27 protein-coding genes, 2 tRNA genes and 1 other RNA gene are annotated in these 48,673 nt (G+C 29.2%); 29 read left to right on the forward strand and 1 reads right to left on the reverse strand.

Features of this window, described 5'->3' with window-relative positions; genetic code table 4:
- The 15 genes from C4B24_RS04940 to C4B24_RS01485 all read left to right on the forward strand — a co-directional run.
- Positions 1-14,863 (forward strand): translocation/assembly module TamB domain-containing protein (locus tag C4B24_RS04940; RefSeq protein WP_168388307.1); only part of this gene is annotated, 14,863 nt, incomplete at its 5' end.
- A 304-nt stretch (positions 14,864-15,167) separates the two neighbouring features.
- Positions 15,168-17,288, forward strand: coding sequence for a DNA translocase FtsK (locus tag C4B24_RS01420; protein ID WP_131598643.1), 2,121 nt, complete (start codon positions 15,168-15,170; stop codon positions 17,286-17,288).
- Positions 17,288-17,608, forward strand: coding sequence for a thioredoxin family protein (locus C4B24_RS01425; RefSeq protein ID WP_131598645.1), 321 nt, complete (start codon positions 17,288-17,290; stop codon positions 17,606-17,608). The genes C4B24_RS01420 and C4B24_RS01425 overlap by 1 nt, the downstream gene beginning before the upstream one ends.
- Before the next feature lie 209 nt (positions 17,609-17,817).
- Positions 17,818-18,294 (forward strand): metallophosphoesterase family protein, encoded by a 477-nt coding sequence (locus tag C4B24_RS01430; protein ID WP_131598647.1) that lies wholly within the window; start codon positions 17,818-17,820, stop codon positions 18,292-18,294.
- 16 nt (positions 18,295-18,310) lie between these two features.
- Positions 18,311-18,387: transfer RNA gene (locus C4B24_RS01435), tRNA-Arg, on the forward strand.
- Positions 18,388-18,444: 57 nt separating this feature from the next.
- A complete protein-coding gene (locus C4B24_RS01440) occupies positions 18,445-19,137 on the forward strand; it encodes a hypothetical protein (RefSeq protein ID WP_131598649.1) in 693 nt (230 codons plus the stop codon).
- Between the two features lie 110 nt (positions 19,138-19,247).
- A complete protein-coding gene (gene tig, locus C4B24_RS01445) occupies positions 19,248-20,525 on the forward strand; it encodes a trigger factor (protein WP_131598650.1) in 1,278 nt (425 codons plus the stop codon).
- A gap of 92 nt (positions 20,526-20,617) precedes the next feature.
- Entirely contained in the window at positions 20,618-22,957 is a 2,340-nt protein-coding gene (gene secA / locus C4B24_RS01450; RefSeq protein ID WP_246005068.1) for a preprotein translocase subunit SecA, read from the forward strand.
- Positions 22,958-22,972: 15 nt separating this feature from the next.
- Positions 22,973-23,908, forward strand: coding sequence for an HPr(Ser) kinase/phosphatase (gene hprK, locus C4B24_RS01455; protein WP_131598654.1), 936 nt, complete (start codon positions 22,973-22,975; stop codon positions 23,906-23,908).
- Positions 23,908-25,197: a prolipoprotein diacylglyceryl transferase gene (gene lgt / locus C4B24_RS01460; protein WP_131598656.1), complete on the forward strand. Its 1,290-nt coding sequence runs from the start codon at positions 23,908-23,910 to the stop codon at positions 25,195-25,197. The genes hprK and lgt overlap by 1 nt, the downstream gene beginning before the upstream one ends.
- Positions 25,172-26,095, forward strand: a complete 924-nt coding sequence (locus tag C4B24_RS01465) for an NAD(P)/FAD-dependent oxidoreductase (RefSeq protein ID WP_131598658.1) — start codon at positions 25,172-25,174, stop codon at positions 26,093-26,095. Before lgt ends, C4B24_RS01465 begins: the two co-directional genes overlap by 26 nt.
- 32 nt (positions 26,096-26,127) lie before the next feature.
- Positions 26,128-27,060 carry a gluconeogenesis factor YvcK family protein gene (locus C4B24_RS01470; RefSeq protein WP_168388308.1) on the forward strand — a complete coding sequence of 311 codons (933 nt, stop codon included), beginning with the start codon at positions 26,128-26,130 and terminating at the stop codon, positions 27,058-27,060.
- Positions 27,060-27,881: a DNA-binding protein WhiA gene (whiA, locus tag C4B24_RS01475; protein WP_131598662.1), complete on the forward strand. Its 822-nt coding sequence runs from the start codon at positions 27,060-27,062 to the stop codon at positions 27,879-27,881. Before C4B24_RS01470 ends, whiA begins: the two co-directional genes overlap by 1 nt.
- A 466-nt stretch (positions 27,882-28,347) precedes the next feature.
- A complete protein-coding gene (locus tag C4B24_RS01480) occupies positions 28,348-29,913 on the forward strand; it encodes an ATP-binding cassette domain-containing protein (RefSeq protein WP_131598664.1) in 1,566 nt (521 codons plus the stop codon).
- A complete protein-coding gene (locus C4B24_RS01485) occupies positions 29,894-31,513 on the forward strand; it encodes an ATP-binding cassette domain-containing protein (RefSeq protein WP_168388309.1) in 1,620 nt (539 codons plus the stop codon). The genes C4B24_RS01480 and C4B24_RS01485 overlap by 20 nt, the downstream gene beginning before the upstream one ends.
- A 190-nt stretch (positions 31,514-31,703) precedes the next feature.
- Here the strand turns inward: C4B24_RS01485 and C4B24_RS01490 are convergent, their stop codons facing one another.
- Positions 31,704-33,818 (reverse strand): M60 family metallopeptidase, encoded by a 2,115-nt coding sequence (locus C4B24_RS01490; protein WP_131598668.1) that lies wholly within the window; start codon positions 33,816-33,818, stop codon positions 31,704-31,706.
- 220 nt (positions 33,819-34,038) lie between these two features.
- On the opposite strand from C4B24_RS01490, the gene C4B24_RS01495 reads away from it, so the two are divergent.
- The 14 genes from C4B24_RS01495 (at position 34,039) to C4B24_RS01555 (ending at position 48,538) form a co-directional block, all read left to right on the forward strand.
- Positions 34,039-35,094, forward strand: coding sequence for a hypothetical protein (locus C4B24_RS01495; protein ID WP_131598670.1), 1,056 nt, complete (start codon positions 34,039-34,041; stop codon positions 35,092-35,094).
- A 33-nt stretch (positions 35,095-35,127) separates the two neighbouring features.
- Positions 35,128-35,358: a preprotein translocase subunit SecG gene (gene secG, locus C4B24_RS01500; RefSeq protein ID WP_131598672.1), complete on the forward strand. Its 231-nt coding sequence runs from the start codon at positions 35,128-35,130 to the stop codon at positions 35,356-35,358.
- Between the two features lie 3 nt (positions 35,359-35,361).
- Positions 35,362-37,500 carry a ribonuclease R gene (rnr, locus tag C4B24_RS01505; RefSeq protein ID WP_131598674.1) on the forward strand — a complete coding sequence of 713 codons (2,139 nt, stop codon included), beginning with the start codon at positions 35,362-35,364 and terminating at the stop codon, positions 37,498-37,500.
- A complete protein-coding gene (gene smpB, locus C4B24_RS01510) occupies positions 37,475-37,912 on the forward strand; it encodes an SsrA-binding protein SmpB (protein WP_131598691.1) in 438 nt (145 codons plus the stop codon). The genes rnr and smpB overlap by 26 nt, the downstream gene beginning before the upstream one ends.
- Before the next feature lie 96 nt (positions 37,913-38,008).
- Positions 38,009-38,402, forward strand: a transfer-messenger RNA (tmRNA) gene (gene ssrA, locus C4B24_RS01515).
- 352 nt (positions 38,403-38,754) lie between these two features.
- Entirely contained in the window at positions 38,755-40,389 is a 1,635-nt protein-coding gene (locus tag C4B24_RS01520; RefSeq protein ID WP_168388310.1) for an EAL domain-containing protein, read from the forward strand.
- Complete coding sequence (locus C4B24_RS01525; protein ID WP_131598679.1) at positions 40,389-40,967, forward strand: diadenylate cyclase; 579 nt, start codon at positions 40,389-40,391, stop codon at positions 40,965-40,967. Before C4B24_RS01520 ends, C4B24_RS01525 begins: the two co-directional genes overlap by 1 nt.
- Before the next feature lie 40 nt (positions 40,968-41,007).
- Positions 41,008-42,447: a magnesium transporter gene (gene mgtE / locus C4B24_RS01530; protein WP_131598681.1), complete on the forward strand. Its 1,440-nt coding sequence runs from the start codon at positions 41,008-41,010 to the stop codon at positions 42,445-42,447.
- Between the two features lie 14 nt (positions 42,448-42,461).
- A tRNA-Ser gene (locus C4B24_RS01535) sits at positions 42,462-42,553 on the forward strand.
- Between the two features lie 50 nt (positions 42,554-42,603).
- Positions 42,604-44,085 carry a cardiolipin synthase gene (cls, locus tag C4B24_RS01540; protein WP_131598683.1) on the forward strand — a complete coding sequence of 494 codons (1,482 nt, stop codon included), beginning with the start codon at positions 42,604-42,606 and terminating at the stop codon, positions 44,083-44,085.
- A gap of 95 nt (positions 44,086-44,180) precedes the next feature.
- Entirely contained in the window at positions 44,181-44,444 is a 264-nt protein-coding gene (locus C4B24_RS01545; protein WP_131598685.1) for an HPr family phosphocarrier protein, read from the forward strand.
- A gap of 59 nt (positions 44,445-44,503) precedes the next feature.
- Positions 44,504-46,219: a phosphoenolpyruvate--protein phosphotransferase gene (gene ptsP / locus C4B24_RS01550; RefSeq protein WP_131598687.1), complete on the forward strand. Its 1,716-nt coding sequence runs from the start codon at positions 44,504-44,506 to the stop codon at positions 46,217-46,219.
- Positions 46,220-47,337: 1,118 nt separating this feature from the next.
- Positions 47,338-47,466, forward strand: a complete 129-nt coding sequence (locus C4B24_RS05235; protein WP_272482635.1) for a hypothetical protein — start codon at positions 47,338-47,340, stop codon at positions 47,464-47,466.
- Positions 47,456-48,538, forward strand: coding sequence for a hypothetical protein (locus tag C4B24_RS01555; RefSeq protein WP_131598689.1), 1,083 nt, complete (start codon positions 47,456-47,458; stop codon positions 48,536-48,538). Before C4B24_RS05235 ends, C4B24_RS01555 begins: the two co-directional genes overlap by 11 nt.
- Positions 48,539-48,673 lie beyond the last annotated feature (135 nt).

Here is a 48,673-nt window from a genome sequence, read left to right on the forward strand (position 1 = left end):
AGACCTTATTAATAAAGCAATTAAAAAAGCTTCTCCTTTTGATGGAACAACAGATCCAAAAACTTATAAATTCCCTAAAAAAGTTTCTGTTGTACTTAGCAAAAAAGTTACAATCAATGTTGCCTTAACACCCGGTACAATTGATGCAAAATATGGAACAATAGCATGAACTGCAATTGCTTCAAATGCACATGGTTCTAAAACACAATCTATAATTGGTACATTAAGAGGATTTGATGGACCTCTTTCAACACAAAAGAAAATTACAGATGCTGCATTAGATAAACTTGCAAAAAATCCAAAACTAGTTTCTGACGCCATTAAAAAAGCTCAACATATTGATAATAAAACAGACCCTGATGGGCATATACTTCCAAAAGAAATAATAGTTCCAGTTGATGGAGTTAATATTAAAGTAAAAATCACACAACCAAATCCAGATCAAAAAGATACTGATAAAGGTATTATTAAATGAACAGGAGTTGCTACTGGACCACACACTGATAAAAAAGTTAACTTAAAAGACCAAGTTGATGGTTTAAAAACTAAAAAAGATAAAGAAAAAGAAGCCATTATTAGTGGTGCCAAAACAATTGATGGCGATAAAATTAATGATGCAATTAAAAAAGCTATTGAAAAACAAACTGGTAAGAAAATTAGCGAATTAGAACCAAAAGATGTAACACTTCCTGGAAAAATTCAAATTCCTATTGGTGGCGGAAAAGAAATTGAAGTTCAAATTAAGCCAGGTAAGAAAAATGCTGGTAATGGTTCAATTGATTGAACAGGAACTGTTATAGTGCCAGGTCAAGATCCTAAAGATGCTAAGGTTATTAATGATAGTTTAGATGGATTTAAAACAAACAAACAAAAATTAAATAAAGCAAGAGAAGATGCACTTGCTAAATTAACTGTAAAAGATATCAATGATGCACTTAAAAAAGCAGAAAATTTTGATGATTCAACTGATCCAAAATATTATAACTTTAACACAAGATTATCGATAAATATTGACGGAGTTGATATTGATGTTATTTTGACAAAAGGTGCAATTGATTCTAATGAGGGTTTAATTTCTTGAACATTAAAAAGAGCATCAGTTTCTGGTATTTCAAAATCAAGACAAGATCTATTTGGAGACTTAGAAGGTTTTGCTTCTCTTATAAAACAAAATATCGCAAGGGATAAAGAAGTAATTTCTTCAATTACTCCAAAGGATATTAATGAAGCTATTAAAAAATCTAATCCATTAATTAATAAAAGTGGTGATAAAAAAGATATTGTAAATTACGTAATTCCTCCAAAAGTTATTATTACTAAAAAAGCTAAAGATGGACAAGATGTTAGAGTTGTTATTGATTTAACACCCGGTTCAAAAGATCCAAAAACTGGAGAAATTAATTGAACTGGTAGACCACACACAGAACATGTTCAATTTGATAATAAAAAAGATAAACCAATTGATGGTAAATTACCTGGTTTTGAAACTGATAAAGAAAAACAAGATAAATTAAATCAAGCAATTTTAAATAAAATTACAACAAAAGATATCAATGATGCAATTAAGGTTGCACGTCCATTTACTAGTTCTGATTTAGCCAGTAAATTTGTTCTACCTTTAAAAGTTACAGTAACAATTGATGGTAATCCAATCCCTGTAACATTAGTAAATAAATCTCAAAATGATAATTTAGGACAAATTACTTGAGACGCTAAAGCTACTTTAGGTTCTAAGTCAAAAGAATTTTCAAATGTAATTTTAGGAGGTTTCAAAACTTCTAGTCAAGCAGCTAAAGATGCTAATGAAAAACATATATTACAATCTATTACTCCTAAAATGATTAACGATGAAATTATTAGGGTTAAACATGTTGGAAAAGATATTAAAGCATCTGCTTTTGTAATTCCACCACAAGTAATTATTCAAATTGATGGTATTGATGTTACAGTTGCACTTACACCAGGAACTGCTAATGATAATAACGGTACAATTCCTTGAACTTCTTCTGCTTCAATAGTGGGTTCGAAAGTAGCACCAAGAACAGATGTTATTGGTAATCTTGCAGGATTTGAAACTGTTCAAGATGTTAGAGATAAAAAAGTAGAAAAACAAATTGCAACAATAACAGAAAAAATGATTAATGACGCTATTAAGAAAAAACATTCATTTGATGATTCAACTGATGCTACAAAGTATCCTTTCCCAGCAAGCGTTTTAATTACAATTGGCAAAGAAGTATTTACGGTTCAATTAACTAAAGGATTTGTACATACTGTTGAGGGTGCAATTGAATGAACTGCAACCGCAACTGATTCTACAACTCGCATAACTAGAAATAATTTATTTGGTACTCTATATGGTTTTGAAACTTCAGCACAAATTCACCAAAAATTAGTTGATCAAGCAATTAAAGATGTTACAAAACAAGATGTAATTGATGCAATTAAAAAAGCTGCTCACGTTGATGATCATACAGATGCTTCAAAATATCCATTCCCTACAGAAGTTGTCGTACCTAAAAATGGTATTAATGTAAAAGTTAAATTAACACCTGGTTCAATTGATAATGATAAGGGAAAAATTTCGTGAACTGGTACTGCATCCGCAAAAGGTTCGAAACAAACAAAAAATATTAATGGTACTTTAGATGGATTTGAAAGCAAGTCTGATAAAGCAAAAGATATTGCAGATTCAATTTTAAATAAATTAACTGAAAAAGATATTAATGATGCAATTTTGTCATCAAATCCATTCGATCAGAATACAGATCCTGATAAATGAAAAATGCCTTCACAAGTTACAGTTGAATTGACTGATGATGATGGTATTAAACATGATGTTACTATTGATTTAACAAGAAGAGGTACAAATGATGAAAAAGGTTGAATTCAATGAACTTCTGTTGCTTCTACACCCAATGCAACATTCTCAAGAAGAGATATTGTTGGTACACTAAAAGGGTTCATCACCGGAGCTAAAAAACAAGAAAAAATTGAGGAAAATGCACTTGCAAACTTAACTGCAGAACAAATTAATAATGCTATTAGAAGTAAACATATTGCAAGTGGAACAACACAAAATCCTGCTAAACCATTAAATGCATTAGTTGCCTCAACATTTAATTTACCAACGGTATTAGATGTTATTTCAGGTGGTGTTTCAATTCACGTAACAATTACAAAAGGAGTTGTTGATGATGACAAAGGTCAAATTAGTTGAGATTTAGTTTCTGCAACTGTTCCTCACTATAAAGTTCCAAGAACAAAAGGTCTTTCTGGAATATTGACAGGATTTAGTAATAAAAATCAACAAATTATCGATAGGGATATTAAATTACTTAACCAAGTTACTGCAAGTATGATTAACGATGCAATTAAACTTAAAAAGTCATATGATAAAGTTAATGGAGATAAGGCTTCAAATTATGATTTCCCTCCATTTGTTACTTTTACTATTCCTGGAGATAGTACAAACACAACAATAACAGCTGCTTTAACTAAAAAAGTTGTTTCTGATGTTTTGGGTGAAATTACTTGATCAGGAACAGTTTCAACTGCAAATGCACAAAGAACTGATAAATTAACAAGTAAACTTGATAATTTCCAAACAAATGCAGAAGAATTGACTAAAAAAGCCAATGAAGCTGTTAAAAAAGTTACTGACGATATGATTAATAAAGCAATTAAAGATGCTCAAACAATCACTGATCAAACAGATCCTTTAAATCATAAACTTCCAGCTGAGGTAACAATACCTATCGATGGAATTAATGTTAAGGTTAAAATAACACAACCTACACAAGATCCAAAAGATACTGATAAAGGTCAGATTAAATGAACTGCTAAGGTTTCAGCACCAAACGCAGATCCAAAAGTAAATGGTAGAGATGTTCAAGGTAAAATTGATGGATTCAAAACTAAGAAACAAAAAGATGAAGAAGCTGCCAATGCTGCATTGCAAGGTGTTACAGTACAAATGGTTAACGATTCTATTAAGCATGATAACCCATTTGCTAAAACAACAGATCCAACAAAATGAACACTTCCATCAAGTGTTGATGTGGTTAATCAAGGTAAAACAATTACTGTAAAATTAACAGCAGGAAATGTTGATAAGGTTCACGGAACTATTTCATGAATGGGTAGTGCCACAACTCCAAATGCTACTGGAGAAAGAAAAATTAATGGTGATTTAAATGGCTTTGGAATTATTGCGCCAAAACCTGATACAGGTATTACGCAAAAACAAGCTGATGATGCATTAGCAAAATTAACTGAAAAGGATATTAATGATGCAATTAAGTCAACTAAATGATTTGATACTAATGATATGGCATCGAATTATATATTGCCACCAAAAGTTATTATTTTAAAGGATGGCATTAAAATAACAGTCACACTATCAAGGACTTCTGATGATGATAAAGTTGGTAATATTTCTTGAAGTGGATCAGCTGAAGTTGTAGGTAAATCTTCTGCTCCTGTTTCAAAAAATGGTAAACTTTCAGGATTTTCTAATGAAATAATAAGACAAGCTGCAAAAGAAGATAAAGCTGTTATGTCAGTTTCTACAGATGATATTAATAAAGCAATTAAGGCTGCTAAACCATTTAACCATCAAACCGATCCTTCAACTTTTGTCTTACCCTCAAAAGTTATAATTACAACCCAAGATGGTACAAAAGTTACTGTTTCATTAACACCAAAAGGTGTTGATAAAAAAACTGGTAAAGTTAAATGAGGAGCTAAAATTTCTTCAAAACATGGTTCTAAAACAAATTCTAAAAATGGCGACTTGTCAGGATTTGCTACACAAGCTACATTTGATCAAAAAGCAATTGATAATGCTCTGGCTAAATTAACCGAAAAACTTATCAATGATGCAATAAAAGATATTTCACCATTTGATGAAAAAATTGATGTTAATTTATATCCATTACCTAATAAGGTTAAAGTTATAATTGATAATAAAGTTTTTGAAGTAGTATTAAACTTAGTTTCAAAAGATGATATTGTTGGAGCTCTTAAGTGATCTATTGCTTCTACAACACCAAGTGGTACAACTAATCCACATCTTGAAGGTACATTAAGAGGATTTGAGGTAAAAGTTCCACAATTAGAAAAAGAAGCTGAAAAAGCTGCAATGAATTCTATTACTGCAGCGGATGTCAATAAACAAATTAAAATCGATAATCCATTTACAAGTTCTGAACAAGCCAAAGATTACGTATTTCCTAAGAACATTGTCTTTTCTAAAGAGGGATTTAAATTCCTTGTTGCATTAACAAAAGGTAATATCAATAATTCAAATGGAGAAATTTCTTGAAATTCATCAGTAATTTTAGAAGGTAGTTCTTTACCTGCTAAAAGTGTTGCGGGTAATTTGGTAGGATTTGGCACAGATGCCCAAAGACAAATCGCCAAAGAGAAAGCTGCTCTTGCTAAATTAACTGAAAAAGTAATTAATGATGAAATTAAGAAAATTGTTAAACCTTCAAATTCAAAAGATCCTTCAAAAATAACTAATTTCCCTAAAACCGTTACTGTAACAATTGATGGTGTTCCTATTACTGTTGCATTAACAAAAGGTGATGTTGATAAACAAAATGGTGGAATTAATTGAACTTCGTCAGCTACAACGCAACATATTACAAGTCCAAAAATAGATGTAGTTGGTACAATTTCAGGATTCAAAAAAGACTCAAAAGACCCTTCCGAGTTTAACAAAAACATTCTTTCACTTCTAACTGAAAAAATGATTAATGATCAAATTAAACTTGATAATCCATTCACCGATTCTGATGAAGCCAAATCATTCGCTTTCCCTAAACAAGTTATTGTTGAAATTCATGGTGTTGATATTACTGTTGTATTTGATGCCTCAAAAGGAATCAATAACGATTTAGGTAATATATCTTGATCTGCAACTGGTTCAATCGGTAAACAATCTAGATTAGTTCTAGGTAAATTAACTGGCTTCTCAACTGCTAACGACAGAATTAAAATTGCGGAGAAAAACGCACTTGATAAATTAACAGATAAAATGATTAATGATGCGATTAAAAAAGTTGAAAATATTACAAAGGATACTAATCCTGATACTTTCATAATGCCTAAAAAAGTTATTATTCCAATTGACGGTATAAATATCCAAGTTAAATTAGAAAAAGGATCTGTAGATGATGTTAATGGTATTGTCTCATGAACTTCTTCTGCAAAAACTGATAATTTACCAAATCCAAGGAAAGATATTGTTGGTAAACTTGATGGTTTCCAAAGTGGTCAAGATAAAATCATTGCACACGAAAAAGATGTTCTTGCAAATATCACAAAAGATGACATAAATAAAGCAATGAAAGATATATTTACAATTGATAATAAAATTAAAAGTGGAGAATTTGCCAAACAATTTAATAAAGGTAGCAAGCTTATTAAATTTAAAAAAGATGGTGTAGAAATTTCAGCTATCATAAAATTTAAACCAGATACACAAAATGCAGATAAGGGTGCACTTCCTTGAGATGCAACACTTACAACACCAACTCAAAAAAGTGGCAGGGATATCAATGATGGATTATTAGATGGATTTGAAACAAAAGCATTAAAAGATCAACGTGATTCTAATAATGCACTTGATAAATTAACTGCAAAAGATATTAATAATGCTATTGCACTTATCGTTCCGCCTTCATCTAGTGCGCTTCCATCAACTATTAAAAATTTCCCTTCAAAAGTAATTGTTAAAATTGATGGTATTGATATTTCGGTAAAATTAGGTAATATTGTTAAAAATGATGATTTAGGTATTATTTCTTGAACATCAGAAGCTTCTACAAAAAACGCTACAAAAACAAGAAAAGATATTATGGATTCACTAGATGGATTTAAGGCAAAAACAGCTATTGGAGACCAAACTCAAAAATTAATCAAATTACATAAAGATGCTTTAAATGATTTAACTGAAGATATGATTAATAAACAAATTTTACTTGTTAATTACTTTGATGATACATATTTAGCAATAGATTATGCATTGCCTAAAAAGGTTACTGTTTATGTTAGAGGTATCCCTATTTATGTAACATTATCTCCTAAATCAGTTAATTCAATAGACGGAAAAATTTCTTGAACTTCACACGCAAGCACTGATTATGTTCAATCAGCTAGAAATATAGATGGGACATTATCAGGGTTTAAAAATAGTTCAAATATTCCTTTAGAGGAAAGAAAAATCAATGAGGCAATTAATAAATTAACTGCAAAAGATATAAATGACTTTTTAAGAAAAACATTCCCATTTGATGATAAAACAAGTGTTGATAAATGAGCTAAAAATAAAGAAGATTTAGATTTAATTGGTAAATTTAGAGGAGCGAATCTTAGATTGGAATTTATAAATAAAGCTCCAGATCAAGGTCCTGACAATTTAAAAGGTTGATGAAATTGAAAAGTAAAAGTTTCTTCAACTAATGCCAATGTTTCGAATTCAAGAGAAATAGAAAGCTTCTTAAAAGGATTTGATAAAAAGATTCCGGATGATGCCGCATCAAATGCAGCATTGAAATCAATTACTTCTGAAGAAATAGAAAAAGCAATTATTGCAAAAATTCCAAAAGATATACATGATCCCTTTTGAAAAGGTAAAAATATAACAAGAGAAAAGAGTTTTTTCCTAGGTAATACACTGAAATTAAATGAAGTTATTATAAAAGAGTGATTGAAATATTTTGATGGTAAATTAAATATTACCAAAAACGGTATAGATGTCCATGTTAATGTAAAAACTAATCCAAAGAATTTTGAAACAAAAATTGGTCACTTATCATGAAAAGCTAACCTTTGAACAGATAAAGGTCAAGACACTAAAAATAGTTCAGGCATAATAACTGGTTTCTTTAATGAAACAGTATCTGATTTTGATAGCAGAAATATTGACATTAGTGATAAGTTGGAAAATATTTTACACTCTCATGAATTTACAATGAAATTAATTAATTACTTATCAGATAAAAGACATGTTCCAATCAACTCAGGAACAAGTGCGAAAGTTTGAGCAAATACAATGCTTCCTAGCAAATCTTCAACTAAAGTAGATCTTGAAAACTTTAGGATAAATGATGATTTCTTTAAAGTATATCCTGAATATAATGAACTTAAAGAAATTGGTTTGTTTGATGTTAATGTTTGAGCCAATGGTGGTAAAACTGGTAGCAAATTTACACTTGATGGTAAAAAATATGAAAAGGTAGTTATTGATGATGTTCTTGGTACAGCTAGAATTGCATTAGGTGGTTTTGGATTTATGATAGGTGGATTAAAATATGGTGGGATGTCAAAGGATGTTAAAGAAAAAGACAGTAAATCAGAATTTGTTTATTTAAATGGATTCAAAAATAATCTAGCACTATTTACAAAAGCTTCTAATGATGCAATTAATTCTGTAACAGCTCAAGATATTAAAGATGCCATTAAAAAAGTAAGTCCATTTGACAGAACTACAGATCCTGCAGAATGACTTAAATGACACTTCCCTAAAACAATCACTATTTGAAAAGGTGCAAAAAATGATATTCCAATTAATGTAGATTTAACTCCGGGTTCAATAAATATTAAAGATGGAGAAATTTTATGAGGTGCTGAACTTTCAACACAATATTCAAAAATTAGACCTACATTTAAAAATGAAAAATTAACTGGCTTCATGGATTTTGATGCTATAAATGAATTAAAAGAGAAGAAAATTATAAATGGTTTAACTACTGATCAAATTGAAAAAGCTATTAGAGAAAAAACGCAAATTTCAGGTGCCATTTCACCAAAAGATGCATTACTACCTCAAATTATTACTATTCCAATTAATGGATTAGATATAAAACTAAAAGTAACTAAAACAGGATTTGACTTAAGAAAAGGACAAGTCTCTTGAAAAGCAATTGTTGAACCAAAATATCCAACAAATACTAAAAAAGAATTTAATGGTAATTTAAATGGATATAAAGATAATATTTCATCAATTATTGGTTCAATTACAACCAATGAAATTAATTCACAAATTAAAATTGATGAACCATTTACACAATCGACTAATGCAAAAGACTACAACATGCCTAAAAAAGTTGTATTAACATTTATGGGTGAAAAATTTGATGTAACAATTTCAAAAGGATTTGTTGATAATTCTAACGGTAATATATCTTGAAATACTAAAATTGTTTCACAAACAAACTCTAAAATATCAATTTCATTAGGTGGTAAATTAAGTGGATTTATAAACGATATCATGAGGAACAAAGCACAAAATGAAGCGGCAGAAAACACTATAACTGTTGCTATGATTAATGATGCAATTAAAAAGATTTCTCCTATTTCTGGAGAAGCTAAAGATTATCCATTCCCAACTAATGTTACAATCCTAAATAATGGCGTAAATGTTTTAATTAGTTTAACGCCTAATGTTAAAAATAGTGATAGAAAAATTTCTTGACAAGCAACATTTAACGATATTAAAAAAACTCTTTCAGGAGATTTAACAGGATTTGAATTATATAATTCTCAAAAAGATATTGATGCTATAACATTTGATATGATCAATGCTGCAATCAAGGCTAAAAATCCTTATGATAATAGTACAAAAGTTTCTGAATTTACACTTCCTTCATCTATTGATGTCACAATTCCTAATGGAAAAAAAGTTACGGTATTACTTAAAGCTAAGGGTACAAATCCAAATATTGGATCAGTATTTTGAGAGGCTTCTTTCAAAGGTAACCATACTACAAAAATTGGTCAATTAACAGGATTTGATAGTAATATCGCTGCTGATAAAAGAAAAAAAATAACTGCTGCAATTGGTAAAATCACTGAACAAGATATTAATGATGCAATTATTAATAGACGTGGATTCACTGATCATACTGATCCTCGTGTTTATAATATTCCCGGCCACAATGATATTAATAAAGGTCAAGTTATTATAAATAAAGATGGATTTAACTTTACTGTTGATTTAGAAACTCTTTCAGTTGATGGTTCTTTAGGTGCAATTAATTGAATTGGAACAATATCTCATAAAAACATTTCAATAACTCGTACAACTAAAGGTAGTTTAACTGGCTTTGAAAGTGATAGTGACAAAAACGCAAATATTCTTGAAGACTTATTAAATTCACTTACTGAATCTGAAGTTAATGCTGCAATTTTGAAAAAAAATCCAATTACAGATCCGAATGACATTAATAAATTCTTAATTCCAAAATTTGTTAAGGTTAATAAAACTGCAAGGGATGGCACAAATTATATCATTACTGTTATTTTAACTCACTCAACTATTGATGAGAAAAACGGACAAATATTGTGAAAAGCAAATGCAACAACAACAGGTACAACTGAGCAAAGAGGAATAACTGGTTCGCTTGGTGGATTTGCTAATTTAGTTGATGCAATTAAGGCTAAAACTAAACACGCACTTGATAACTTAAGTGCTACTGAAATAAATAATAAAATTGCTGAGCAAGCACCATTTAATAAAGATACTGATCCTAATTTATATAAAAATAATAACTTCCCAGGAAAAGTAGAAATTATTAAAGATGGTATTTCTATTAAAGTTACTTTAATACCGGGTTCTATTGATTCATCAAATGGTTCAATTGCATGAACTGCAACAGCTAGTGCTAACAACCAAACAAAAGCAAATATCACCGGATCATTAACAGGAATGTTAGATGGTAATTCAAAATCTAACCAAGATGAGCAAGACGCTTTAAATTCACTTACATCTTCTGAAATTATTGATGCAATTAAACAAAATCATTCATTTGATAGAACAACTAATCCGCATGATTATAAAAAACATAATGGAACAATTGCTCTAACAATAACAAAACATTTAAATGGTAAAGACTATCCAATCCATGTTGATGTTACTCTTGGTAATGTTTCTACAAATGGCGAAATTAAATTTAGTGCAAAAGCTAATACAACAAACATAACCTCAAGCATTTCTAGACAAGGAACACTTTTAGGTTTTGAAACTGATGCTGAAAAAGCTCAAAAAATTGCAAGAGCTAATGCATTAGCAGCAATAAATACAATTACTGATTTAGATATTAATAACAAGTTGAAACAACTTGCTCCATTTGATAGAACAATAAATGCAGAATACTACAAAAATAATGAATTACATACAATATTAAATATAAATAAAAACGGTATTAATTTCTCTATTAATTTAATTGCTCGTTCAGTAGATCAAGCTAATGGTTCTATTAATTGAGATGCTTTAATTAGTGATTCATCTACAAATACTTCTAAATGATTAAGAAGCAAAAAACTTTCTGGCTTCCAAAATGGTGCAGATCAAGATATTCTTGCGAAGAAAAATGCATTATCAAAATTAACTTCTAATGATATTAATGATGCCATTAAATCACAAGGGAATGTAAATGGAGATCCAAATAAATTCAATATTCCCCAAAGCATTACCATCCCAATTGATGGTCAAAATATTGATATTAAATTAAGGAAAACATCGATATCTGATGCAAAAGGAGAGGTTCATTGAGCAGCTTCTGCAAGTATTGCGGGTATTTCTAATACAAGAAATATCAATGGTACATTGGGTGGATTTACAACATCAGACGAAAGAAAAGCAACAATTGCAAATAATGCACTTAATAATTTAACAGAAGCAATGGTTAATGCACAAATTAGAAAAGATAATCCATTTACTAAAAAAGATAGTGCATTAACATATGTTTTACCAAAACAAGTTATTGTAAATGTTAATGGTATAGACGTAATTGTTAAGTTGAAATCTGGTAATAGGGATAATTTAAATGGTTCTGTTTCATGAACAGGTACTACTTCTACTCGAGGAACTACAAGAACTGGAGCAATTAGTTCATCACTATTTGGATTCATGGATCTTGCAGGACAAGAACAAAAAGCTATCGATAATGCTATTAAAAATATTACTGAAGCACAAATTAACACTGCTATTTGAGCTAAGTCTAATTTTGATAGTACAACAGATACTAATAATTACAATTTCCCTACAAGTGTTGTTGTAACTTCTTCAGGTATTAATGTTCAAGTTACATTTTCAAACAATACTAAAAATAGAAATGCTGGTACAATTTCATGAACTGCAGTTGCAAATGTTAAAGGTGCATCAATTGTTAATGCTGCAAAAAATGGAACATTAATTGGTTTCCAAACTCAAGCAGAACGTGATGCTAATAGCGCAATACTTGATGACCAAAGATTAATTAGAACAATCACTCAACAAGATATTAATCAAGCAATAATTGCTAAACATCAAATTTCGACAAGTATTGATCCACATTCTTTCAATATACCATCAACTGTTTCGGTTATTAAAGGTGGTAAGACATTTAATGTTTCTCTAATTAATAACGGTATTAATTCAGATCGTGGTGAAATTTCATTGATAAGTGCAATTACTTCACCAAGAAGTAATGCTTCAAAAACTTTATATGGAGTTATTGGTGGATTTAAAACTTCTTCAATATTAAGAAATGAAAATATTGAAAGAATATTAAATAATTTAACTCCTGATGAAATTAGTAAAGAGATGGAGAAACAATTTAATTTAAATAAAAATGATAAGCCTTCAAACTCTATAATACACGGCAGATTACAAATGCAAAAAGATGGAGAAACGATCAATATTATATTTAATTCAATTAATAAAGATGATACAAACGGTAGAATTACATGAAACGCAATAACATCAATTACCGGTTCCCCTATTACAAAAACTAAACAAGGATCTATAGATGGATTTGAAAATCAAGATTCCATTAATAAAAGATTAGTTGATTCAAAAATAGATTCAATTACCGCTACTATGATTAATGATTTGATTAAACAAAGTAGACCATTTAGTGGTTCGGATTTAGCTTCTAAATTCTATTTCCCAAGCAAAATTATTGATAATATTGACGGATTCCCAATAAATATTTCGAATATTAGAAGTATAGCAGTTGACTCTGATGGAAAAATCAACTGAACAATGGAGATTTCCTCACCATCAACTACAAAAACAAGAATTATTTCTGGTTCTTTAAGAGGATTTATGCATACATCTTCATCAGTTAATATAAATGATATTGCTCTTTCAACAGTTGGTTCAAGTGAAATAAACAATGCTGTTAAAACAGCGGTTCCAAATTGAGCTTCATTAACAGCTGGACAAATGAATTTACCAGCAGTAACATTCTCACACCAAGGTCACAGTGTCTCTGCAATCTTTAAAACTACAACAAAAAATAATGCTACAGGTTCTATTTCTTGAACAGCAGAAATAACAACAAATGGTACTACAAGTAAGCGTACATTGAGTGGTATATTTGGCGGATTAAGAATTCCTATAAATCAAAATGTTATACAAGATTTAAATTCAATAACCGCTTCAATGATTAATAATGCTGAAAAAATAAAAAATCCAATTGGTCAGCATACAATTGCGAACTATCCATTTTCAAATGTAAGCTTAACAAATGGTCAATCAACATTCGATGTTAAAATTATAAATTCATCACAAGATTCGTTATCCAACTCTATATCTTGAACAGCGCTGGTTTCACATGTAAATGGTCAATCAAGAATTATAAAAGGTTCGTTAACAGGATTTGCCAATATAGGAGGTAATGTTAATCCTATTGATACTGCGATTGATTCACTTACAGCTAATCAAATAACAACTGAAATTAAACGTAAATCACCTATTGGTAACAATAAGGCTTCAACGTATCGTGTTCCAAGAAAATTAGTTATTAATATAAATAATGTTCCGATTCAAGTAGTAATAAACTCTTCTGATCCATCAGATTTAACAAGTAGCGTAAACTGAACAGCAACTATATATGCGCCGGGTTCAAGTAAAGTACGTTCACTAAGTGGCGCGGTAACAGGGTTCCAAACTATAACAGCATCTAATCCAACAGATCTTTTAATTGATGGAGTTAGTGCAAGTGAAATTAACAATGCGATTAAAGCTAAAAATCCTATTAATGGAGTTTCCTCTGGACAATATATATTACCAATTGATGTTATCGTTAATAAAAATGGTAAAAAATTATATGTTCAATTAATGAAAATAAACAATACTTCTAATGGAATAACTTGAGCTGCTACTATTTCAGATGGTTCAATCCCAATAACTACAACACATACACATATATTGACAGGAGCTTTAGATGGATTTAATCATTCTTCAGCAAATATTAGTGATACAGAAATGAAAAAAATAATTAGTGAAAAAATAGTTTCAGGTTCAGCAACATCAATTAATAACTTGCTTCCTTCAAGTTTCTACAATAAACCTTTAGCTAAAATCATGGTTGATGGTAAATTAACTAATGTTAGATTTACTTCAAATATACCTAATGACGCTAATGGTTCTGTAAGTTGAACAGCAGAAATTTTGGATAATGGGGCACCTACTGGAAAAACATTACAAGGTATTATAAAAGGATTTAAATCTACATCTGGTAATCAAGACGCTCTTAATGTAATTTCTGGTATGACTTCATCACAAATTGCTAAGATATTATATGAAGCAAATAAGGCTAATTTTGGTAGACCAAACTTATTTGTAAAATCTATTGGCAATACAATAGTTTACTTTACAGTTTCACAATGAGACTTTGATACAATAACTCAAGATACCACATGAACTGTAAAATTGAATTCAGGTGGTCATGAAAGAACTGTATCTGGTAAATTATCAGAAAGAAGCAATGCTTCACCAGCTTCTCCTATGCCACAAGCATATAGTGCTCAAGTTGAACAAAGATCATTCTTTGCAAACGATTTAACTGATATTTATTCAATTTAATAAATGGAAAATAAGGATTCACATTAGTGGCCTTATTTTTTTTAATGCGCATAATCATTAATGGTTTTAGGATAAATTTATCATAGTATATATTACTTCTTGGAATTACATTTTTTCTTTTAATAATTAAGTGTATTTGTATTTGAGTAAAAAATGCTTTTGTTTTGTAATGATAATGATTTAAATAACACTAAAAATAAAATCGTGAAATTTATTTTAATTTATTAATAAAAAACCGTTATTTAATACAATGTTTAATTAAGTTTAGAAACTAAATGACTCTTTTTCTTTATAATTTATACAAATGAACAAAAACAATAGCATGGAAAATGAATATAGACCTTTAAGAGATCGAAAAATATTAGGTATGATTCTTTTGGTAATCGCAGTAACTATGCAAATTTTTGCATTTTTAGAAGTGCCATTTTTAAGCAGTTTGCATGCTTATACAATTGGTATGGTTTTTGGTTCTTTTAATCCCTTTTTCTATATATTTGTAATTTTTCATTCCATTTTAATGATTTTCCCAAATAAAATAAAGGTTGTTAAATGATTTAAATTAACTAATTTTTCGTATTGGTTTATTGCATTATCAATTATGTTTGTAACACACGCATGAGTGGAGAATAGTACTAGTGAAAATTCAACTACACTTAATACCTTTGGTGAAACCGCATGAGAGAATTCATTCAGTAGATGATGAAGTCACTATAGTGCACCAGATTCAAATGGAACACATTGAGTTCCTGCTAATTATTGAGGCGGAGTTATTGGTTATTCAATATGATCAATGTTTGCAATGATTGTTTCTCCAATTGGCGCTGGTGTTATTGCTGCTCTAATGCTGTTGATATCTTTATCATATATCATGACTGGTTCAGTTATCGGTCTTTATAAATTTAAACGTAACAACAAAATTCAATCCCTAAAAGAAAAAGAAACTCAACAAGAAGAATTAATAATGGTTCCTGAAAAGGGTCAAGAAGATAAAAACGAAAATCAACAGCAAGTCATAAAAACGGAAGATTCAAATGAAGAATTTATTTTACCTTTTGACGATCCTTTTACAGATTCTGAATCTGAAAATAAAGATCAAAAATTACCAATAATTAAAAAGAGAAAACAAAAATCCAAACAGATATATATTCATCCTAAATACCCCACAATAATTTCAGATGAAGTATTAGATATACCAAAAGAATCAGATACATCACAGTTAAAAATGGAAATAAAGGAAAAGGCTAAAAAGCTTCAGGAATTATTTATTACATTTAAAATTGATGCACAAGTATCTAGAACTGTGGTTGGTCCAACATTAACAAAATATATAATTACACCTGGTCCTGGAATAAACCTTAAGAAGTTTGCTCAATTAGAACAAAATATTAAAATGGCTTTAGCTGCTACTGATGTAAGGATGGAATTGCCCATACCTGGTGAAGCAGCTATTGGGGTGGAAGTACCTAATACGAATCCACAAATGGTTCCATTTAAAGAAATTTTTGATGAAATGAACAATAATGAAGAATACAAAAATGTACCCCTTGCAGCTGTGCTTGGTAAGACAATTAATGGTAAAACCTTAGTAATACCAATTAATAAAACACCTCACTTGTTAGTTGCAGGCGCTACTGGTTCTGGTAAATCAGTTGGTATCAACGCAATATTAATGTCAATGATTATGAGGACATCACCTGAATACTTAAGATTAATATTGGTAGATCCTAAAATGGTTGAATTTATGCCATATAATAAAGTGCCTCACTTATTGACCCCAGTTATAACTGATCCAGATACAGCTGCTATAGCACTTGAAGGATTAGTTGAAGAAATGGAAAATAGATACAAAAAAATGGCTAGCATGTTTGTTAGAAATATTGAAGAATATAATGCAAAAGCAAAAGAACGTTGACCATACATTGTATGTGTTATTGATGAACTTGCTGACCTTATGAATGTTGCTGCTAAAATGGTGGAAACTTCAATACAACGTATTACACAAAAAGCTCGTGCAGCTGGAATACACTTAATTGTAGCTACACAAAGACCTTCAACTAATGTTGTAACAGGTGTTATTAAAGCTAATATTCCTTCAAGAATTTCATTCTCAGTAACTTCTGGAATTGATTCAAAAGTTATTCTTGACTCTGTTGGTGCAGAGAAACTTATGGGTCGTGGAGATATGTTGATGTCTCTATATGGAAAGGGTATAGAAAGAGCTCAAGGGGCTTATTTATCAAATGAGGAAATAGAGTCAATTATTGATAAGATCAAAGATTATCCAGCTCCTCCAGGATTTGATGTTCTGATGGAGAATAAAAATGCAGATGACCCATATGATGATGAATTACAAAACGAAGAAGAAGTAAGAGAAGCTGAAAAAAAACAAATACAAAACGAATCAATGAAAGGATTATTTGAATAATGAAAGATTTAACTTTAAAAGAATTTGAACAAATTAAAAATAATAAGGGAGTAGTTATAGTTGATTTTTACACTACTTGATGTGGAGATTGTCATATGATGAAACCAGTATTTGATAATCTTGCAAATGAATATGAACCAAAAGGTGTAAATTTTGTGACAGTTGATGCTGAAAAAAATAGCATTTTCCAAACAAGCGGCGGATATGATGTTTTAAAAGTACCAACATTTATTGTTTTCAAGGATGGTAAAGAGGTAGATAGAGGCGTTGAATATCAACCGATTGATTTAATGAAAGAATGATTAGATAAAGCCCTTTAATAAATAAATTCTACATTTACGTGTAGTTTTTTTATTGAAATAAGAGAAGACAATAATTTACTAAATATTAACTTACAAAATATGAGTAACTGATAATTAGTTATATAAAATATATGTAGATAATAACTTGCATGTATTTTTTTTATCAATATTTATATGTTATCTAAATACACTTATTGAAATTAATTATGTTATATAATTAACTTAATATGAAAAAAATACTAGCAATATCTGATAATCATGGGAATAAAAAAATAGTTGATAAAATACTTTCGATTGAAGAATATGACTTAGCTATACATTTAGGAGATTCTGAGTTTGACTCTAAATGAGCAAATTCAAGATTTGATTATGCTGTTGAAGGTAATAATGACTTTAATGGTCTTCCTCTTGAGATAAAATTTACTTTTGAAGGCTTAAACTTTTTAATTATGCATGGCCATACTCGTGGCATTTATGTTCATAACTGAGATAATTTGCCAATAAAAATTGCAAAACAAGAAAATATTGATGTGTTAATACATGGACACTCTCACATCCCTTATATAATTGAAAAACAAGGCGTTTTTACATCTTGTCCAGGGTCTACAACTATACCAAGAACGTCCGATGGACCTACCTATTCGGTATACACAATTAAAAATAGAAAAATTTATGGTGAAATTAAATCAATTCCTATGCTATAATAAAAAGGCAAAAAATGGCCGAGTAGCTCAGCTGGATAGAGCACGTCCCTTCTAAGGATGTGGTCAGAGGTTCGAATCCTCTCTCGGTCACCATTTTTTTTCGCCATTTTTTCATTTAAGGGGGCTTAGTAATGGTAAAATTAATTCAATATGAAACAAGATTACTATAAAGAAATAATTAAAGAAATCAAAGAATTGATTAATACAAATCCAGAAGAGGCCATTAAAAAACTAGAGATTGAGCTAAATATGCCTTACGTACCTGAAAAATATGAAATACAATTTATTCAACTTTTGGATGATATTAAATATAAAATAAAACAAGATGCAAATATTAATAATGAATTAAGTAGGCAAGATGTTTTAGATATTCTTTTTAAAAACGATAAGTTAAGAATGCCAATGGCTATTGCCAAATTAAAAGATCTTAACTTAAGAGCGATGATGGACGATATACAAAAAATAATTTCAAGCAATGAGATTTCAAATGTAATTAAGACAATTATTTACGAATATTGTGTTGAACAAGAGATTGATTTTAATTTAAAATGAAATAACAAACTTATAAATCCCAAAATAGTTGGTTCAACAATTCAACTTTTAGCATATCAACAAGCTTATTTAAAAATAGAACAAGCAATAATTAAAAATCCTTCATTGCAAAAAGTTGCTCACTCCTTTTTGGAATTATATGCACTTAATAGATTTCCAGAATTTATTGATGAAAAAAGTGGTTTAGGAGAAGTGATAATCTCAATTGCTTATGAGTCTATGGGTATTCCGGAAATTAATGGGGTTAATAGACAAAGGGTTAAAGAGGTTAAACAATATTTAAAATCATAAAATAGCTACGGTTATTTTTTTTATTTTGCTAATTTTAAGTACTTATTTTTAAAAATAATTTATAATTTATACATTAAAACACTTAAAGTGTATACCAAGGAGAAATAAGAATGGCAAAAAGAGAAATGTTAAAAGCTACTGCTGAATTAAAAATTACAGTTGAAGCAAACAAAGTTCAATGAGAACAAGCACAAGCTAAAACAAAAAATGAAATGGCTTCAAATCTTAAAGTTGACGGATTTAGAAAAGGGAAAGTTCCTGCTAACCTGCATTCAAAATATATTTCAGAAGCTGAAGTATGACACAAGGCGCTTCCAAAAATGTTAGATGAATTAGTTAAAGAAGCAGCAAAAGAAATTCAAGAAGAAGAAATGATTCTTGATGGACCAACATACCACGTTGAAAAATTAACTGGAACAGAATTATCTGTATCATTTATTTACCCAGTTTACCCAGAAATTAAATTGGCTGATTATAAAAATCTAAAAGCGAAATATGTAAAACCAACAGTAGATAAAAAAGCAGTTGAAAAAGAACTAGAAAATCTATTGAATACACATTCTGTATTAGTACCAGTTGAAAGAGAAGCAAAATTAGGAGATACTCTTAAATTTGATTTTGAAGGATTTGTTGGTGAAGCAACATTCCAAGGTGGAAAAGCTGAAAATTATGAACTAGAATTAGGTTCAGGACAATTTATTCCAGGATTTGAAGAACAACTTGTTGGGATTAAAGCTGGAGATAAAAAAGACGTTAATGTTACTTTCCCAGTTGAATACCACTCAGAAGAATTAAAAGGTAAAGATGCAAAATTTATCTGTGAAGTTAAAGAAGTTAAAGCAAAAGAAACTCCAAAATTAAATGATGATTTTGTTAAAGAAGTTAATGCACCAGGTGTTTCAACAGTTGAAGAATTAAAAGCTTATATGAAAGATATTCTTACACAACAAGTGGAACAAAAAGCAAGATCAGAATTTAAAGAAGCTGCATTTACTGAAATTAAAGCTGGAACAGAATTGGCAATTCCAATGTCATTAGTAGCAAAAGAAATGGGAAACCAAGAAACAAAATTCTTAGATGCAATGAAACAACAAGGAATTGATAAAAAAACATACCTACAAATGACAGGTATGAAAGAAGAAATGTTACAATCACAATTCAAAGAAGCTGCTGAACAATCATTAAAAGATTCACTAATTTTTGCTGAAATTTCTAAAATTGAGAAGATTGAATTAGTTGATGCTGACTATGATAAAGAATATGAAAAATTAGCTAAAGTTTACCAACAAGAACTTGAAAACATAAAGCAAATGATTCAAAAAACTCAAATTCAAATACCAATGACTAATGAAAGAGTTATTGATGTTCTTATCTCAAACAACAAATAATAATTAAAAAATAAACATAATAATCCTTCTTGGATTATTTTTTTATCACTATTTCATTTCATTTATTTTAATAAATGATTTACAATTTATATATGAAAAAAATATTTAAAATAAAATCTGCTGAATTAAAAAGAGCTGAATCATTACTGAAAGAAATCAATTTAATTGAGCCTGAGATAAAGAAATTAACTGAAGAGGAATTAAAAGCCAAAACTGGAGAATTTAAAGAAAGATTGGAAAAAGGAGAAACATTAGAAGATATTACTGTTGAAGCATTTGCGGTATCAAGAGAGGCAACAGTTAGAGTTTTAAAGAAAAGGCCATATGACGTTCAAATATTGGGTGGTTTAATCTTAACAATGGGATCTGTAGCTGAAATGAAAACTGGTGAAGGTAAAACTATTACTTCAATTATGCCAGTTTACTTAAATGCACTTGCTGGTAAAGGTGTTATTGTTTCAACTGTTAATGAATACCTTACAGAACGTGATGCTGAAGAAATGGGTGAAGTTCATAATTATTTAGGTCTCACTGTCGGTGTTAACAAAAGAGAAATGCCAACAGATGAAAAAAGAGCTGCTTATAATTCAGATATTACTTATTCAATCCACTCTGAAGTTGGATTTGACTATCTAAAAGATAACATGGTTAAAACTATTGAAGAAAAAGTTCAACGTGGATTCTTCTTCGCTCTTATCGATGAAGTTGATTCAATATTAATTGATGAAGCGAGAACACCATTAATTATCACTGGTGGGGAGTCAACTCCTTCAACACTTTATGAGGCAGCACAAGCATTTGCTACTACATTAAATAAAAAAGATTATGCTATTGATTTAGAATCAAAAACAATTCAACTTACTGATAGTGGTGTCGATAAAGCTAATAATTTTTATGGGGTACAAAATATATTTTCGCTTGAATCATCGGAACTTGTTCATCGTATTCAAAATGCTCTTAGAGCAAACTATATTATGGAAATAAATGGTGACTATATAGTTAAAGAAGGAAAGATAGAATTAATTGATGCATTTACTGGTCGTATTATGGAAGGTCGTTCATATTCAGATGGATTGCAACAGGCTATACAAGCTAAAGAAAAAGTTGAAATTGAAGATGAAACAAAAACAATGGCAACCATTACATATCAAAACCTATTCCGTATGTTTGAAAAACTTTCAGGAATGACAGGTACAGGTAAAACAGAAGAAAATGAATTTATTGATATTTATAATATGCGTGTTGTTGAAATTCCAACAAACGAACCAATTATACGCAAGGATAGAAGTGATAATGTTTATGTTACTTCAGAATATAAATACCAAGCAATTGTACAAGAAATAGAAAGAGTTATTTCAAGCACTAAACAACCAATACTAGTTGGTACTTCATTGGTTGAACAATCCGAGAAACTTTCTCAACTACTTAAAAAACATAAGATTAAACATACTGTTCTTAATGCTAAACAAGATGGTAAAGAAGCTGATATTATTTCACAAGCTGGTAGGGTTGGTGCAATTACAATAGCAACTAATATGGCTGGGCGTGGTACTGATATTAAATTAGATGACGAAGCTAGAAAAGCGGGTGGGTTATATGTTCTTGGAACAGATAGAGCTGAATCAAGACGTATTGATAATCAATTAAGAGGTCGTTCAGGACGTCAAGGTGATGTTGGTGAATCTAAATTCTTCCTTTCTCTTGATGATTCATTAATTTCTAGATTCTCTGCTAAAGAAAAACTTAAGAAGACATTCGCTTCATTTAAGGAAAAACCAATTTCTTCTAAATCAATGGACAAAGCCCTTACAAGAGCTCAAAAGAAAATTGAAGGATTTAACTATGACGCACGTAAGAATGTTCTTCAATATGATGATGTTATCAGACAACAACGTAACGTAATCTATAATCAAAGAGATATCATAATTTCTCATGGTGACCTTTTTAACGTTATTGAAAGAATGTTTATTAAGGTTGTTCAAGAAATAGTTTTATTTCCACAATTTACAAATCAAGATGGTTCAGTTAATGTAGATGAAATGTCACTTTCATTGAATAATGTTTGATTTTCAGGTGTTGACTTTAAATTAGAACCTGCGATATTAACTAACTTATCAATTAATGAAATATCCGAATTCATAACTAAAAAATTAATTGATTCTTATAAAGAAATAAGAGAAAGAATAATTGAAGAAGCCAATGAAGAAGAATTGCATCGTTTTGAAAGAATGATTATTCTTGAAACATTTGACGCCAATTGACAATTACACATTGATCATATGGATAAATTAAGATCTTCATCATCTATGGCTTCTTATGCACAAAAAAATCCATTCCAAGTATTTACAGAAAAAGGTAATGAATTATTTGCGGAACTTGTAAAACGTATTTCTCATAATACAACAAGAGCTTTAATGTATCCAAGATACTAATAAAAAGGAGATAACATGCAAAAAAATAAATTAACTGCTAGAGTTCTAGCTGAAAATTGTAGTTTTAAAATCGCAAACGATGAACATATAAATGAGTGTATTGAAATAACTTCTCCAGGAATTTATCGTGCAGGTCTTGAACTTTGTGGTTTTAACTTAACTGAAGGAAGTCAAAAAAATGTTATTGTTTGAGGTACAAAAGAACAAAAATGATTTAATCATATTGGTGAAGAAAAAACTAAGGAGGCCCTTGAAAACCTTCTTTCTACAAAACCACCAATCATTTTCCTTTCACTAGGTATTGATAAAAAGCATCAAAATATAGTTACAGAAATTGCTAATAAATATGAAGTTCCTATTGTGACTACTGATATGCACGTTACAGACATCGTTTCAGCTATTAGAATAGAATTATCAAAAAGGTTTACAAGAACTATTGCTGTCCATGCTTCATTAGTAATTATTAATGGTATGGGAGTTATGATCATTGGTAAATCAGGTATTGGTAAATCAGAAGCGGTTATTGAATTAATTAATGATGGTCATTTATTTGTTTCTGATGATACTGTAAATATTTCAAGAGTTGGGCATGAATTTTTTGGTTACCCAGCGGCAATTACAAAAGATTTATTGGAGGCAAGGGGTATTGGACTTCTTAATATAAAACAAATATTTGGTGTTAAGTCAGTTCGTAATTCAGCAAAAATTGAATTAGTTGTTGAGTTAATTGATGCAGAGAATTCTAAGAAAGAATTTGATAGATTAGGAAATGAAGGTCTTAAATATAAAATTTTCGGATCATGCATACCTAAAACTGAAATTCCGGTTAAACGTGGTAAATCAATTAAATCATTAATTACTGCAGCTGCAAATCTTCATGTTGCTAAACAAGAAGGGTTTGATTCATTTTCAGTTATCCAAGAAAGAGTTAGAAACGGAGAGGAAGAATAATGCAAGCATTTAGCGCACATACACCAGCAACCGCTTTTTCAATAGGTAAGTTTGATGTTAAGGTATATGCATTAACAATGATGTTTGGTATGTTATTTTCAATTCTTGGAATTCTTTATTATTGAAGAAGACAAAAATATTCCTTTGAATCATTGCAAGTATTAATTTTGATTGTCATCCCTTCTTCTTTAATTGGTGCAAGATTATGATATGTATTGGGTAATGTTGATAATCCAAATATAAATATAGCCCAGGATTGGTATAAAGCTTGAGAAGGTGGAATGGCAATACAAGGTGGAGTTATGGGTGCAATTTTAGGTGGGTTCGGATATGTTCTTTCAAAAAGAAGAACATTAGATATGCGGACTGTTTTAACTTATGTTGTGCCAGCAGTCTTAATTGGACAAGCGATTGGTAGATGGGGGAATTTTGCTAACCATGAAGTTTATGGAAAAATAGATGATAGTGGAAAATGATCTGCTTGATTAGGTGATTTCATACATAAGAACATGTATATAGTCGACGATAAGGGTGCACACTTTAGAGTTCCGCTATTCTTCTATGAATTTATGACTTCAATAGCAGGGTTCATAATTTTACACTTCATTATGAATACATTTAACTGAACAAAACCCGGAGTAACTGCAGGTGGATATTTTGCTTGATATGGAATTGTTCGTATAGTTATGGAACCATTAAGAGATCCATCGGATTATATGTATTGATTTGATAAAAAAGTCGAAGCTTCTGTATTTACATCAGCTATATTCATAGTGTTTGGTGTTGGATTGATACTTTATTCAATTTTTGATAGATTTGTTCATGCATTCTTTATTAATTGAGGAGAAAATATTTCAAAGCAGGGTGGATTTGTTGATTACTCTTCTGAACCAAAAAGAAAAAAAGAACAAAGAAAAATTAATTTCAAAAAAGGAATTGTTGCATTTTGAAAATCAAGCCCTTTTAAAAACTATAAGGAAACTCTTTCAAAAACTAAACAAAAATTTACAAAGATAGAAATAGAACAACAATATTTCTTTATTATTTGGCCTTTGAAAATAGCAGTTATTTCTACAGCTATTTTCAAGTCAGTATTTACTAATGCTAAGTACAAAAATGTAAAGCAACAAATGATTGAAAAGTTTGCAACATATAAGACAACAGCATGAAGATTTAAAACTCATATTTGAGTTAGAGAATGGGAATTAAAAAAATTCGAAGAAGGCTATGTTGAACAAGAAGAAGTTAATGAAAGGAAGAAAAATGGAAAAACAAGAAAAAACAAATAAATATGACGTCTTAATAATTGGTGCAGGACCAGCTGGTATGTCAGCAGCTGTATACTCTGCAAGATCTAATTTAAAAACAATTATGATTGAAAAAGGTGCTCCAGGTGGGAAAATGGTTACAACTTTTAAAGTTGAAAATTATCCAGGTTTTGAATCTACATCTGGACCAGATCTTGCATTAAAAATGTACAACCAAGTAATTAAAAATGGTGTTGAACATAAATACGGAACAGTTTCTAATATTGAATCAGAAAATGAATCAAAACAAATAGTTACTTTATCTAACGGAACAATTTATGAAGCTAAAAAAGTTATTATTGCAACAGGGATGATTTCAAGAGTTCCTAAAATAGAGAGAATTCACGAAATGAATCATAAAGGAATTTCTTATTGTGCCATTTGTGATGGTCCTTTATATAAAGGAGAAGTTACAGGTGTAATAGGTGGGGGGAATGCTGCTATTGAAGAAGCAGCGTTCTTATCAACAGTTTCAAAAGAAGTTCATGTATTTATTATGGATGATTTCTTCCATGCTGACGCCAAAGAGGTTGAGGCTCTTAAGTTGAAAAAAAATGTTGTAATACATATGGAGTCAATGATTGATAAACTAGAAGGTGAAAATAAACTTGAAGGAATTTCTTACACTGAAAAAGGTGAGAAAAAGCAATTAGATATAAAAGCTATATTCCCTTATATTGGATTTATTCCAGTTGCAGATTTTGCAAAAGGATTAAATATTACTGATAAAGCAGGGTTTATTAACGTTAATGAAAATATGGAAACTGAAGTTAAAGGTATTTATGCAGCAGGAGATATTATTGTCAAAAAAATAAGACAAATAACTACAGCAACTAACGATGGAACAATTGCAGCAAAAGATATAATAAATAAAATATAATTAGATAAATAATAAAAATGGAGATAACAAAAATGAAAAAAGTAGTAACAATCGGTGGTGGAACTGGACTTTCCACTTTATTGAATGGGGTTAAATATATTGAAAACATAACAATTTCGGCTATTGTTACAGTAACTGATGATGGTGGTTCTACTGGTGTGTTAAAAAAACGCTTTAATATACCAGCTGTTGGAGACATCAGGAGAGTTATTGGGGCTTTATCAAGAAATAGAACTGATCTTGAAGAACAAATGGAGTACCGTTTTAAAGGTACTGGAACAGATTTAGATGGACATACCTTAGGAAACCTTATCTTATCTGCAAACATTATGAACTCCAAAGATTTTGCTACAGGAATAAAAAAGACTTCTAAGATGTTAAATATTGAAGGTGAAGTTCTTCCAATTTCTTTAAGTGAAACTAATTTAGTCACTAAATATACAGATGGAACAACAGTATCTGGGGAAACTAACTTAGCAAATCCAGATAAAATTGTTGAACAAGTTTGAGTTGAAGGAGGAGAGGCAACTGCTGATGCTATTGAAGCCATCAAAAGCGCAGATTACATCATTTTAGGGATGGGTTCACTCTACACTTCTCTTATATCAAACTTAGTTTTCTTCGGGGTTAAAGAAGCTCTAATGGAAACAAAGGCTAAGGTAATATATATATCTAATGCCTTTACTGAATATGGAGAAACTGATAACTTTAAATTATCAGAACATATTAAAGCAATTGAAAAACATACATATAAAGATATTGTCGATACTATTATTTTTCCTAAGGGAAGTCTTTCAAGCAGAATTATTAAAAAATATGAACAAGATAACCAATTTTTGGTTGAAAATGATTTGCAGGATTCTGAAAAAGTTGTGATTGAAAGATTGTTATATGTAAATGAAAATGGTGTTGTTCGTCATAATAAAACACTATTGAAAAAAGCTCTAGATAAGGTCGTTAGATAATGTCCTTTTCTTTTGAAATAAAAAATGAAATTTTATTCCAGGAAATGAACCGCGAACAGGCTAATGCATTAGTTCACGGTATTGTAGCTTCATCTGGTTATTTAGATGAAAATGTTATTTTAAAACTTAATAACTCAGACATTTCCAATTTAATAAGAGATCTTTTTATTCAATTAAAAATAGAACATTCTACTGATAAAGAAAATAAAAATTGGATTGCACTTGATTCAAAAGATGTAGAAAGAGAATATGAAATTAAACAACCGGGATTTTATTTTGCGGGTGTTTTTATTGGCGGTGGATCAATATCTGACCCTTCATCAACTTCATACCATTTAGAAATGCAATTCTATTATAGAAATCAGGCAGAAAAAGTTAAAAACTTTCTCGACAATTATCAATTTAATTTTTCTTTAATACAAAGAAGAAAGAATTGAGTTTTATATATTAAGAAGTCTGAATTAATAGCAGATTTTCTTAGAGCTATTAGAACACCTATTTCTTTGATGAAATTTGAAGATGCAAGAATTGAAAGAGATTTTAGGAATAATCTTAATAGATATTCCAATTTAGATATTTATAATCAGGAAAAATTATCCAAAGCATCTACAATGCATTTAAAAAATTATGAATATGTCATTAAAAATAATTTATTAGATTCATTTAGGGAGGATGAAATTAAATTCTTCGAATTAAAGAAAAAGAATCCCTATTCATCTTTATCAGAACTTGTTATTTTGTTAGAAAAAAAAGGTGTTAAAAAAACAAGGGCTGGACTTAATCATTGATTAATAAAACTAAGAAAAGTGGCTGAAGACTAAAAATTATCGTTTTATTTGCTTAAAGTAAAAAAAATATAACTTTCAAATAGAAAAAAAGTTGTTTTCCTAATATTAATCTAGAATAATTGGTCTATTTATTCCAAAAAACATGTTTATTATTTATTTTTAAAAAGATATTTAAACTTAATTATTGCACAAATATGTGAATTATTTGAGTTTATTACTTAACAGCAAGCGAAATTATCAGCTCTTTAAAAATATAGTTAATTTAATAAAAAAATAATTATAAAAATAGTTAAATTTATACTCTTACAGTGCATGGGTATACTTTTTTAAATGCATTTTTCTATTGAATATGCATTTATTTTAATATTTTTCTTGTATTTTACTTATACATTACAAACTCTAAAAGTTTAGTGGTCTATAATTTAGTTAATATAGTTTAATTATTATATTAAAGCAAAGCATTACTTAATTTAAGTACAAATAAACCAAAGGAGGTATTATGCCAAAAATAAGTAAAATAAATTCAATACTTTTATATGCACTATTTTTTATAACTCAAATTCTTATTTTAATTAACTTATATTTATTTACATATATGTTTAAATCATTAAAAGAAGCAAATATGGAAAAATTTATAATGTGAGTATGTATTGGTATTGTTAGTTCGTTAATTACATATTTCTTATGTTATTCAAGAGATGTGTTTTTAGCGAAAAAATGTGAGAGGTTAAAAGCTGAATATAGAACATATATATTTAATTCTCACAATTCAAGAGCAGGACAAAGAATTATCTTAAATAAACCAGGTAGCTTTAAATCTGTAACAATAGAAAATGTTGAAGCATATGTTTCACAATTTATTCAAGTAAAATATTCAATGCTTGGACTAGCATCAGGATTTTTTGCTGCATTAACTATTATGGCTTACTATTCATGAGAAGTAGCATTATCTGCAGCTTCACTAACAATTTTATGTTTCATAATAACATTATTAATTAATAAGAAATTAAGTCAAAACAGGGTAAATTTCTTAAATACAATTAATGAACAAGATGATATGTTCTCTGAGATGTTAGATTTAAGAAGCATTTTCTATTTAAATGGCGCATCTATGAAACTTGCAAGAATGTTTAGTAAAAAATATAAAACAACTCAAAATCGTTTAATTAAAGTATTTCTTAAGTACACACTTTACTATATACCTGCAATGTTTACAGGTAGAGTTACAATTTTTATAATAGTAAGTATTTCCGGTATTTTAGTAATATATGGTAGCATGCCAATCGAATTACTTGCATCAATTGTTTTTGTTGCATCTAACTTTGTTACAAATGCAGAAATGTTGACTACAAGTATATTTTGAATATTTTCAAGTAAAAATTTAAACGGTAAATTTTCACCACCAAAATGTCAAGATTCAATTGGTATAAAAGATAAAAAGATATCAATTTTAGAAAAAATTTCCTATCAAAACTACAATATTAGTTTCAAAGAAAAAGAATTATTCAAAGAAAAATTTATTTTTGAATTTACAAGAGGTGGGAAATACGCTATCGTTGGAGAGTCAGGATCGGGTAAAAGTACACTGATAAACTCATTAATTGGTAAGAATTTTGGATTTTCAGGAGATATTAAAATTAATGAAAATAAATTAAGGGATTACAAACTCGAAACCTTAATTAAAAATATAGGTATTTTAAACTCAACACCATATATTTTTAATGCAACACTATTCGAAAATATAACTATGTTTGACGAAGGTGTTCCAGATGAAAAAGTTCAAGAAATCCTTGAAAAAATTAATTTTCATGATTTAGAACTTCACAAAAAAGTTAACTTAAAATCAATTTCCGAAGGGCAAAAACAAAAAATCAACCTTGCTAGGGTTATTTACAAAAAACCAGATTGAATTATTTCTGATGAAGGATTTTCAAATATGGATTCTAATTCAAGAAAAAATGCTGTTAACTATATAATAGATGAATTCGAAGGTGGGGTAATCAATATTACCCATCACTTGAAAAAAGATGAGGAGGTGAAATACGATGAGAAAATCTCACTCTAAAAAATTAGATAAAATAACATGAAGAGAACTTAGATATACGCCAGTCATTACTGGAATACTAATTATTGTTATGACAACATTAGCAACTTCTCTAGCTTTCATGCCTTATTTTATAACTAAGATAATAGATTCTGCGAGTATACATGATAAAAGTGCAACAATAAGATATATTTGAATTTTTGGGATTAATGCATTTTTATCAGCAACTACTTTTGCTATGGCATATTACTTTGAAAGTAAGTTGGGTTTAAGTTTAATTTTTGTATACGGTAAAAATTATTTCTATAATTATATGTTGGAAACAAATGCTGAATTTGAGAAGAGAACTAAAGGTGAAAGATGAAACGACATTTCAACTAACTTACGTCAAATATCTGCTAAATATCAATTAGCATTATTATTTCTTTATAGAGAAGTAATAATGATTATCGCATCATTTGTTGCTATTGCTCTTATTAATATTTACCTTGCATTAATTTTAGTTGCTGTATGTATTTTAAGTAAAACTATTTTAATGATTTATGATAAGAAAATACGTTCATCAGTTAAGAAACAAATTGATCAAAGATCAAAATATAATCAAGAACTTGATAACTTAATTAATGGTGTGGATACATTGTTCTTATATAACAAGATGGATTTATTAGGAACAAAGATGAAAAGTGCAAATGACTCAATAATGAGTGCTGGTATTAATTATGCAAGGGTTAATTCTAAATTTGAATTTTGAAAAAAAATAATCTCTCTATTATTTACTTCTGCATTAATTACATTAACAGGTATTTATATATTAAAAGTTAATATATCTGAAGCTGCTTTATTTACTGGCGTTATATTATCCGCAATTTCATTTGATCAAACTCTAGATAGTTTAGTATCTGTATCTATGTCTATAAGAGGAACTGTTCCCTTAAGATCTAAAAAAGAATACTTAAAAATTTATTATAAAAATAAAGACGAAAATAAAGAAATTAAATTTAATAAAATGATTGAGGTTGATAACATATCCTTTGATTATGATGAAAAAACAGTTATTAAAGATTTAAGTTTTAACATTAAGAAAGGTCAGAAAAAAGCTGTTATTGGACCAAGTGGTTGTGGTAAAAGTACATTAATGAAGATACTTCTAAAACAACTTAAAGTTAAAAAAGGTAAAGTTGATATTGATGGTTCAAATATTGAAACACTTACTGAAGAGCAACTTTTGAATAACATTTCTTATGCGAATAACCAGAACTTAATATTAAACAAAAGTTTTAAAGAAAATATGTTACTTTTTTCAGAAAAACCAATAGAATTTTCAATTCTTAAAGAAATTTTTAACTTGGATTTTATTACAAGTGAAGAACAAATTTTAGATTCTAATAAACTTTCTACAGGTCAAAAACAAAGAGTTAATCTTGCTCGTGTATGAGCGATGAACAGATCGATTATTATTCTTGATGAGTGTTTTGGTAATTTAGATAAAAGAAATGCAAATTCAATACTTGAAAAAATTCTTAAACACAAAGATAGAACAATATTGATGATTTCTCACCACTTAACACCTAAACAAGAAACATTATTTGATGACATAATCAAAATGAAAAAACATAAATAGTTTAGAACCTTAATTTTAGAATATATAAAAATATATTTTTAAATATTTAAATGTCAGCATTTGTTGGCATTTTTAAATACAACTTTTTTATTTTTTTAATAACGTAAATTCAATTATTAAATGCCTGAGTAAAAAAATACTACTTGCATTTTGCAAATAGCATTTTTAAATATCTAATTTATTTCAGGTATTATTTTTTTACAAATGCATCGCCTTCTAATTTAAGTATGACTTTTGAATCATAATAGAAGTGACCGTGGTTTGGTTCTGTATGTAATAAGACATAACGACCAAAATTCTCTTTTGTAATTTCTATTGTACTTCCAGGGATAAACTTAATACCATCTTTTAATTGATTTGTGTCTAATATTTCTTTTAATGTTTGAGTATTATCAAGAAGAATAGTTTTCTCTAATTTTCCATTAGGATCAATGAATCTTAGGGAAATTTTAGCGTTATCAGCTTTCAATACTTTTTCATTAATTGAACCACTGAAATATATCTTGTTTTGTCCTGGTATAAATTGCATTTTCATTCTATTTTTCTTACCATATGTTCATCACTCACCTATACCTATTGTTGTAAGTGGTTCTATTGGTGCAACACCAACATTCATGAAGAATCTATTTTCAGTAGCATATCTATTATTTGGATCGAATACATTGAAGGATATTTTTTTACTGCTTGTAATCTTGTCATCTTTTGAAATAACTGCCTCAACTTCATAACCTTTTGGAACAAGTTCTTGAATTCTAGGTTTAATTCTTTCGATTAATTCAGAGTGTGTTTCATTGAAATATGCAACAATATCTTTTGGTATTAATCTTTCTGGTAGATTTGTTGGTTCATATTTTGGCAATGTGTATTCTTTGATATTATTTTTTATTGTATTTCCATATAAATAATTATTTCAAATTTTATTTTCAAGTTTTGGTAATTCACTCATTATAGCTTTTGATTCATCATTATACTTCATACCTCATTTATCAAAGAAAGGTGATAAGTCTCTATTAACAACACGGGATGCTGCTACAACAAAGTGATCAAGTTTGTCTTTATTGGGTATTGAACGAGCTCTAAAGTGTGTTCTATAATATTGGTTAAACCTTGGATAAAACTCACCATCAAACGCTGTATCTAATTGCTCAACCATCAGCATAGATTGCATTCCTCTTATCGATTTGTCATTATAAGGAATTTTTCCTTCTTCAAATGAAGATTCAACTCTTCTTAAAAACTTAGTTACATTCTTATCTAAAAATCTATTGTATTCATTATTGCTAGCACGTTTTTGATACATTGTTATCAACATGTTATTAGAACTTTCGCCTCACCCATCTAATTTATAGTTTTGGTTTTGTCACATATGACCTATTTCATGCAACAACCCTCAGTTGGATTTATATCCATCTGTAAAGAAACTATTTGGTCAGTGCGGTGGTGTAACGGCAACACGGTAACCAGCATAACCAAAGCCATGGTTTTTTGATGTTTCAACCTGTAGTTTTTCCACGTGGTTTTTAGCTACACCTGTATAACTAGTATCAATACCAAAATTATCAGAGTAATATTTACCAATATCATAAAATCTTTTTGATACTTTACTAAATAATTTTGGATCATTTTGTTTTTCATACATTTCTAACATTCTTCTTGTTTCTCAAAGGAAGTTTGTATATCCATTTGTTATTTGAGCAAATGGTGCTTTTGTTGTTTGTAATTCTTTTAAGAATTCTTTATCTGTTGTTTGTCCATCTGTAAAAACAGGATATGAATTTAGATTTTGTTTATAAATATCTACATTCAATGGGAATTCTTTACTATCATTTCTAACATAGACAACACCATCTCCGGGTGCTTCTATAACAATTCTTTTTCCGGGAGTAAGTTTGAAGTCGTCATTACTGTGTTTGTTTATAACGAAGTCATGATAAGAACCATCAAGAAAAATCTTCAATGTTCCATCTGTTTTTCCTTTGGCTTCTACTTCAAACTTTGTACCTTTTGTTACATAAAGATGTGTGGGTCATAAATTCATGTGCTCTGCACTTTTTTGCTCCATATCCCTAGTATTTCAAGGTGCTATTTCAGTTGTTGGAACTACAACTTGATTATGTTTTTCAAATTTTGTTACTTTATAAGAGTTTATTGAATTCTCAGCATTATAAATAGCTTGTGAATTACTCTCATATTTTATAGGCATATTATCATTTTTTTCATTTGTTGCTAAACTAATTGTAACCATTGGTATAAAAACTGCTGCAACGCAAGATAACCCTATTGATATTTTCTTAATTTTTGACATTTTAGACTCTGCCTTTCTGTGGGAATATTTTCTCCACCATATTAATTATAGTATTTTACACTTGAATATACAAGTATTTTGAATGCTTGAAATTATTTTATTGTCTTAATAGTCATTTTTTTAGAAAAAGTTTTTTTGGAGAATTGAAAAAAATCAATGCGAATTATAAAATGATTAATATTATATTTTATTTTCTTTATTAAATGTATATAATGTTTTTATGGAAAATATAGCAGAGAAATATTCAAAATTTAATAGTATAGGAACAATGTGGCTTTGGTTTATACCTGCAGCAATAATTACATTCTTTATGTCCCTTAAGATGGTTAAGTATGCTGAGGTAGTAATCGAGAAAACAAAATTCGGTGGAGCATTTGTTGGTGGGGCGTTAGTTTCAGTTGCAACATCACTTACAGAATTAGTTACTGAGATAACACAAGGTGTAAATGGTACTCCTGCGGTGGGTCTTTCTGATGATATGGGTGCTAATATGTTCTCTACATTTATGATTACTGTTGTTTTACTTGTATTCATCAAGCAAATGTTTGCTAAAAAATTAGATAAATGAACAGTCTTCTCAATGATTTTTTCATTAATAATTACAATAATTTTAACAATAGTAGTTTGATTTGGTAATGATCTTCATATTTCAAAAGGTGGAAAGATAGCAATTGGTTTAATTCCTATATTCTTTGTATTTGCATATTTTATATATGTAGGTCTTTCTTATAAATATGGAACAGAGGATGAGCAAGTAGATGGTGTTGTTTCTAATATCTCTGCAAAAAAAGGTGTGTTTGGATTCTTATTTTTCGCTTTACTGTTGCTTGGAGCTGCTGTATTCTTAAATTTAACAATAGATGCTATGATGAAAACTTATGGGTTAAAACCAAAGTCAGCCGGAGGAATTTTCCTTTCGATGACAACTGCCATGCCTGAAGTGGTTTCTCTTGTAGTTCTAATTAGGGCTAGGCAACCAATTGCTGCTGTTGCATCAATCATTGGTTCACACATATTTAATCTATCATTAATTTTCTGAGGTGATATTGCGTTTGCATCTCACCCTATTTTAGAGGGTCCAAATGTTAGTGGTATTGCGGGAGTTTGAATTTTAGGGGCAATTACAGCAATAGAATTATCATTATTAATAGTATTTGTTATAATTTCTAAGAAGATTAAGAGTAAATGAGTTTATGCCATCATGCCATCACTAATAATTGCGACATATATTATTGGTTGAATAATTATGTTGACTGTTCCAGCTCTAAGTGCTTAAGCCGCTTATAAATAATTAAAAAAAGGAGGATATATGTTAGGAATTTTAATAGTATTAATAATTTTATCAATTGTAATTTTAGTAATTTCCCTGCTTATGTCAGGAGATTCTCAAGGTTTCTCAGGAGCCTTAGTTGGTTCTTCTGATTTGGATCTATTTAAAGTCTCAAAAGAAAGAGGGGGTAAAAAGATTCTTAAAAGAGTTATGTTCGTATTAGGTATTAGCCTTATGATAGGAGCAATAATCGTTAGAGTCTATATGTAACTTATGGATAAAAAATTATTATTTAAAGTATTGGATGAAAATCCAAAATCATTTAATTGATTAGCAAGAAAACTTAATATTGAAAGAGGGGAAAATAAATTATTTTCTTCATTTTTAAATATCCTTGTAAGCAAGGGTGAAATTTTTACAACAAGACAAAGAGAGTATTTTAGACCTATTTTCTTAGGAGAATACGAAGGAGTTATCAGAATGACTTCAAAAGGCTTTGGTTTTGTAGATAGAGAGGAAGACTCAATTTTTATTGGGCCAGGTTCTACGAATGGAGCTTTCGATAAGGATGACGTAATTGTTAAATTATTTCAAGATCCTACTAAACCAGATGGATATAATGGGTTTGTTTCAAAAATAGTTAATAGATACCATACTGAAATTGTTGGTACTGTAAAGAAATTTGGACCACATATTATTGGTTTTGAACCTCTAGACGATAGATTATCAGGAAAATTTAGATTCACTTCAACTGAAGGTTTAAAGGAAAATTTTAGAGTTAAAGTTAAAATTGTTGAATATGGAGATAGTATTACCAAGATTGAGCCAATATTAATAATTGGACATAAGGATGACGCTAAAGTTGATATCCAATCAGCTATTGAAAATTCTGATATTCCTTACTTATGATCAGATAAAGTGATGAAAGAAACAAATCATGATATTCCAGACACAATTGATAATGAATCAAAAGATGGAAGAGAAGATATAAGAGACAGGTTGATTATCACAATTGATGGTGATGATACAAAAGATTTTGATGACGCTGTGGAAATTAGAAAACTTTCAAACGGGAACTACTTATTAGGTGTTCACATTGCTGACGTTACTCATTATGTAAAAGAAGGTTCGGCAATCGATGACGAAGCTCTTGTAAGGGGTACTTCTGTATATCTTGCTGATAGGGTTATTCCTATGCTTCCTGAAAAACTTTCAAATGGTATTTGTTCATTAAATCCTAATGTTGATAGATTTGTTCTTTCATGTGATATGGAAATCAATACAAAAGGTGAAACTGTAAATCATAGAGTTTATCCTGCCATAATAAAATCAAAACATAGACTTACATATAATGAAGTGAATGAGTATTATGCAGGCACAAAGAATTTTGAAGATAAAAATCTTGAGTCATTACTTAATGATGCTTTAGAATTAACAAAAATTCTTAGAAGATATAAGTTAAGAGAAGGATATATTGATTTTGAAATTGAAGAATCAAAATTAATTCTTGATGAAAATGGTAAAACAATCAACATTATTCCTCGTCCACGTGGAGAATCAGAAATGATGATTGAAGACCTTATGGTTAGAGCCAACGAAACTGTTGCTTATCACGCTTCAAAAGCTAAGGTTCCATTTATTTATCGTATTCATGATAAACCAGATATGGAGAAAATAGCAGCTCTTCAACAGGTTGTATCAGTTCTTGCTCTTGATGTGCATATACCTCAAGAACCAGAACCCAAGGAATTTGCTAAGGCCATAAATGATCTTAAGAAATATAGATTTGATGATTTTATGAAGATTATGATGCTTAGAACAATGCAAAAAGCTATTTATGATAAAAATAATATTGGCCATTTTGGTCTTGCATCTAAATTTTATACACACTTCACTTCACCAATTAGACGTTATCCAGATTTAATGGTTCATAGAATGTTGAGAGAGTACTTCTTTGAAGGTAGAATGGAACTTAAAGATCATTTTGATAGTATTTTAGATAATATAGCAAAAGAAAACTCTTTATCTGAACAAAAAGCAATGGAATTAGAAAGAAAAGTTGCTGATATTAAAAAAGCGGAATACTATACTAAATTTATCGGTAAAAAACTTGAAGGACAAATTGTGTCAATGCAGAAATTTGGATTTTTTGTAGAATTTAAAGATAAGGTTGATGGATTGGTTCACGTTTCATCATTAACTGATGGTAAATATGAATTAGCTAAAACAGGTCTACAAATATCAAATGGTAAAAGAAGTTTCACTATCGGTGAACAAGTTGAAGTTATTGTAGTCCAAACATCAAAAGAAGAAGGAAAAATTGATTTAGTTCTTGCTGATTTAGCTGATAAGCAAAATCCAAAGCCTGCACCACAAAGGAGACGTTATGGCAAAGATAATAGCAAAAAATAAAGATGCACATTACTCATACGAACTAGTTGAAAGAATAGAATCTGGATTAGAACTTCAAGGTTGAGAAGTTAAATCAATTCGTGCTGGAAAAGTATCTTTAAGAGGAGCTTTTGTTAACTTTAAGGATGATGAAGCTTATTTAATGGGTATGCAAATTTCACAGTATATGGCCGTTCAAGGTGATGAACTTAGAAATAGGAAATTATTATTGCATAAGCATCAACTTAAAAAACTGAAACAAGGCGTATCTCAAAAAGGTATGTCTATTGTTGCTGTAACTCTTAAGTGGTCTAATGGCGGATATGTTAAAGTTGACATTTCATTAGCAAGAGGTAAGAGTAAGGTTGATAAAAGAGATACCATTAAACAAAGAGATATTTCTAGAAAAATAAAGAAACAATATAATGTATAACTAAGCTTTGATGCTTAGTTTTTCTTTTTACTACACATTTTTTCAGCAAACATATGTATAATTTATTTGCATATGTCAATATGTTTAAAAAACAATGGGGATGTAATGGCTTCGACAGGCCTACCGGACCTTTGTATTGCAGTGGTCTCCAAACCTTAATGGACTAGGCGCATTATATAAATGCAAACAACAAAAAACAAGAAGTTGTTACAGATCAAGATCTATTCTTTGCTTCTGCAGCTTCAAACAACTTAGCTTTCGCTTAATAGCAGCTAACGTAAAATTACTTTTTCCTCAGAGGTAATGGCACGTATTACATGAGGGGTAGTTGTGTGGACCTACTAAAACACAATGAAATTCCAGTAGAATCTTCATCAGTTATTTAGTTCTATTTGAACTGAATGAAGATAAATTTAAAATGAACTAAACTGTAGACGTACATTGTGTAAGGTATGTGTGGACCCGGGTTCGACTCCCGGCATCTCCACCATTTTTTTTCATCTTTTTTGAACTAAAAATATTACCACATTGTAGTAATGTATAATTTGTTTATGAAAATATTTGTAAATAGTGTAACGCTAACTTTATTCTTAATGATTTATTGTCTTTTGTATTTCATAATTGAGAGATGAAAAAAATCAGACTTAATAGTTAGGAAAAATTACCCTAAATTAATTTTGAATTTTATAGAGGGTAATATTTACTCTATTTTTGGACTATTATTTCAATTGTTTCTATTTCAAACTAAACAATTTGCTCAGCCATATATTTATATAATTTTAGCGCTAACGCTTGTCTTTTTACGTAATGCGGTAATTGCTTGTTATGCCCTTATCGGACCGATGATATATTCTATGTTTGCCTACCCTCTTGACGATATATTTTATTATGTTATTTCAATTATGTTTATTTCTATGATTTTGACATCATTCATGAAAAATTTTATTAAATCCAAGATTTCAATACTTGTAAATGTATTTTTTATAATGATTAATATTTTAGTTCTTTGGTTAGTTGCATCCCTTGCTCTTGATTATAAAATAGATATTCAGTTTGTTTTAGCTACCCTATTACCTTTTTTGTTATCAATAATATTAATTTTATTAATTGCATTTTTATTGAGATTCTTAAGATCCGCAAACTTATTATATGAATCTTCAACTTATGACACATTTCATTTTTATCGTGAATCAATATTTGAAAAAATGATTCGTGAAGGCATTACTTTAAATAAGGTGTCAAAAGGTTTGTTTGTCATATTTGAATTTAATTGAAAAAATACTGATGAAAATAATTATAAAGTTTGCAAAAAGGAAGCATTGAAAAAAATTGAAACATCAATGGGAGAAAAGTCAATATTATTTAAAGCAAGTAAAAGAAGTTATGGTTTATTCACTCCAATAAATGCCAATCTAAACCTAAAAGAAAGTTTATTGAATAATAGATCTTTAAAAAGAAAAGAAGGAGATGTAGTTAAAGTTATTGAAAAATTGATAACAAGCATTAATGGCGAATATGATGTTGATGGATTTAAAAATAAATTAAATGCAAGAGCGGGAATAACTATTTACGGAGTGCAAGAACAAAACATTGATAAAATGATTTCATTTTCGGAATTTGCGCTTGAATCTTCTAAGTGGAATACAGGGTGAAATAACTCAATAGTTTTCGACCCTATTCTTTACAAGGAAAAAGCATCAGATTATATCGCTATAACTGAAATGGATAAAACTATTGGTATAACATCTATATCAAATACCTTTCTACCTATTTATGATTTAAAAAAGAAAAAAACAGCAATGAATGTTGCTAATCCAATAACTACTGATGTTCTTGATGTTGAATATGATTCGCTATTAAAGCACTCGGAATACATGGGTTATAAATCTATATTACTTTCTTTTAATGCAGCACAAGCATTAAAAGCCTCTAATGGATGAAATCGCTCCTCAATATCTGTTGATTATTCATTGGATAAAATTATGGATCCTAATTTTAAAGTAGAAAACTTTTTTGCTTCAGTGAAACGTTTCAACCAAACGAAATCTCGTGTTATATTAAATTTTGATTACAAAGAAATTATTAATTTTGAAATAAATGAATTAAGCAAAAAAATGAAAATATTAAGAGAGCATGGGATAAGGTATGGTGTATTTAATTTCCTTATTGACGAGCACTTAAATAAATTAGCAAAAATGAAACCAGAATTTATATTTTTGGATGAATCTTTGTATAAAACATTCTTTTTATCAAAAACCAACCTTAATTTAATAAAAGAAATTGTTGCATTTGCAAAGGTAATAAAATCAAGAGTTGTAGTTTCTCAAGTAGAAAAACAAAGAGAATTATCATTCATTTTAAAGACGGAAATTAATTATATTGGCGGGCCATTTTTCAACGAAGGAAAAATTGAGCCACTACTTTTCAATAAAAAAAGTAAAATATATATAGAACAAATACAAAAGGAGACTAAATAATGTCAAATAATACAATACTTATAGCCATATTAAGTTCAGCGGGAATAATTATAATATTAATACTACTACCTTATTTAATTAAATTCGTGCAATGAGCTTTCAAGAAAAATAAATACAATACAATGGGTTCTTCATCGCAAATGAGACTTATTCACCAACTTTATGAAGCGACACAAGAACTTGCAGCTACAAAAACAGGTGCAATTATTACAATTGTAAACAAGGAAAAACTTGATCACTTAAGAACAGATGGTATTGTTATTGATGCAAACATATCTTCATCTTTATTAATTTCAATTTTTAATAAAAAATCACCTTTGCATGATGGAGCAGTTGTTATTGAAGGTGAAAAAATTAAATATGCTGCAACATATTACAAAATTACACAATCATCTATTAATAATAAATACGGTGCTCGTCATCGTGCATCTATGGGTATCGCAGAACAATCTGATGCGATTACTGTTATTGTTTCAGAAGAAACAGGTGGGGTATCAATTGCTATGAATAGCAAGATTCGTCCAATTAAACTTGCTTCATTCCAAGAAGAAATGACGGCTTTATTAAAAAATGCATAATAAAGTTATAATTAAAAACACATAAAAGAAAGGAGTAAAAATGACACTTAAATCTGCCTTAAGAAGTAAAAAAGTAGCTGAAATTAGAAAAATATTTAAAGAAACTCCCGGTGCTGATCTTGCTGATATGGTTGAAGAATTATCTATGCCAGAACGTAAATTATTTTTTAGAGTTCTAGATGCTAATCAATCCGGAAAATTATTTTCTTATCTTGAAATAGAATTCCAAGAAAAAATCATTAAAGAATTTACGGATACTCAACAAAAACAAATACTTAAAACTATTTATGCTGATGACATTGCTGATTTAATTGAGGAGATGCCTTCAAATATTGCAAAGCAAATACTTAAGAATACGCCCAAGGAAAGACGTGCTGATGTTAATAAATTACTCCGTTACGAAGATTTTCAAACAGGGTCAATTATGTCAACGGATATGATTGAAATTAAACAATCTCAAACACCACTTCAAGCAATTAAATTAATTAGAGAGGGGTCTGTACATACAGAACAAACTCAAGTTTACTTTGTTGTCAATCAAAAAGGTAAATTAGTTGGTAGTGTAGATCTACAACAAATTGTCTTTGCTCCAAAGGGCAAAAAAATCAAAGATATAATGGGTCCAGTTGCTTCTGTATCGACAACCCTTAATAAAGAAGAGACTGCGATTGAATTTGCTAAGCACGATTTATCAGTTATGCCAGTTATAAACTCACAAGGTTATTTAATGGGTATGGTTACCTCTGATGACGTTATTGATACAATTCGTGAAGAAGCAACTGAAGATATGCACCGTATGGCTGGTATTGAAGGTGTTGAGAGTTCTTACTTAAAAACATCAATACTTAAATTATTTAGATCTCGTGTATTTTGACTTCTACTATTAATGATTTCTTCAACGTTATCACAAATTGTATTAGACTCCTTTATGTCTATTGCTGCAAAATCATTACATGAAACTACATCAGCAATAACAACTGCTATATTGACTTCTGCGCTTATTGCAATTGTTCCAGTAATATCTGGAGCTGCTGGTAATGCCGGTTCACAAGCCAGTACAATGGTTACGCGTGGTATTGCATTGGGTGAAATCCAAAAGGACAAAACATTTGCTGTTATGAGAAAAGAATTGGGTACCGGTTCTTTGGTTGGTGGAGTTCTTGCAATTGCAAACTTTGCAAGATTATTGATTTATTATGGTGTTCAAACTGCACCCTCTGGCGAAAGCTTATTGTTGTCTCAACCATCACACACACATTCATTTGCATTCATTTGGATTTCATTTGCTGCATCAATTTCATTATTTTTAGTAATTATTTTTGCAAAGATGGTTGGGGGATTACTTCCACTTATTGCACATAAAATGAAGTTAGATCCAGCTGTAATGGCTGCTCCATTACTTACAACTTTAATAGATGCTTTATCAATTCTTATCTTTTTTGGCATAAGTATTGGTATACTATTATTGACGGTCATTTAAATTGACCTAAATATGGGCTAGTACTCAAGTTGGCCGAAGAGGCGTCCCTGCTAAGGATGTAGGGGGAGCAATCCCCGCGGAGGTTCGAATCCTCTCTAGCCCGCCATATGTTAAAAGCAACCGCAAAGGTCGCTTTTTTCTTTATAATTTGTTTATATGAAAATAGTTCAAAGAATATTCACGTTAATTTTTACATTATTAGCCATGGCTGGTATAGTTTATTTATTTTATACACTTTACTTATTTGGTGTGCATTGAGCCTTGGTTACATTTATGGCTATATATTCAGTAACTGCAATTTGAGCTATCATGGTTTTTGGTCAAGTAAGGCATACTGCAGCAAAAACATCTTGGTTATTAATGATGATTTTATTACCAATTATAGGATTATTTATTTATTTAATCTTTGGTAGAAGATTTAAAGGAAGAAAAAGTCTTGAAGAATTTCACGAGGAATATAAAGAAACTTATTTAATTCAAGAAAAATCAGTTAAAACCGATAATGTAATAATGAATAAGCAAACAAAATTTTCAAAAACACCAATCCTTAATGCTGATTTGAAAATTTATGATAATGGTATGTATGCATTTAAGCATATGTATGATGATTTAAATAAGGCTAAAAAATTTATACATTTAAACTATTACATTATTAAATCTGGTGAAGTTTGAGAAGAGTTGAAAGAGATTTTCATTAGAAAAATTTCAGAAGGTGTTGAAGTTAGATTAATTGTGGATGACTTCGGACGTTGAGCCTTACCTTGATATGAAATGATTGATTTAAAGAAAAAAGGATTGAAGATTTCTATTTATGACCAAGTTAGGTTTCCTTTTATTTCATCTCAAAATGGTTGTAGATCACATAGAAAATATATGAGTATAGATGGCAAGATCGGTTATACTGGTGGGATAAATCTAACTGATGAATATGTTAACTACTCAAAAAATTATGGAATTTGAGAAGATCTTGTTATGAGAGTGGAAGGACAAGCGGTTAGATCCTTTTCCTTACAATTCATAAATGATTGAAAATTAATTAATAAAAAAGTTCTTGACGTGGAAAAATACGCACCTAAAATAAAGTCTGATTTTAAAAATAACGCAATACACATTGAAGACAGTCCTGAGATACGTGTTCCAATTATGCAAGATTCACTAGTTCATTGGATTTCTAAGGCTAAAAAGAGTATTAAATTATCAACACCTTACTTTATTCCAACTGAAGAAATAATGGGGGCTTTAAGACATGCTTCACTTTCTGGAGTAGAAGTAAAACTTTATTTACCAGGTGCACCAGATAAAAAATCTGCGTATGAAGCATCAAAGGCTAATGCAAGAATTTTAGAAGAATATGGAGTTAAGGTATATATAGTTAAGGAAAAATTCATTCATACAAAAGCTGGTATTTTTGATGATAAAACCGCATACCTTGGAACGATGAATATAGATATGCGTTCATTCTTCTCGCAATTTGAAAATTTAATGCTTTTTGAGGGCGAAGAGGCTAAAAAATTAATCGAAGTATTTAAAAGATATGAAAAACAATCAGAATTATTAAAGGCTAAACCATGGCAAGATATGAATATTTTTCAAAAGGCAAAAACTACACTTTTAAGGATTGTTTTCCCTATGATGTAAACAAGTATAAACAAGTTGTATTTTTTTAACTTTTTGTTATAATTAAATAGTTAAAAATAGGTGAATATAAATTCATTTTTAAAGGAGAAATTAAAATGGCACAATTTACAGCAAAGATTACAGACCCAGTTGGGTTACATGCTAGACCTGCATCAGTTACTGTTTCAGCAGCTTCAAAATTTGATTCAGAAATCAAAATTGAAACAAATGGTAAATCAGGAAATTTAAAATCAATTATGAATATCATGGCACTAGGTGTTAAACAAGGTGATGAAATCACTATCACAGCCGAAGGCTCAGATGCTGATGCTGCGATTGCAGAAATCAAATCAACAATGAAAAAAAACAACCTAATTTAATTTTTAGGTTATTTTTTTTATTACAAAATTTAAACAATAAATATTATTAAGGAGAAATAATGGAATTAAAAGGAATAGGAGCATCATCAGGTATTGCAATAGCTAAAGTATTTGAACTTGTTGAGGCACACGTAGAAATAAAAAAAGAAAAAGCTAATATTGAGCAAGAAACTCAAAAATTAGAAAGTGCAATTAAGGATACTATTGCTCAAATTGAACAAATCAAGAAAAGAGCAGCTAAAAACCTAGATGCAGAACACGCAGCTGTATTTGATGCACATATTCAAGTAGCTTCAGATCCAATGATGATTGATGAAGTTAAAGGATTAATAAAATCAGAAGAAGCTAATGCATTATGAGCAACAAATGAAGTATTTGGTAAATATGCTGAAATGTTTGCTTCAATGGAAGATGCTTATATGAAAGAAAGAGCAGCTGACATTAAAGATGTTGCTAAGAGAGTTATTAACTCTATTGCTGGTGTTAAATCATCTGATGTTTCTGCAATTGATGAGGAAGTTATAGTTGTTGGTGAAGACTTAACTCCTTCTGACACAGCACAATTAAACAAAAAATTTGCAAAAGGATTTGCAACTAATATTGGTGGTAGAACATCTCACTCTGCTATCATGGCAAGATCATTAGAAATCCCTGCTGTTTTAGGTCTTAAAGATATAACTGAAAAAGTTAAAACTGGAGATACTTTAATAATTGATGGTGATGAAGGAATCGTTATTATCAATCCTACTGAAGCACAAGTTTCAGAATACAAAGAAAAACAAGAAGCTCTTGCAAAAGAAGCTGAAGAACTTAAAGCCTTTATTGGTAAAGAATCAAAAACAGCTGATGGTCATGAAGTTGAACTTGCAGGTAACATAGGTTCACCTAATGATGTTGCGGGTGTTTTAGAAAATGATGGTGAAGCTGTAGGTTTATTTAGATCAGAATTCTTATATATGGATGCTTCTGATTGACCAACAGAAGAAGAACAATTTGAATCTTATAAATCAGTTCTTTCAAATATGAAAGGTCATAGAGTTGTTGTTAGAACTCTTGACATTGGTGGAGATAAAACTCTTTCATACTATAAATTCCCAGAAGAAATGAACCCATTTTTAGGATATAGAGCTATTCGTTTATGTCTTGATCAAGTTGAAGTATTTAAGACTCAGTTAAGAGCTCTTGTGCGTGCTTCTAAATTCGGTAAACTTGCTATCATGTTCCCAATGATTGCAACAATTGATGAATTTAAAAAAGCTAAATCAATTCTTGAAGAAGTTCATGCTGAACTTGTTAAAGAAGGGCATGAAGTTGCTCCAATGAAAGATATTGAAGTAGGTATGATGGTTGAAGTTCCAGCTGCTGCAGCAAATGCTGAAAGATTTGCTAAATATGCTGATTTCTTCTCTATTGGTACAAACGATTTAATGCAATATACAATGGCTGCTGATAGAATGTCAGAAAAAGTTTCTTACCTTTACCAACCTCTTAACCCTTCAATTCTTAATTTAATTAAGATGACTATCGACGGGGCACATGCTCAAGGTAAATGAGTTGGTATGTGTGGTGAAATGGCTGGAGATAAAAACGCAGTTCCTGTTCTTGTTGGACTTGGACTTGATGAATTCTCAATGTCAGCTACTTCAATACTTAAAGCTAGAAAACAAATTTCAGAAATTAATTTAAAAGATGCACAAGCATTAGCTGCTAAAGCTGTTGTATCTGAAACTGAATCAGATGTTCAAGCACTTGTTGAAGAATTTAATAAAAAATAATAATAAATTTGATTACAAAGATAGATTATAAAAAACCTTTGTTAATAAACTGAGGTAAATAAATTCTACACTTCACGAAAGGAGTGTAGTTTTTATGTCAAAACACAAGATAAAAGAATAATAAATAAAATTATTCAAAATGTATGAGGTAACTTTTGAAATACCAAAAGAGTTCTATCAATGTATTCTCCATCAGGTCTGTAACGCCTTGAACTATATGTTCTGGATCCATAATTTAGACGAGGTGCTACTACTGAATAAGTTGGAATATTCGTGGTATTAATTTTGCCTATTTTCAATTCAATATTTCTCTTTTAAGTTTCTAAGTATGATTGTTTCTTGCTCAATTGGTAAATGCAAGTCTAGAAGTGATTTTTTACCAGAGTTAAACGATAAAAAAATGTCCTTTTTCAACATTTTCAATTCATATGTATCTTTTTAATATACTTATATATCACTCACATATAAACTTTAATTAATGTTATTTTAAAGTAACTTTGATTACTGGAATATAACATATAATTTTAATATTATGATTAAATAAATGATGATATATTTGGGGCAAACAACAAGTTATCAGAATTAAAATTTTCTTTCGTTATAAAAGATAACTTGGTATTATTTTTACAAAATAATTTACCTTGCAGAACTCCTCAAGATATAGTTTTAATAATAAATACTGTTAATTCCTTAAAAATAATGAATTAATTTTTAAGGAATTAATGAGAAAATTTGGAAATATTAGAGTAATTCACAACAATCATTTTTTGAGAAGCTTCGAAGTTATTTCAAACGATAGAAAAGTAAAAATAGAATGAATCATAAAGCATCAAATCCACAAAAAATGGACAATAAATTAAAGCAAAATTAGTCTTTTGAATGTGTCTTGATGTACATATAGTAAGATATTGCATTTTTTATTAAAAAATGATAAACGAATAAAAATTGAAGAGGAAATAAATGAAATTATATCTCTTGATTGAAAATATGTATTGTTTTCTTATTAAGAGCAAGATATTATACGGATTTAATTGAAAAGATAATTTTTATTACTGGATAAAAGTATTCGATGATCTTTTTCTGCATTTGAAAAGGCGTTATAAATTAGGAGAAAATATATGTACTCCTTTTTCAAAAAAGCTGAAAATAAACGTTTTAATCATACTATAGGAGAGATTTTAGTTTTTATTTCTAATAAAATATTACAAGAGTTAAAAATCATTAAAGGAGAAAATAATGTTAAATAAACCGGGAAAAATAACAAATAACCAATCACTAATATTCTTAAAAAATATATATAAAGCAAAGGCATTCAAATTATTATTGGTTCAATTACTTTTATTATTAATCATAATTTTAGGAGCAATTATTTTTCATTTCAATAATGAAGAATTAAAAAATGCCTCCGCATGATATAACATTAAATTCTTTGGAGAAGTGACTTTATTTTTAGAATGAGCCTACTTCTTCGCTTATATTCATATTTATTTTTATGAATATGATTTAAGAAAAAAAGTTATACAAAAAGCCCAATTAAATAATAAAAATATACAATATTTAGAGAAAAAATTTCAATTAAATATTTCAGAAGATAAAACTTTTTGATTTAATTTAAAAACATGTAGAATAAGCTTTTGCTATTGATTTCCTTTTATAAATATAGCTAGTTTTCTTGCGTGCTTACTTTTTGTAATCAGTAAAAAGGAAAAAGAAAAGGAAATGCAGGAAATTAATTTTGATTTGATAAATGAAGACCCCGCAGAAGATGAAAGACAAAAAAAACTTACTAAAAATATTAAATTAAAAAGAGAATTTAAAAGAGAAAGTATTTCTTTTTCAAATATGTTGGAATTTAAGATGTGATTTATTGGTTTTTTATTATTATTAATTATGTCAATCTTTTTGCAAACTCAAGTGAAGTCCCAAATTAAAAAAAGCCTTTCTTTAAGTGAAGAAGAATTTTCGAACATTTGAATTTCTATTTCTGCAACACTCTTAATTTGTTATTTATCTGCTTCATTTTTAACTACATTAAAAGCTAAGTGTTTAAGAAAGATCATAAATTCTGTAGAGATTAATGAATCAAATATAAAGCACATCGAGAAAGTTCTTGAAATTGATTTAACAACTAAAAGAAGTACTTTTGAATTATTTAAAGTTGCAAAATTAAAATGATATTATTGGTTACCAGTAATCAATGTATGCTGCTTAGTGTTGTTATTGATAAATGCTTTCAATTTTAATAAAAATGTCAATAATAAAATTAATGAAATAAATATATTGACTTACCAAAATATTAAAAAGGAGTCAGTGAAGTAGTGTGTTAATGTTAATGCATTAAACATTGTGTAGTCCCCAAGTGGCAAATTTTACTAAAGGGGTTTATATACATAAAGGCAAAGGTATATATGGGGTCATAAAATACAAATAATTATTGCAAAAGGTATTTTAGTT

The organism is Mycoplasma marinum, assembly GCF_004335975.1.
Classification (GTDB): Bacteria; Bacillota_I; Bacilli_A; order Mycoplasmatales; family Metamycoplasmataceae; genus Mycoplasma_K; species Mycoplasma_K marinum.